The organism is Pseudomonas sp. LAP_36 (assembly GCF_019456785.1).
GTDB classification, from domain to species: Bacteria; Pseudomonadota; Gammaproteobacteria; order Pseudomonadales; family Pseudomonadaceae; genus Aquipseudomonas; species Aquipseudomonas tritici.
This window is the reverse complement of the sequence record NZ_JAHZMS010000003.1, coordinates 114,653-172,323: the sequence shown is the minus strand read 5'-3', so window position 1 is coordinate 172,323 and position 57,671 is coordinate 114,653. Positions and strand designations below refer to the sequence as shown.

Genomic DNA, 57,671 nt, shown 5'->3' with positions numbered 1-57,671 from the left:
GATGTGATGATGCCCGGCATGGATGGCTTTGAAGTGGCCCGCCTGATGCGCGGCAGCCAACGTACGCGGATGACGCCGATCATCTTCCTCAGCGCCAACGTCCAGTCGCCTGCCGCCGTGCAGGAAGGCTACGCCATCGGCGCCATCGATTACCTGTTCAAACCCTTTGACCCGCACATCCTCAAGCCCAAGGTCCAGGCGTTACTGGAGCATCAGCGCAATCGCCGGGCCTTGCAGCGCCTGAGTCATGATTTGGAGTCCGCTCGCGCCTTTAATGCCTCGGTGTTGGACAACGCCGCCGAAGGCATCCTAGTGGTGAGTGAGGAGGGCGTGATCGAGTACGCCAACCCGGCGATATCACGTTTGCTCAATGCCACGATGGACGAACTGCAGGGCCAGGAATTCCTGGGGTTCCTGCAAAAGCCTCATGTTCAGACCTGGCCGGACTCGCTGATGTATGCCGCTTACTGCCAGAGTGACACCTGGCGCCTGCACGATGCGCTCCTGCGTACCAATCGTGGCCAGCAGGTGCCGGTGGCGTTGTCTTGCGCGCCGTTGCCCGCCGAGCAGAAGGCGATGGTAGTGACGGTGCTGGACATGTCCGAGGTGCGCCACCTGCATCAGCAACTGGAGTTCCAGGCAGTTACGGATCCGTTGACCGGGCTGCTGAACCGGCGCGGTTTCCACCAGGCAGTGGAGAACACCCTGCTGCGCAGCGAGCGAACTGACCAGGCCCTGGTGTTGCTGTACCTGGACCTGGATGGCTTCAAACGCGTCAACGACTCCCTTGGGCATGACGCAGGCGACCGGGTACTGCGTTGGGTGTCGGAGCAATTGCAAGGTTGCCTGCGCTCCTACGACATTCTCGGGCGCATGGGCGGCGATGAATTTACCGCGCTGCTGGAGCTGGAATTCCCAGAACAGGCGGCGAAGATTGCGGAAAAACTGATCGAGCGTGTGTCGATCTGCCATCAGGTGGACGGCCTGGAAGTGATGCTCGGCGTCAGTATTGGTATCGCCACTTTTCCGGATTGCGGCTCGGACTTGAATGGCCTGCTGCGCGCCGCCGACATCGCCATGTACGAGGCCAAGCGTGCGGGCCGTCAGCAATATCGCTATTACGACCAGGAAATGAATGGCCGCGCCCGTTCGCGCCTGATGCTGGAAGACAGCGTGCGCACGGCGATACACAACAAGGATTTCATCTTGGTGTATCAGCCTCAGGTGTCCCTGGATGACGGGCGTTTGCGCGGTGTCGAAGCACTGTTGCGCTGGCAGCATCCGAGTGTTGGCGATGTGCCGCCTGGGTTGTTCTTGCCATTGCTGGAAGAAGCGCGGTTGATCAGCCAACTGAGCGCCTGGATTTACCAGCAGGTCGCCGCCCAGCTTCAGGCATGGCAGGCCAGCTTTGATAATGAGCTGGTGCTGAGCGTGAGCCTGAGCAGTAACCAGTTCAATATGCCCAACCTGGCGACCCAACTGCAGCAGGTACTCGAACGACATGGGTTGCAGGGGCGCCAGCTGGAGGTGGAAATCAGTGAAGACAGCCTGATGAGTAACCTGGAAGAGTCGACCAAGCAACTGAAGTTGCTGCGCCAGCTCGGTGTGCGCACTGCGCTGGACGATTTTGGTTTAGGCAACTGTTCCCTGGCGCATCTTCGCGATTTAGCGTTCGACACCCTCAAGCTCGACCCGCAATTGGTCGCGCGCCTGCCGGGCTCCGCACGGGACGCGGTGATGGCCCGTAGCATTATCGAGCTATGCGGGCATTTCGATGTACTGGTGATCGCCGAAGGCGTAGAAACCCAAGAACAAGCTCAATGGCTCAAGGCCAATGGGTGCACGTTTATCCAGGGCCCATTGGCGGCGCAGCCATTGATGGCCGAGGAAGTCGCCAACTGGTCGCGCGCTCGCGTGCGCTGAATTCGCTACACTGGCGCCCATCCGAACCCTGTTGCAGACCCCATGACCGCGCTGAAGTACCTCCAGGCTTATCCCACAGCTCTCCAAGAGCAAGTGCGCCAGCTGATCGCCAAGGACCAGTTGGGTGCTTACTTGGAGCAACGTTACCCTGAACGCCACGCCGTGCAGAGCGACAAGGCCCTGTACGCGTACGCGTTGGCCTTGAAGCAGGAACACCTGCGTAATGCGCCGGCCATCGACAAAGTGTTGTTCGATAACCGCCTGGACCTGACCCACCGCGCCCTCGGCCTGCACACCACGATCTCGCGGGTACAGGGCGGCAATCTGAAATCCAAGAAAGAGATCCGCATTGCCGCGCTGTTCAAGGAGGCCGCGCCAGAGTTCCTGCGCATGATCGTGGTGCACGAACTGGCCCACTTCAAGGAATCGGACCACAACAAGGCGTTCTACAAACTCTGTGAGTACATGATGCCGGGCTACCATCAGGTGGAATTCGACCTGCGGGTCTACCTCACGTACCGCGACCTGCAGGGCAAACCCTGACCGCACAAGGTGACCGACCATGGATGTGAGCAAGACCAAGAGCAGCTTTTACCGCCGCCTGTATGTGGCCTACTTGATCGACAGTGGGCAGGCGAGCAACGTCCCGGCGCTGACCGACGCCACCGGCATGCCCCGGCGCACGGCGCAGGATACGATTGCGGCGTTGGCCGATCTGGATATCGTGTGTGAGTTCGAGCAGGAAGACGGTGCGCGCAATCATGCGGGGCACTATCGGATTCGCAACTGGGGGGCGATTGATCGGGTTTGGATCGAGAAGAATCTGGCGGTGATCAAGCAGGTGTTGGGTTATCCCTGAAGGTCGGCGGCGACTGGGCTGACGCTATCGCGGGCAAGCCCGCTCCCACATTTTTGACGTGTGAGTACAGTCAAGTGTGGGAGCTGGCTTGCCTGCGATGAGGCCCTCAAGCGCGCCGCATACCAATGTGTGGAATATCATCCTCAAGGTATTCGTCACCCGCCACCACGAACCCATACCGCCCGTAGTACCCCTGCAAATGCGCCTGGGCTGACAGAAATATCGGCGTCTGCGGCCATATATCGGCAATCCGCTCCAGCGTCTCTTCCATCATCCGATGCCCCAGCCCGGTGCCGCGCGCCACGGGCGCCACAATCACTCGGCCGATCACCACATCGCCGCCCTGGGACTCCGGGTCCAGCAGGCGCAGGTACGCCACGAGTTGATCATCCTGCCAGGCCATCAGGTGGTGGGTGTCGCCCGACAAGTCCTGCCCGTCAAGATCCTGGTAAAGGCATTTTTGCTCCACGACAAAGACCTCGTTGCGCAAGCGCAAGATGGCGTAAAGCTGCTCCTTGCCCAAGTCGTCGTGATGTTTGCAGACCCATTCAACTGTCATGACGTGTTCTCTTATAAATGTCTGTTCCGGATAGTAAGCGCGACCGCCGTGTGTGTCTAAATCCGTTATTTTTGTGAGTGAAATCAAATTGCCATCATTGAGTGCGCTCGGCACCGGTTTCTTTGTGTAATCTGAGCTACTGTTAGAACCTCAGGCGCTGCCTGAGCTAAGGCCACCGCCTGCCTGCCTAGGACTTGAGCATGCCGCGATTCTCTCGTGCCGTTGCTTTGATTGGAGTGTTGTTGCTGGCCCAGCCTGCATTTGCACAGCGTTTGCGCCTGGTAGCGGATGCATGGCCACCTTTTACTGACGCCACATTGATCAACGGCGGGCTTGCCACCGATATCGTCAGCACCGCGTTGGCCCGTGCGGGTTATGCCAGTGATTTTGAACAGGTGCCCTGGGCCCGTGCGTTGATGGGCGTGGGCGATGGGCGCTACGACGTGCTGGTCAACGCCTGGTACGACGATGCTCGCACTCAACTGGGGCAGTTCTCCGGCGAGTACCTGCTCAACCGCGTGCGTTTCATCAAGCGCCGGGACGACCCCATCGATTTCCAGAACCTAGAGCAGCTGCACGACTATCCCATCGCTGTGGTGCGCGGGTATGCCTATTCGGCGGCGTTCGATGGGGATGCGCAGTTGCAGAAAGTCCCAGTGCATAACTTCGCCATGGCCGTGCGTATGCTCGCGGCGCAGCGGGTTCGGATGACGGTGGAGGATGAATATGTGGCGCGTTTTTTCCTTTCCCGGGAGTCGGCACGGGTGCGCGATGCGGTGGAGTTTTTACCCAAGCCGCTAAGTGAAAACAGCCTGCATATTCTGGTCAGCCTGAAAAACCCTGAGCATGCGCAGATTGTCGCCAGCTTTGATCGGGAAATTGCCAGGATGAAGGCGGATGGGAGTTATGCGCGGTTGATGAAGCAGCATGGGATGTAGGGCTCCCGCGGGCCTCTTCGCGAGCAAGCGGTTTAGACCGCGCTGGTATCTTTGATCAGATGCGCCGCCAACGTGCGCAGCGGCCCCAACTGCCGACAAATCAACGCCAACTGCGTCTGCACCAACCGCTGCCCTTCATCAATCTCATCCGGCATCTGCTCCAGATCGGCCGCCAACGCTTCCTCGGCATCGCTTTGAATCGCAATCGGCTGTTTGTTCGCCAGCCCTGTAGCGATTTCATCGATGCTCGCCGCCAAGGTATTGCCGGCGCCGTCGATCAGATGCTCGCGCACCTCGGCCGGCAACTGTGTTTCGCGATGCGCACCCAGCCCTGACAAGTAACTGAGCAAGGTGTGCGACAGCACCAGGAAGCGGAATCCTACGTCCGCCTCCTTCCGGAAGTGCCCAGGCTCCATCAGCATGTTCGCCAAGGTGGTGGACAGCGCCGCATCGGCGTTGTGCGCATTGCGACGGGCCAGGCGGTAGGCCAGGTCGTCGCTCTTGCCGGCGGCGTATTGCTGCATGATCTGACGCAGGTAGATGCTGTTGCAGGTCAGGGTGTTGGCCAGCACCTTGTTCAGGCGTCGGCCCTGCCAGTCCGGCAGGAACAGGAATACCGCCAGGCCCGCAATCAAGCTGCCGAGCAAGGTATCGAACAGGCGTGGCAGGAATAGCCCGTAACCATCACCCACCTGGTTGAAGCAGAACAGCACCATCAGGGTGATGGCGGCCGTGGCCAGCGTGTAGCGGGTCGTACGGTTGATAAAGAACACCAGGCCGGCGGCGATGGCGAACATCGACTGCACCAGGGGGCTCGGGAACAGGTCGAACAGTGCCCAGGCCACAGTGAGGCCGATGGCGGTGCCGATGATCCGTTGGCCGAGCTTGCGCCGTGTCGCGCCGTAGTTGGGCTGGCACACGAACAGCGTGGTGAGGATGATCCAGTAGCCCTGGGAAGCGTGGATGGCATGCAGGGTGCCGTAGCCAATGGTCAACGCCAGGGACAGGCGCAAGGCATGGCGGAACAGCAGTGATGTTGGCGTGAGTTGGGTGCGCAACCGCGTCCACATTTCCTTGAGGTTGCGCGGCGCACGGTCCAGCAGGTTGCTGTCGGTGGCATCAGCCAGCCTGTCGGGGTTACTGGCGTCGCCCAGCAGGCGGTCGAGTGTGGACAGGTTGGCCGCGAGGGCGCGCAACGACCGCAGCAGGCCGCGCCAGGCGGGGTTGCTCTGGATGCGCAGGTGTTCCAGGGACGCATTCAAGTCGCCCAGCGCTTCGGCGAAGCTGTCGTCATAGATGAACGGCTGGCGCAGTTGGATCGACTCGGCGAGGGCCTGGCAGGCCTTGCCCTGTTGACGCAGCAGGCGCTGGCAACGGAACAGCACGTCACTGTGGAAGAAGGCTTCGGCCAGCGCGTTGTAAGGGTAGTGGGATGAGCTGGCGCGTTCGTGGATGTCCTGGGCGAGGAAGTACAGCTTCAGGTAACGGCTGACTTTCGAGCCTGGGCGGCCATTGCCCACGCGGTGCAGGATGATTTCCTTCGCCGCATTGAGCGCCGCCACCACCCGGCCGTTTTGCTGGGCCAGTTCCAGGCGTCGCGCCTCTACATCCAACTGGCGAATCGGTTCAAACAGTGACGACTTGAGCTTGAGGTAACGCCCCAGTTCGCGAAACAACCGCGCCAGGCTCTGCTGCACCGGCTGGTTGGAAAACAGCGCCTGCCACAGGACTGACAGCACGCCGTACCAGGCGGCGCCGGCCACCAACAGCAGCGGCTCATGCCAAAAGTCCGAGACGGCGCCACCGCGCTGGTCCACACCGATCATGGTGTACACCGACAGAATCAATGTCGCCGAGGCAATCGCGCCATAACGTTCGCCCAAGGCGCCGAGCATGGTCAGGCAGAAGGTGGCCAGTGCCAGGGAGATCGCGAAGATCCAGGGATAAGGGAACAGCAGCTCCACCGACAGTGCGGCGATGCTGAAACACACCAGCGTGACTGCCAGGGCGTTGAGGCGGCCCTGCCAACTGTCATCGGTCTCGGCCAGTGCACTGGCGATAATCCCCAGGAACAGCGGGATCAGCAGCGTCATTTCATCTTGGTACCAGCACAACGCCATGCTGCCGGTGAGGGCGATGAACACCCGAATGCTGTAGCTGAATTTATCCAGCGCCCACAGGCGCCGCATGGACTGCTTGAACGAGGTCGATGACATGAAGTCTGGAGTCTTCCGGGACGATGCCGTTAAATTGAGCTATCAAGGACGCCACGGCAAGCGTAGCGATCACATCTAACAGCAAAATTTATTCCAGCCACACCCCATTTTGACCGAGTACATCCTTTCGTCAGGCGTACTGTGCGGCCGCGTAACCTGAGGCCCACGCCCATTGGAAGTTAAAGCCACCCAGGTGACCGGTTACATCCAACACTTCACCAATAAAGTACAAACCAGGGCTTTTCAGCGACTCCATGGTCTTGGAAGACACTTCCCGCGTATCCACCCCACCCAGCGTCACCTCGGCGGTGCGATAGCCCTCGGTGCCCGCCGGCACCAGTTGCCAACTGCCAAGCTTTTGCGCGATATCGGCAATCTCGGCATGGGTGTACTGCTTCATCGGCTTGGACACAAACCAGGTTTCCGCCAGCAGGTTGGCCATCTTCTTGGTGAAGATCTCACCCAGCAGGGTTTTCAGCTCGCTGTTAGGGCGCTCGGTCTGTTGCTGTTGCAGCCAGCTGTGGGCGTCGTGGTCGGGCAGCAGGTTGATCTCCACCGTGTCGCCGGACTCCCAGTACGAGGAAATTTGCAAAATCGCCGGCCCGCTCAGGCCGCGGTGGGTAAACAGGATGTTCTCGCGAAAGCTCTGGTCGTTGCAGCTGACCAGGCAATCCACCGAGGTGCCAGACAGCTCTGCACACAAGTCCTTGAGCTGGTCGGTGATGGTGAACGGCACCAGCCCGGCGCGGGTTGGTAGCAGCTCATGACCGAATTGTTTGGCGACTTGATAGCCGAAGCCGGTCGCGCCGAGGGTTGGAATCGACAAGCCGCCCGTGGCAATCACCAACGACTCGCAGCGCAGCTCACCCAGCGTGGTCTGCAACTGGTAACCACTGTCGACTTTGGCGATCTCCTGGATCGAGGTGTCCAGGTGCATCTCCACGCCCGTCTGGATGCACTCGTCGAGCAGCATGCCGAGGATGTCGCTGGATTTGTTATCGCAGAACAGCTGGCCGAGCTTTTTCTCGTGGTACGGCACGCCGTGCTTGGCCACCAGGCCGATAAAATCCCACTGGGTATAGCGCGCCAGGGCGGACTTGCAGAAGTGCGCGTTGTGCGAAAGGAAATTGGCCGGCTCGGTGTACATATTGGTGAAATTGCAGCGGCCACCGCCGGACATCAGGATCTTCTTGCCGGCCTTGTTTGCATGGTCGATCAGCATCACCTTGCGCCCACGCCCGGCGGCGGTCAGTGCGCACATCAAGCCTGCGGCGCCGGCGCCAATGATCACAACTTCGGTCGAGCGCACAGCAATGTCCTCACAAAATATCGATCTGAAATGCAATCAAATGTGGGAGCTGGCTTGCCTGAGATGAGGGCGGCCCATTCAACCTATTCAGTGAATGTGCCACCGCTATCGCAGGCAAGCCAGCTCCCACATTTTGATCTCTATATAGCTTGAGAGCTTTACAGGATCCGCACGCGCAACGAACGGCCTTTGATCTTGCCGTCATTCAAACGCTGCAATGCCTGCTTGGCGATCCCGCGCTCCACGGCCACGAATGCCTGGAAATCAAAGATCGCGATCTTGCCAACCTGGGCCCCCGGAATGCCAGCATCACCGGTCAGCGCGCCGAGGATGTCGCCTGGGCGAACCTTGTCTTTGCGCCCGGCAGCAATGCACAGGGTGCTCATCACCGGCAGCAACGGACCACCGCTTTGCGGCTTGAGGTTGTCCAGTTGGTCCCAGTTCAACGGCGACTTCTGCAACTGCTCGATCGCTTGGGCGCGGTGCGCTTCGGACGGTGCCACCAGGCTGATCGCGATGCCGGTCTCACCGGCGCGCCCGGTACGGCCGACGCGGTGGATGTGGATTTCCGAGTCGCGGGCCAGTTCGACGTTGATCACCATGTCCAGCGAGTCAATGTCCAGGCCACGGGCGGCCACGTCGGTGGCAACGAGCACCGAGGTACTGCGGTTGGCGAACATCGCCAGCACCTGGTCACGGTCGCGCTGTTCCAGGTCGCCATGCAGGCCAACGGCGGAAATGCCCTTGGACGTCAGGTGATCCACGGTTTCCTGCACTTGCTGCTTGGTAAAGCAGAACGCCACGCACGATGCCGGGCGGAAGTGCGCCAGTACCTTGGTCACGGCGTCCATGCGCTCTTCCGGCGAGATCTCGTAGAAACGCTGCTCGATCTGGTCGTCGGAGTGGAAGGCTTCGGCCTTCACTTGCTGCGGCGCGCGCATGAATTTCGAGGCCAACTGCTTGATGCTCACGGGATAGGTGGCCGAGAACAGCAGGGTCTGGCGGCGCGGCGGGGTCTTGCTGATGATGTCTTCGATGGCGTCGTAGAAGCCCATGTCGAGCATGCGGTCGGCTTCGTCGAGGATCAGCGTGTTCAGGCCGTCGAGTACCAGCGAACCCTTGCGCAGGTGCTGCTGGATACGGCCCGGGGTGCCGACGATGACGTGGGCGCCGTGTTCCAGGGAAGCGATCTGTGGGCCGAGGGACACGCCGCCGCACAGGGTCAGCACCTTGATGTTGTCTTCGGCACGGGCCAGGCGACGGATTTCCTTGGCGACCTGGTCGGCCAGCTCACGGGTCGGGCACATCACCAGCGCCTGGCAGCCGAAGTAGCGCGGGTTGATCGGGTTCAACAGGCCGATGCCGAACGCGGCGGTCTTGCCGCTGCCGGTCTTGGCCTGGGCAATCAGGTCCAGCCCTTTGAGGATCACCGGCAAGCTTTGCGCCTGGATCTGCGTCATCTCGACATAACCCAGCGAGTCGAGGTTAGCCAGCATGGCGGCGGACAGGGGCAAAGTATTAAAAGCGGTGGCGATGGTAGTCACGGGACTGGCTCTGCAAAACAAAATGTCGCGCAGTGTACCAGCCTCGTGGGAATTTCCCTGCAAGTTCTAGACGAGAAGCCTGTTAATGCTCGATGTGCTGCTCCGGGCTGGCCACACGTTTGCCGTCTTTTGGCGACAATTGCAGGAAGATCGCCGCCGCCAGCATCGCCATGATGCCCACGGTGAGGAAGGTCAGCTGGAAGGCGCCGAGTACGCTTTCCACACCATCGTTGCCGGTTTCGGCCGTAAACCCACCCAGCAATGCACCGGCGCACGCCACCCCGAGGCTGAGCGACAGTTGCGCCACCACCGACAGCAAACTGTTGCCGCTGCTGGCCTGGGCGTCATCAAGGTCGATCAACGTGACGGTGTTCATTGCGGTGAATTGCAGGGAGTTGATCGCCCCCAGTACCGCCAGCATCCCCAGCAGCAGCGGGTACGGCGTGTTTTCAGTGACCAGCCCCATGCTCGCCAGCATGATGCCTAGCGCCAGGGTGTTGCCGGTCAGCACGATGCGGTAGCCCAGGCGTTCGATCAGCGGCCTTGCGACGGACTTGGCAAACATCGCCGCCGCCGCCAGGGGCAGCATGCTCATCCCGGCTTCCGACGGTGAATAACCCAGCGCCACCTGCAACAACAGCGGCACCAGGAACGGCAGGGCGCCGCTGCCCAGGCGCGCAAACAGGTTACCGAGAATGCCCACGGCAAAGGTACGGGTCTTGAACAGCACCGGCGAAAACAACGGGTTATCGATATGCCCGGCGCGTAGCCAATACGCCGCGAGGCAGGCAAACCCGCCGAACAGCAGCAACATCACGCGCAGGTGCGGCAGGTGCAATTCGCCCAGGCCTTCCATGGCGATGGTGATCAGCACCATCGCGGCGCCAAACAACAGGAAGCCGATCCCATCGAATCGCGTGCGCTCACTGCCGCGCAGGTCGGGGATAAATTTCCACACGGCGTAGCAGCCGATCATGCCCACCGGCAAGTTGATCAAGAAGATCCAGTGCCAGGTCAGGTATTGCACCATCCAGCCGCCCATGGTCGGCCCGAGCAACGGGCCGAGCAGCCCGGGGATGGTAATGAAGCCCATAATACGTACCAGTTCGGAGCGGGGGTACGCGCGTAACACCACCAACCGTCCCACCGGCAGCATCAGCGCACCGCCCAACCCCTGGATCACCCGTGCGCCCACCAGCATGCTCAAGCTGCTGGACAAGGCGCACAGCAGCGAGCCAATGCTGAACAGCATGATTGCGCCGAAGAAGATTTTCTTGGTGCCGAAGCGGTCGGCGATCCAGCCCGAGGCCGGGATCAGCAAGGCGACGGTGAGCATGTAGGCGATCACCACCCCTTGCATGCGCAGCGGGTTTTCCGCGAGGTCCCGGGCCATGGCCGGCAGTGCGGTGTTCAGGATCGTCCCGTCCAGCGACTGCATGAAGAAGGCAATCGCTACTACCCACGGCAGCCAGCGGGCGGTCTTGGCATCAAGCGGAACGCGGTTGGGCATGGAAAACCTTTTGTTAGCAGGCTATGTGTTGGCGATTATGCGCCATCCGTCGCTCCTTTTCCCACCAGGAAATCCAGCAGTTCGCGGTGCACCGCCACGGCGGCTTCGCTGGACTCGAGGTCGAGCAAATGCCCAGTATGTTCGGCCACAGCAAAGCTGCTGCGCCCCACGTAGTGCTTGAATAGCTGCGCCTCGGCGGCGGGGGTGTATTCGTCCAGCGCGCCGTTGAGGAAGTGCACCGGTGTTTCAATCTGCTTGAGTGCCGGCAGGTAGTTGCCATCACCCAAAGCCAGTACCTGGTGGATATGAAAACGCGCCTGGCGATATTCGGTGGTCGCCATGCTCGACAGGTGCCGATGGTTGTTGCGCTTGAGCCGAGGTGACAGGTATTTGCCCACGGTTTCATTGAGCAAGTGGCCGACGGCAGACTTGTCGTCGGCCTCGATCAGTACGCGTACACGCTCCACATAGTCGAGCATGGCTTGGTTGAGGTTGGGCGCCAGGGCCATCACTACCGAGCTTTCGATGGAGGGTGGGTTGTGCGCCAGGGTCAGCAGCGTGGAGATACCGCCCCACGAGGCCGACACCAGATGGTTGACCTGGAAGCGCTCGACCAGGGCGCGCAGGATTTGCACCTCGTCGTCCTTGGTCACCAGGTCGAGGTCAGTGTTGTGCTCGCGTGAGTAGCCGGAGAATGGCAAGTCGAACAGCAACACATTGAAGTGTTCCGCCAGGCATTTGCTGGTGCGCGCAAATGAGCGCGTGGTGGACAGCGCACCGTTTACCATCAGTACGGTCTTCTTTTCCGAATCGTTTCCTAGCTGCTCAACATGAACGTTGTAGTGCTTGAACAGCTTTTCAATGACAAAACTTCCATGGTTCATGTCAACGCTCCAGCTTGCCGTTTACCAGGCAAGGTCATGCATCACGTGCGGGCACGTGGGGTGGTTGGCGGGATGCCACCAACCGTTATAACGGGGAATCTGGAGGCGAACAACCGGGCAAGCGGCCAATTTTCGGAGGATGAGACGGTTCTTCCAGGCGCAAGGAAATTACCTGTCGGACACAACGCCCCAGCAGGCAAGCGGGGATATTCAAACCAGGATCAATGCAACCGGGGCGCTTTCCCAATCCGAGTTGGCAAGTCGTCTCCTAATGCCCCACAGATCCATATGACCATCAACGACGGCAACCGAATGCCTGGCGTCGGCGAGCGTGCCGATTGCACCGTTTTTCAATGCCTCCACCGTGCCCCGGCGAAAGTGCTGCTTGAGCCCCAGGCGCGTTAACGCTTCGCCAGGGTGTTCACCGTCGTTGAGTGTCTGCATCGCGGCGTCAAAACTGCGCACGGCCCGGCCGTCATTATTTTCGAGCTGGGCGCGCTTTGCGCTGGCGGCATACAAAAAAATCGCATGCTGCAAGACCGTGCCCCTGCCGAGGAATCCTGCTTTGTCTCCTGCCTGCCTAAGCTCTTCATGGGTGAGGGAGACACTGACGTTGTCTTTCATCAAGATCTCGTAGCCTGCAGGGGTCTTTGTCACCTGGTTGAAAATCCCCCTCGGGTGACTGCCGAACTTGACCATTGCCGCTTTGATAGCAGAGACGGTGACACAATTTCCCTCGGCGACTTGAAAGAAGTCGCCCCATATATTTTTGGGTCGAATACCCGAATCGGTCACGGAGCGGGGTGGGATGGCTGGGTTTTCATCTCCTTGAGTGTAATAAGCCTCGTACTGACCGTTGTTCATGTGGCGGTTATTGACGCGACTATTGTCGTAGGGGATGGCGAAGTTTGAGTTAACAGGCGAAGCGATGTTGAGCTGCATAAGTGAGTGGCCCATGAATGATGTTGGATTGAGAGACCTTGGCATAACCGTTGATTACACGAGTTGGTACCCATGTGTTTGGGTTGCACCTTGCTCGGGCAGTATTTTCCCTTCTTTGGCCAATAGGCCGTCCTGGAATAACCCGCCGGCGTTGCTTCCAATCATCAACACCAGGCCCTCTGCATCACCCGCCCGCTCTACGTATTTAATGGAGCGAGTGACGCCCATGCCTTCCAGAATGTTTTTGACGGTACGACCGTGAAGGTTGCCCTCCAGTGCTGCCTCGAAACTGAGCCCGAAGGAAGGGCGGGGCGGTTGAAGTTGTTGGCGCTTGATATACGCAGCGAAGATGAAATGTGCATCCTTGAGCAGCCCTTCGTCCTTACCCAGGAATAACGACTGCTCACTGGCAAGTTCCAGTTCCGCGCGGGAGAGCTGCAGTTCAAATCCATCCCTGAAAGTGACCTGGTAACTATTGTCTGTGAACGTCACGCGTGAAAAGACATCGGTCGGGCTTTGCCCGAATCGGGACATCAGTAGCTTGATGACATCGGCATGAGTGGCTGTCTCGCCTTGGAAGCCATAAGGCCTTTGTGTGTGGAACCCCAGCAAGGGGTCATCGGGTTTCTGTCCGTTCCTTTTTGAAGACAGGTCAGGAAGCGCCTTGGCGGTCTCAACCTCGGCATCGGGCTCAGGATCCAGCTCGAAGGTGAACGGTTTAACGGCGGCAGTGGGAGCCAGGGGCGGCGGTGAGCGGGGCGGCTCCTTGAGTACTATGAAACTCTCTATCCATTTGGGCACCGGCTGCTTATGCCCGTACGATTCCATGGCGCCGTCCTTTATCATGCCGCGCTTATGCCCGAACACTTTCATGGCCGGCACGGCGACCTGGTTTCCAGCGGTCTGAGACCACACGTGTTGCAGCTGGTAGCCGAGTCCCAACAGTGTCAGGGCCGCATGCCCGCCGATGCCGTCGTCGGCTGCTTGCAGCGTCGCCCCGAAACTCTTTTTATGCAGGTCGATGCGATAGCCAATTTTTTCCTGATCGAGTTCGGCTTCGACGTGTTTGCGCTTAATCATGACTGCAAACATAAAGCGTGCGTCTTTTACCATCCCCGCGTCATTGCCTGAGAACTTCGCATAGTCTCCTGCCTGCGTTAACTCTTTGTGGGAGATATGCAGTTTGAAGCCATCCTTCATGGTGATGTTGTAACCCTGTCCGGTGGCGGCTACTTCATCGAAGACACTCAACGGGCTTTGGCCGAGTCCCGACATGGCGGCTTTGATTCCCGCCACCCAATCATCGTGGTCGTCAGCGCCCATAAAGGGATAATGCTCATACGTTGCATACAACCCTGACCAGAGGTCATCGGGTGGCTGATGTTTGCCTTTATCAGAAAAGAATGTTTTTTCCGCTGGCGGAAACCGTGACGTGTCTGAAGTTGACGCGTAACGCTGATAAGTCATGGGAGCGTGCTGAAAGCGACTGGGTTGTGACGAGTAGCCGCTGAAGAGCGGTGATATTCCTAAGTGCATGGGCGTTCTCTGACCGATGGAGTGACGCTCAGTCAGTGGCCAGTGGCAGTGATGCGTTCCGGTTGCCTGTGAGGTGATGCGTTACCGGAGGTGAATGATCGGATATTTTGAAATAAGACTGTTCCGAGATGCAGGGGTGTTTGCCTATATCTCGATGCAGGAGAAATCCCTTGCAGGAGCCGGGATGCCGGTTCCTGCAAGGGATGGGTCTAGAGGGTCAGGGTCAAGCGTTTGATCAGGGCGCCCGGCAGCAGATTGGAAGCGGTGTTGCGCTGGCCATAGGTGCTGGCCGACAACAGCAGTTCCCGATCGGCGGTCAGGGCTTCCAACTGCGAGCCGAGCAGGTTGTAGACGCTGTCATCAAAGCGCATGGTGCTGACCGGCGCCTTGATCTCGCCGTCTTCCACCCAGAAGGTGGCGAAGCGCGTCATGCCGGTCAGGCGTGCCGCCGGCAGGTCCGAGTAGTTCAGGTACCACAGGTTGCTGATGTACAGCCCGGTGCCCAACTGCTTGAGAATATCGGCCTGGGCCAGGCTACCGGCAGCCATCTGCAAGGCGCTGGGCGATTCATCACTGCTCGCGCCATTGGTGCTCAAGCCGTATTCGGCAGCGCTGCGTGAGTTGACCAGTTGGCCATCGGCTTTCCCCGCCTTGATCAGCGTGACATCGCCGCGTGGGTAACCTTCGGTGGAAAACGCCTGGCTCAGGGAACCGCTGATCTGTTCAGCCACCGTCACCAGCGGGCTCAGGGACTGTTCGCCGGCATACAGCTTTTGCAGCGAGCTGCCCTTGCTGGCGATGGCCTGGGCGGAAAACCCGCCCCAGGTGATGAGGCTGATGATTTCTTCAATCGCCGCCGGGGCGAGGTAAGCGCGGTATTGTCCAGGTGCCAGCTTGTGCAGTGGGCGGCCGAGGAACTCAAGCTGTTCGCGGGCCTGCTGGAAGCGCGCGGCAAACTCGGCGCTGTCCCAGGTGTGTCCGGCGTAGCTGGCTTTCACCGCTTCGCCATTGGCGTGGAACAGGCTGAAATCGAAGTTGAAACTATTGGCCTGGTGCCAGCCGAAGGCGCCCGACGAACTGGCGAAGCCTCGGCTGATGGGGCCCGCCGCATAGAAACCGACCAGGTCGACGCCTTGCGCGGCCTGGCTGATCTCTTCCAGTACCTGAGCCAGTGCCGGCAGCGGTCGGGGGTGTGCGTTGTTGCTTTGCCAGGCGTTGTGGTTCAGCAACAGGTACGGATCCTGGGGCAGCAACGGCAGGGTTTCACGCAGCTGTTTCAGGCCAGCGGCCAAGCGTTGGCGGTCCAACTCCGGCTCGCCGGCGAGGGTGATGCCCAGGTCGGCGTGGCGGCCGTCGTTGATCAGTTTCAGGTTGACGCTGGCCTGTTGCACCTGGCCGGCCTGGCGCACCTTGGCGTGGTTGAAGCGTACGAACTCGGACGCTTCATCCGCATAGCCCAGGTGGAATTGTTCGCGATCGGTGATGGCGTGCTTGAGCCACTCCACCAATGCCTTGAAGTTGTTCATCAGGCGTCTCCCCCAAATACGTCGACATCACTGAATACGCAGGCGGGCGACGCATGGCCGACGCGGATCACCTGGTTAGGTTCGCCTTTGCCGCAGTTCGGTGTGCCCAGGACCTTGAAGGTGCTGGCATCGCCAACCGCACTGAGATTGCGCCAGAAGTGTGCGGAAATAGCCCGGTAGTTGGGGTTCTTCACCACACCTTTCAGCTCACCGTTTTCGATCAACTGGCCCCATTCACAGCCGAACTGGAATTTATTGCGCGCATCGTCGATGGACCATGAACGGTTGGTCGACATCAGGATGCCGTTTTCTATGCCGCCGATTAGTTGTGCAAGGCTCTTGTCGCCAGCTTCGATGTTGAGGTTGGCCATGCGGTCGATGGGTGCACGGTTCCAACTGCTGGCCCGGCTGTTGGCCACGCCTGGCATGCCGGAGCGGTATTGCGACAGCGCCCCGCCCAGCGGTTTGAGCAACCGCCCTTCGCGGATCAGGAACTGCTTGCTGGCGCGGGTGCCGTCGTCGTCATGGCGGTAGCTGGCGAGTTGCTCGGGGATGTCTGGGTCGAACGTTACATTGAGCAATTTGGAGCCGTATTGCAGATGGCCGAAGTCGCTGGCCTTCACAAAACTGGTGCCGGCGTAATTGCGCTCGTCCCCCAGAATGCGGTCCAGCTCCAGCGGGTGGCCGATGGATTCGTGGATCTGCAGGATCATCTGATCGGGCATCAGCAGCAGGTCGCGCGGGCCGTTGGGGGTGTTCGGTGCGAGCAGCAGTTGCAGGGCTTCGTCGGCGATGCGTGGCGCGGCACCGATCAGGCCGAAGCGGCTGATCACCTCAAAGCCGCCTTGTTGGCCGAAGTTGCTGCCGCCCAGGGTGCGGCTCTGGCTGTCATTGCCGTCATAGGCCGTGACGTTGACGCCGGGGAACACGAAGCGCTGGGCCTGACGCAGTTCGGCGCCCGCGTTGTTGAGGTAGATCTGCTCGACGTGGGTCAGGCCGAGGCTGACTTCCCAGTTCACCAGGCGCTCGTCCTTGGGCACGGCGGCGGATTCGTCACCCAGCAGTTGGTAACAGTCGCTCAAGGACGGGAAGGGTTGGTCAAGGTCGGGGGACAGGTAGTCCGCCACATCGCTGGAGACGTGCTGGTCGCGCAGGTCGAGCAGCGCGTGGGGCTTGATCAACCGGGCTTGCTGTTCGGCACGCGCAAGGGCGGCTTGCAGGCCAGGCAGGGAAATGTCGTGGGTCGCGGCGTAGGCTTCCACGCCATTGAGACGCACGGTGAGCATGGCGCCTTCGTCGTGGTTCAGGTGGGGTGGTTCGGCGACGTTCTTGCGTACGGCCAGGTAGTGGCCGGACTCGCGCACGTAACGCAGGGAGAAAAATTCGGCGGTGGTGCGCAGGGCACTGAAATGCTGTTTGAGTGTGGCGTGGTGGTCGAACATGGGGCCTTCCTTGTGGGCGGCTCGTCGCGGGCAGGCAGACAGAGTAGCTGATCAAGGAGAGGTTTTGCAGTGAATGGTCGGGCCCCTTCGCGAGCAAGCCCGCTCCCACATTTTGACCGTGTGAACCCGATCAAATGTGGGCGCGGGCTTGCTCGCGAAGGGAGCACCGCGGTGTATCAGTTACTGCGCAGTCGGGCCCACTTCACGCATCGGCTTGCCACGCACCGGCGCATCGCCTGCCACGTAGTAGTCGGCGGTGCTGCGCGGCAGCGGCTGGCGGCCACGGATCTTGTCGGCGATTTTCTCGGCGATCATGATCGTCGGCGCGTTCAGGTTGCCGGTGGTGATGATCGGCATGATCGACGCATCGACCACACGCAGACCCTGCATGCCATGCACGCGGCCTTCGCCATCCACTACAGCCATCTCGTCGGTGCCCATCTTGCACGAGCAGGACGGGTGGAACGCGGTTTCGGCGTGCTCGCGGATGAACTTGTCCAGTTGCTCATCGGTTTGCACGTCGATGCCCGGGCTGATTTCGCGGCCACGGTACGGGTCCAGCGCCGGCTGTTGCATGATTTCACGGGTCAGGCGGATGCCGTCGCGGAATTCCTGCCAGTCCTGCTCGGTAGCCATGTAGTTGAAGAGGATGCTCGGGTAGTCCCGTGGGTTCTTCGACTTCAACTGGATGCGGCCGCGGCTTGGCGAACGCATGGAACCCATGTGCGCTTGGAAACCGTGTTCTTTTACGCCGTTGCTGCCGTTGTAGTTAATCGCGACCGGCAGGAAGTGGTACTGGATGTTCGGCCATTCGAATTCCGGGCGTGAACGGATGAATCCGCCTGCTTCGAACTGGTTGCTGGCGCCGATGCCGGTACCGTTGAACAGCCATTCGGCACCGATCGCCGGCTGGTTGTACCAGAGCAGCGACGGGTACAGCGACACCGGTTGGGTGCACGCATATTGCAGGTACAGCTCAAGGTGGTCCTGCAGGTTTTCGCCGACGCCCGGCAGGTCGTGTACCACCGGGATGTCGAGGCTTTCCAGCAGTTTGGCCGGGCCAACGCCGGAGCGTTGCAGCAGTTGCGGCGAAGCGATTGCGCCGCTGCACACCAGCACTTCCTTGCGAGCGCGGGCTTCAACGCGCTCTTCGGCTGCGCCGATCAGGTAACGCACGCCAACCGCACGCTTGCCTTCAAACAACACTTTGTCGGTGAGGGCGTGGGTGACGATGGTCAGGGTCGAACGCTTTTTAGCCGTGTCCAGGTAACCGCGCGCGGTGCTGGCGCGACGACCGTTAGGCGTCACGGTACGGTCCATCGGACCAAAGCCTTCTTGCTGGTAGCCGTTCAAGTCTTCGGTACGCGGGTAACCGGCTTGTACGCCAGCCTCAACCATCGCGTGGAACAGCGGGTTGTTGCCGGCTTTAGGGGTGGTCACGCTGACCGGGCCATCGCCGCCGTGCCAGTCGTTCGGGCCGATGTCACGGGTTTCGGCTTTGCGGAAATACGGCAGGCAGTCCAGGTACGTCCAGTCTTCCAGACCTGGCAGTTTCGACCAGTTGTCGTAGTCCATGGCGTTACCACGGATGTAGCACATGCCGTTGATCAGCGAAGAACCACCCAGTCCCTTACCGCGACCGCATTCCATGCGACGGCCGTCCATGTGTGGCTCTGGATCGGTCTCGTAGGCCCAGTTGTAGCGGCGGCCTTGCAGCGGGAAGGCCAGGGCGGCTGGCATCTGGGTACGGAAGTCAAGACGGTAGTCGGGGCCGCCGGCTTCCAGCAGCAGAACGGTGACGCCTTCGTCTTCGGTCAGACGGGTCGCCAGGGTGTTACCGGCGGAACCGGCACCTACAATGATGTAATCGTATTCTTGGGACATAAATGCACCCTCTATTGAGATGGTCAGGAGAGGCGAGGGCTTCGCACTCATCGCGGGCAAGCCCGCTCCCACAGGGGAACGCATTCCAAATGTGGGAGCTGGCTTGCCTGCGATGGCGGCCTCGCAGGCAACACCAGGCTCGGGTTTAGAACACCGAGGCGTAATCGCCCAGCTCAACCTGTACCGATTTGATGCGGGTGAAGTTGTTCAGCGAGCTGATCCCGTTCTCACGGCCCACACCGGATTGCTTGTAGCCACCCACTGGCATCTTGGCGTCGGACTCGCCCCAGGCGTTGATCCAGCAGATACCCGCTTCCAGTTGATGAATCACGCGGTGGGCGCGGTTCAGGTCCTTGGTAACCAGGCCGGCAGCCAAGCCGAAGTCGGTATCGTTGGCGCGGCGGATCACTTCTTCTTCGGTCTCGTAGGTGAGGATGCTCATCACCGGGCCGAAGATTTCTTCACGCACGATGACCATGTCGTCGGTGCAGTCGGTGAACACCGTTGGGGCCACGAAGGCGCCTTTGGCGAAGTCGCCGTCGGTCAGGCGGTCGCCGCCGCACAGCAGGCGGGCGCCTTGCTCTTTGCCCTTGGCGATGTAGCCCAGCACGCTTTCCATGTGGGCAAAGCTGACCAGCGGGCCGAAGTTGGTGTTGTCGTCTTCCGGGTTGCCAACGCGGATACGTGCAACACGTTCAACGATCTTGGCTTCGAACGCCGCCTGCAGGTGTTTGGGTACAAACACGCGAGTGCCGTTGGTGCAGACCTGACCGGAGCTGTAGAAGTTGGCCATCATCGCGATGTCAGCCGCGCGATCCAGGTCGGCGTCTTCGAACACGATCAATGGCGACTTGCCGCCCAGTTCCATGGTCACTTCTTTCAGCGAGGAGCTGGAAGCGCTGGCCATGACTTTCTTGCCGGTGTCGGTGCCGCCGGTGAACGAGACTTTCTCGATGCGCGGGTGCTCGGTCAGCCAGGTGCCGACTTCACGGCCGCTGCCGGTCAGTACGTTGAACACGCCAGCCGGAACGCCGGCTTCGGTGTAGATCTCGGCCAGTTTCAGGGTGGTCAGCGAGGTGACTTCGCTGGGCTTGAAGATCATCGCGTTACCGGCGGCCAGGGCCGGTGCGGATTTCCACAGGGCGATCTGGATCGGGTAGTTCCACGCGCCGATACCCGCGACCACGCCCAACGGCTCGCGGCGGGTGTAGACGAACGACGTGTCGCGCAGTGGGATCTGCTCGCCTTCGATGGCCGGCACCAGGCCTGCGTAGTATTCCAGTACGTCAGCGCCAGTGACGATGTCGACGTACTTGGTTTCGGAGAAGGATTTGCCGGTGTCCAGGGTTTCCAGGGCGGCCAGTTCATCGTTGCGCTCGCGCAGGATGTCGACGGCACGGCGCAGGATGCGCGAACGCTCCATGGCGGTCATCGCCGCCCAGATTTTCTGGCCTTTTTCGGCGCTGACCACGGCACGTTCAACGTCTTCTTTGGTTGCGCGTTGCACTTGGGCGAGAACTTCACCGTTAGCCGGGTTGATGGCTTCGAAGGTGGCATCGCTGCCAGCGTCGCTGTAGCCGCCGTCAATGTAGAGTTTTTGCAGTTCGAAACGGGCCATAAAGTCCTCGCAAGTGCATAAGTGGTTGGCGTTAACCGCCGAAAAGTGAGCCATAAGGGTGTGGCAACACTGAGCGGCAGCAGTTCAGGGGTTGAGCGGTTATGTGTGCTCTAACTCACCTGCTTGGCCAATTGGAAATCCATGTATTCGTAAGCGATCCGTTGCGCCTGTTCCGTGTCGAAAGCGTCTCCCGACAGGGCGCCGCGCAACCATAAACCGTCGATCAGGGCTGCCAGGCCTCTGGCTGCTTTGCGTGCGTGCGGCAGTGGCAGCACTCGGCGGAACTGGCAGCACAGGTTGGAATACAGACGTTGATCGTTGATCCGCTGCAACCTGTGCAATGACGGGTGATGCATGCTGGTGGCCCAGAAGGCCAGCCAGGTTTTCATTGCCGGTCCGTTGACCTGGCTGGCGTCGAAGTTGCCCTCGATGATCACCCGAAGGTGCGCCCGTGGGCTGTCGTCCTTCAGCGCAAGCCTGCGTTCGTGGACGTTCTCGATCAGCGCGTTCATCAAATAGCGCATCGTCGCTGCAATAAGGCCGTTCTTGTCCTTGAAGTAGTGACTGATGATGCCGTTCGAGACGCCGGCCAAACGGGCGATCAGCGCAATGCTGGCATCTCCCATCCCGACCTGATCGATCGCCGTCAGCGTGGCTTCGATCAACTGCTGGCGGCGTATGGGTTGCATACCGACCTTGGGCATGTAGCACCTCTCCTTAGGCCTGCCGACGAGCGATGAACGTTCGTCGACTTGAAGGCCAGTCTATTTTGTTTTGATTGAACGTTCAATCAACAAAGAATAAGCTCTGCGACAAATGGTCGCTGCCTACAGGTATTTCCTACAAATGGGCGGCGACATCTGACACCTGCGAAAACCCCTGAAACGGGCCATATATGGGCCTGGCACCGCCTCGGCGGGGCACAAGGATTTTCGGGGTGTCTTTATAACACCCGTCCGTCGACTGCCGAAAAATCGATGTTCCGGGATAACCGTTGCCTTGTGTTTCTCTCTCGCACTGCCCGGAGCATCTGCGCCATGAGTTCTGCCTCTCTTATAAAGACCCCGCCGGAAAAGGTCAGGGTCAACGGTTGGGTGTTCTACACCTCCACCGCGCTGATTCTGCTGTTGACTGCCATCCTGATCATCGCCCCGCAGGAGGCCGGGCGCATGCTCGGCATCGCCCAGGCCTGGCTGTCGAAAAGCTTCGGCTGGTATTACATGGTGGTCATCGCCGCCTACCTGGTGTTTGTGGTCGGCCTGGCGTTTTCGTCCTATGGCAAGTTGAAACTGGGCAGCAAGGACGACACCCCGGACTTCAGCTACGGCGCCTGGGCCGGCATGTTGTTCTCGTCGGGTATCGGCATCTCGCTCCTGTATTTCGGCGCTTCGGAGCCGCTCGACCACTACTTCAACCCGCCTGAAGGCGCAGCGGCCAGCAATGGCGCCGCTCGCCAGGCGTTGCAATTGACTTTCTTGCATTGGGGCCTGCATGGCTGGGCGATCTATGCCCTGGTCGGCCTGGCCGTGGCGTACTTTGCCTACCGTCACAACCAGCCGCTGGCCTTGCGCTCGGCGCTGTACCCGCTGGTGGGCGAGCGTTGGGTGAAAGGCGCGGCTGGCCACGCGGTGGACGGTTTCGGTATGTTCGTGACCCTGCTCGGCCTGGTGACCAACCTGGGGATCGGCGCGATGCAAGTGTCGTCCGGGTTGGAAAACCTGTTCGGCATGCAGCACAGCAACACCAACCTGTTGATCGTGATCATCGTGATGAGCACGGTGGCGACCATCGCTGCTGTGTCGGGCGTGGAGAACGGCATTCGCCGCCTGTCCAACCTCAACATCGTGCTGTTCAGCGGGTTGCTGATTTTCGTGCTGTTGTTCGGCCCGACCCTGCACTTGCTCAACGGCCTGGTGCAGAACACCGGTGACTACCTCAACGGCATCATCCTGAAAACCTTCGACCTCTACGTGTACGAAGGCGACGCCGACAAGACCGAACGCTGGATGGGCCTGTGGACGCTGTTCTATTGGGCCTGGTGGATTTCCTGGGCGCCATTCGTGGGCATGTTCATCGCGCGTATTTCCCGTGGTCGCACGGTGCGTGAACTGGTCGCCGGCGTGTTGCTGATCCCGCTGGGCTTTACCCTGGCGTGGCTGTCGATCTTCGGCAACTCGGCGTTGGACCTGGTGCTGAATCACGGTGCGGTGGAACTGGGCAAGACGGCGTTGGAGCAGCCGTCGATGGCTATCTACCAACTGCTTGAGCATTACCCTGCGTCGAAAATCGTCATCGGGGTGTCGATCTTTGTGGGCTTTGTGCTGTTCCTGACCCCGGCGGATTCTGGCGCGGTGATGATGGCCAACCTTTCCTGCAAAGGCGGCAATGTGGACGAAGACGCGCCGCATTGGTTGCGGATCTTCTGGTCGGCGGTGATCACCCTGGTGACTATCGGCCTGCTGTTTGCCGGCAACTTCGAAGCCATGCAGACCATGGTGGTGCTGGCGGGGCTGCCGTTCTCGGTGGTGCTGATCCTGTTTATGTTCGGCTTGCACAAAGCCATGCGCCAGGACGTGGCGATGGAACAGGAGCAGGCGCAATTGGCCGAGCGTGGCCGCCGTGGTTTCAGCGAGCGTTTGACCGCGCTGGACCTGCAACCGAGCCAGGGGACCGTGCAACGCTTTATGGACAAGCACGTCACGCCGGCGCTGGACGAAGCGGCGATTGCGTTGCGTGATCAGGGGCTGGAAGTGCAGACGTTGCTGGGTAAATCCAAGCGCTGCATTGGGGTGCGGATCGAGATGGAGGAGGGCAACCCGTTTGTTTACGAAGTGAGCCTTGATGCTTATTCGTCGGCGCCCAACGATGTGCCTGAGGAGGAGCGTACGCGTTACTACCGCGCCGAGGTTTACCTGCACAACGGGCCTCAGGAATACGACCTGATGGGCTTCACCCAGGAACAGATCACCCGGGATGTGCTCGATCAGTTTGAAAGCCATCGGCAACTCCTTGGCCGGGTCTATAGCTGATAGTTGAAACGAGCGGCGCCCTCACTGGCACCGCTTTCTTATGTCGTACATAGATCAAAATGTGGGAGCGGGCTTGCTCGCGAATGCGGTGTATCAGTGGCAGATGTGCTGACTGACACACCGCATTCGCGAGCAAGCCCGCTCCCACATTTGCTTTGCGGTGTGGCTTAACCCAGGTTTTTGCCTAAGAGCGCGTGATACAACTCACTGTCCCCCAGAATCCCCACCACCTTGTCATTGTCCCGCAACACCAACTTATTCCCCGTGTGATAGCGAATCTGCAGTGCATCACGCATGCCGATGTTCGAGTCCACCAGCGTCGGCACTCGACCCAAACCTTCCACCGGTTGCCCCGGCGCCCAGTTCTGCAGGTTCAACGGCGTGCCATTCTGGCGTGCGCCCTTGATGACGTTGCCTTCAGTCAGGTCCAGCCACGAGTCACCGCCCGGGTCCAGGCTGATCGAGCCGTTGACGTGGGTGCAGTTATCCACCGTGCGCATCAGGCTGCGACCGCACAACACATTCAGCGGGTTGGTATGCGCGACAAACGTGCGCACATAGTCGTCCGCCGGGTTCAGCACGATCTCTTCCGGCACGCTGTACTGGATGATCTTGCCATCCTTCATGATCGCGATTCGGCTGCCCAGTTTGAGCGCCTCATCAAGGTCGTGACTCACAAACACGATGGTCTTGCTCAGCTTGCGCTGCAGCTCCAGCAATTCATCCTGCAAGCCTTGGCGGATCAGCGGGTCGAGGGCAGAGAAGGGTTCGTCCATCAGCAGGATATCGGCGTCCATTGCCAATGCGCGGGCCAGGCCAACGCGTTGCTGCATGCCGCCGGAGAGTTCGTCCGGCTTCTTGTTGCGCCACTGGGTCAGGCCCACCAGCTCGAGTTTTTCATCCACCAGCTTGCGCCGGTCTTTCTCCGGACGACCCTGCATTTCCAGGCCGAAGCTGATGTTCTCGCGCACGGTCAGCCAAGGCATCAGGGCGAACTTCTGGAACACCATGGCGATGCGTTTGGTGCGCATCATTTTCAGCTCGGCGGGCGTGCAGGACGCGATGTCGATCTGGCGCCCTTCATGCTCCACGAACAATTGGCCACGGCTCACGGTGTTGAGGCCGTTGATGCAGCGCAGCAAACTGGATTTGCCGGAGCCGGAGAGACCCATCAGCACGCAGATCTCGCCTTTCTCGACATCCAGGCTGGCTTTTTCAACGCCGACAATCTGCCCGGTCTTTTTCAGGATCTCGTTACGGCTCATGCCCTGGTCCAGCAGCTTGAGCGCTTCGCGTGGGTCTTTGGAGAAGATTACGTCGACATTGTCGAATCGGATAATGCTCATGCATCACCCCCTACTTTAGCGTCGGGTTGTTTGCAGATGCGGTCGAGCATGATCGCCAGCAATACGATTGCCAGGCCGGCTTCAAAGCCCAGGGCAATGTCCGCTGTGTTGAGTGCGTTGACCACCGGTTTGCCGAGGCCGTCGGCGCCGACCAGGGCCGCGATTACCACCATCGACAACGACAGCATGATGCATTGGGTAATGCCGGCGGCAATGCTCGGCATGGCGTGGGGCAGTTCAATGCGCGAGAGCAACTGACGGCGCGAGCAGCCAAAGGCCTTGCCGGCGTCCATCAACTCTTGCGGTACGTCTCGGATACCCAGGTAGGTCAGGCGGATCGGTGCGGCAATCGCGAATACCACCGTGGAAATCAGCCCAGGCACCACACCCAGCCCGAAGAGGGTCAGGGTAGGGATGAGGTAGACGAAGGTCGGTACGGTCTGCATCAGATCGAGCACCGGCCGCATCATGGTGTAGAACATCGGTTTGTGCGCGGCAACAATGCCCAGCGGCACGCCGATGACCACGCAGACCAGGGTGGCGAACAGCACTTGCGCCAGGGTCTCCATGGTTTCCTGCCAATACCCCAGGTTGAGGATCAGCAGGAACGAGGCGATGACAAAAACAGTCAGTCCCCATTTACGTTGAATAAAGTGAGCCAACAGCGCAATCAGACCGATCAATGCCAGCGGATTGAACCAGGTCAGCGCGAACGTCACGCCGTGGATCATCGTTTCCAGTGTCGATGCGATCGCGTCGAAGTAGTTGGCACCGTGTTGGGTCAACCATTCAACGAAGGCAGCGATGTACTGGCCTAGTGGGATTTTCTGTTCAGTCAGCATGGTAGTGAATGTCCACATGCGAAGAGGGAAAACATCCCGGGGCAGCGCACCGCCCCGGGGTCAGCGGTTGCTATTTGGCGAGGTAAGCTTTCACGGCGTCGAGCCCAGGTTTGCCGTCAACGGTGGTGACACCGGCGAGCCAGGTGTCGAGTACTTGAGGGTTTTTCTTCAGCCAGGCTTTCGCGGCGGCGTCGGGTTTCATCTTGTCGTCCAGGACATTACCCATCAGGGTGCTTTCCATGTTCAGGGTGAACGACAGGTTTTTCAGCAACTGGCCAACGTTGCTGCATTCCTGCGTGTAGCCCTTACGAACGTTGGTGTAGATGGTGGCCTGGCCGTAGTTGGGGCCGAACGAATCGTCACCCCCGGTCAGGTACTTCATCTTGAAACGGGTGTTCATCGGGTGCGGCTCCCAGCCGAGGAACACGATGGCCTGGTCGCGCTTGGTCGCGCGTTCAACCTGGGAGAGCATGCCGGCTTCGCTGGACTCGACGACTTTGAAGCCGGCGGTTTTCAGGCCGAAGGCGTCTTTGTCGATCAGCGTCTGGATGGTGCGGTTACCGTCGTTGCCCGGCTCGATACCGTAGATCTTGCCGCCCAGCTCATCCTTGAATTTGGCGATATCGGCGAAGTCCTTCAGGCCTTTGTTGTACAGCGCTTCCGGGACCGCGAGGGTGTATTTGGCGTTCTCCAGGTTGGCGCGTACGGTTTCCACGGTGCCGGCATCACGGTACTGCTTGATGTCGTTTTCCATGGTCGGCATCCAGTTGCCGAGGAAAACGTCCATGTTCTTGCCGTCGGCCAGTGACTTGTAGGTCACCGGTACCGAAATCATCGTGGTGCGTGGCTTGTAGCCCAGGCCCTTGAGAATTTCGCTGGTAGTCGCGGTAGTGACGGTGATGTCGGTCCAGCCGACATCGGAGAAGTTGACGGTCTGACATTGTGCCGGTTCTGCAGCATGCGCCACGACTGGCAAACTCAGCATGGCGGCCAACAACAACTGGGGTGAACCTTTCATCTGGGTAGACTCCTGTGTTTTTTCTGGCGGCATCTGCCGCGCTTTATAAGTGTTGCGGTTGGTGCGTGCGACAACAGCTCTGGCACGGTGCCTTGCAAACGAGTCGAGACTGATCATGTACCAGTGAAAATCTGACGCCTACAGGGGGCGTCGTATCCAGTACAGGGATGGTCGTATCCAGTGTCGGTGACGTCGCTTACAGATTTTTCCCGAGGCAAAACTGCAGTTTTTGCCCATCTGCACCGTTAAAAACGGCCAAAACCAGTGATCGTACGCAAGCGACGCTCGTGAGCATGAGTGCGTCGGTGTGAGACGCCGTGACGGCCAGTAAAAGCTTGATGATGCCGCCATCTGGGCGATCTGAGCGTAGCAGCTCCTTGGTGTCCGGCCTGCTCACCTGCGGAGTTCCACGTTAATGGCTATCAGCGTTTTCGACCTGTTCAAGATCGGCATCGGGCCTTCGAGTTCTCACACCGTCGGCCCCATGCGCGCCGCGGCGTTGTTCGTCCAGGCATTACGTGGACGTGAACTGTTGGAACAGGTTCGCCGCGTCGAAGTTCAGCTGTACGGATCCTTGTCGGCCACCGGCATCGGTCACGGCAGCGATACTGCGACCATCATGGGCCTGATGGGCGAATGGCCGGACGCAATTGATCCGTCGCAAATCGGCGGCCGTATCCACACCCTGCGCGAGACCGACACCCTGTTGCTGGACGGGCGTTTGCCGGTGCCGTTTGTGTGGGCGCGGGACATGCGCCTGCTCGACGAAAACCTGCCGTTCCATCCCAACGCCATGACCCTGGTGGTGCACGGCGATAACGGCGAACTGCACCGCGATACCTACTATTCAGTAGGTGGCGGTTTTGTGGTGGATGAAGCCCAGGCGCAAAGCGGCGTGGCCGATATGGACCGTACCGAGTTGCCTTACGACTTTTCCAGCGCGGTGGAGCTGCTGCAGTTGTGCAAGACCCACAACCTGCGCGTCGCCGAGTTGATGCTGGCTAACGAAAAAGTTTGGCGCTCTGAAGAAGAAATCCGCAGCGGCCTGATGAAACTCTGGCGCGCCATGCAGGATTGCGTGGAGCAGGGCCTCAAGCACGAAGGCATCCTGCCTGGCGGCCTGAACGTGCGGCGACGCGCCGCCAAGTTGCATCGCAGCCTGCAAGAGTTGGGTAAGCCGAACGTGATCGGCTCGACCTTGAGCGCCATGGAGTGGGTGAACCTGTTCGCCCTGGCGGTGAACGAGGAAAACGCCGCCGGTGGGCGCATGGTCACCGCCCCCACCAACGGCGCGGCGGGGATCATCCCGGCGGTGCTGCACTACTTTATGAAGTTCAGCGAGGAAGTCACCGAAGCCAACGTGGTCGACTACCTGCTCGGCGCGGCGGCGGTGGGGATCCTGTGCAAGAAGAACGCCTCGATCTCCGGTGCCGAAGTGGGCTGCCAGGGCGAAGTAGGCTCGGCCTGCGCGATGGCTGCCGCCGGGCTGGCGGAGATCCTCGGTGCCACGCCGGAGCAACTGTGCAACGCGGCCGAAATCGGCCTGGAACATAACCTCGGCCTCACCTGCGACCCAGTGGGCGGGCTGGTGCAAGTGCCGTGCATCGAGCGCAATGCGATTGCCGCGGTGAAGGCGATCAACGCCGCGCAGATGGCGCTGCGCGGTGATGGGCAGCACTTTATCTCGCTGGACCGGGTGATTCGCACGATGCGCGATACCGGGGCGGATATGCATGACAAGTACAAAGAGACGTCGCGGGGTGGGTTGGCGGTGAGTGCTGTGGAGTGTTGATGGTTTTGTAGTGAGCGGGCTTGTCGAATCGTCGCACCGCCCGCGCTGGGTGGCGAAGCCGCCCCAATAAAGGCACCACATAGTGTCAGTTAATACCGAGTCGCCTGATTTTAGGGCGGCTTCGCCACCCAGCGCGGGGCAAGCCCGCTCACTACAAGTGAACACCCGAACCAAAAACGCCACCTTTTAGCGCGTCGCAAACAGATAAGTAGCCTCCAAACGATTCCGCGCCTGACCACCTGTCACCCGTGCTTGTGGTGACAGACGTTTCCCACACCCGCAAAGCGCCTTCCCACAAGTGCTACCGAACTGCTCACAGCCCTTGAGCAGGTTCGCTCCTACGACTAATTCCGGCTATATCCGTACGTGCTGCGCGGGCTTATTTAGACGCGTCATGAGGTCGTTTTTAGGAGTTATTGGACGGCCATTCAATTTTAGGCATGGCATTTGCTCTATCCATTCAAAGCCTCTCGCTCCGTTTTTTACAGGCAGGGATGAAGAGCGCCATAACAAGAGCCTCGCCTGAGGCCATCACCCGCTTTGTGTGAGGAGATACCGCGATGACGTCGTTCAACTCAGGGGCCCAACCCCAGAACCGTGCGCCTCAATCCATCGGCTTTTTGCTGCTGGACAATTTCACGCTGATTTCCCTGGCGTCCGCAGTCGAACCCCTGCGCATGGCCAACCAGCTCTCCGGCCGCGAGCTGTATCGCTGGACGACCCTGAGTGTCGACGGAAACCAGGTGTGGGCCAGCGACGGTCTGCAAATCACGCCCGACGCCTCCATGCACAAAGCCCCGGCCCTGGACACGGTGATCGTCTGCGGCGGCGTGGGTATCCAGCGCACGGTTACCCGTGAGCATGTGTCGTGGCTGCAAAGCCAGGCGCGCCAGTCCCGGCGCCTGGGCGCGGTGTGCACTGGCAGTTGGGCCCTGGCCTGCGCCGGTCTGCTCGACGGCTTTGATTGCAGCGTGCACTGGGAATGCCTGGCCTCGATGCAGGAAGCCTTCCCCCGCGTGGCCATGAGCACACGCCTGTTCACCCTCGACCGCAACCGTTTCACCAGCTCCGGCGGCACCGCGCCGCTGGACATGATGCTGCACCTGATCAGCCGCGACCACGGCCGTGAACTGTCGGCCGCGATCTCGGAAATGTTTGTCTACGAACGCATTCGCAACGAACAGGATCACCAGCGTGTGCCACTCAAGCACATGCTGGGCACCAACCAGCCGAAGCTGCAGGAAATTGTCGCGCTGATGGAAGCCAACCTGGAAGAACCGATCGACCTGGACGAACTGGCGGTATACGTCGCCGTGTCCCGTCGCCAGTTGGAGCGGTTGTTCCAGAAGTACCTGCACTGCTCTCCGTCGCGCTACTACCTCAAGCTGCGCCTGATTCGCGCACGGCAGTTGCTCAAGCAAACGCCGATGTCGATCATCGAAGTGGCGTCGGTGTGCGGGTTTGTATCCACGCCGCACTTCTCCAAGTGCTACCGCGAATACTTCGGCATTCCGCCACGGGATGAGCGCGTTGGCTCCAACACCACCCAACAGGTGGCGATGATGCCGATTCCGCAGGCATTGGTGTTGTCACCGTTGTCGGGGCCGATGTCGGCGTTGAGCCAGGCCAGGAACGAGTCGACTTTCGCCAGCGTAAGGCTCTAGACCGAGTCGCCTGCATTCGCGAGCAAGCCCGCTCCCACATTTTGATTTGTGAACACAGTCAAATGTGGGAGCTGGCTTGCCTGCGATAGCGAACTATCAGGTGCCCGAGTTCTGCTTGAACTGCACCAAAGCCGGCAACAACTGCTTGTCGATCGCCTGCCGCACCGCCGGCAAGATCGTCGCGCTGCCGGTGTACATCTGCTCAACCATGCCCTTGAGTGCCTTGGCCCGCGCCGGGCTCAAGCCGCGCACCGCGCACTCGCAGGCCTGCTCGGCGGTGGCACCACTGGACACTTCGAAACCCAGCGAGCGCAGTTGGCCCAGCAGGTCATCCTGGTCAATCAAATCCGCGTGCATCATGACGTTTAATCCTGGTGAGTGAAGCGGGGTTCGACCTTGATTCTGGTAGTCGCTCAAACAGTCGGCAAGGGCAGAATGCGCGAATGCCTCGTATGGCTATGAATGTGTCGTTTTCGGGTCATGCAGCGAAGGCACTTACCGGCACACTGAACCCAGGCACACAGCTTGACGGTTTGGTCACCCTCGAGATGTACCGCTCACACAAGGCACTTGCGCCCCGATCCAGTCACGGCTGGTCGGGGCTTTTTTATCGGCCCGGCAAACCGATGACGCGGCCGAGCAGGGCAGGCCTGGGCAGCTCGCCCTGTGCCGCGATGAGGGATGAGAGCCGCGCCAGCGTGGCCTCGGTGAACGGCGTCGAGCGCGGACCGGCGAGGTCGACATGCAGCAACATCTGTTCGTTGCCGGCCAGCTCTTTCTCATCCCCGGCTGAATGCAGGCTGTGATAGAGGTGCAGGCGCTTGGCGTCGTGGGCGATCAGTTGCGTGCGTACCTCGACGTCGGCGCCGAGCTTCACTTCGTGCAGGTAGTTCAGGTGCAACTCCAGGGTGAACAGTGAGTGACCGCTGGCTTCGCGGTTTTCACTGGTAAGCCCCAGGGTGTCCATCAGCGCGTCGGTGGCGTAGCTGAAGATCAGCAAGTAGAACGCATCGCGCAGGTGGCCGTTGTAATCCACCCAGTCAGGCTGGATTTTGGTCGTGTAGGTCATCAGAGCAGGCATCACATAAATTCCGAAGATGTACGCGGTCAAAAATGTGGGAGCTGGCTTGCCTGCGATAGCGGTGGTGAGGCTTACATCGCTATCGCAGGCAAGCCAGCTCCCACATTGGTTATTCGGCGAAGCTCATGCCGTGCTTGGCCTTAGTGGTTTTCACCGCGTCCAGCACCGCCAGCAGGCAATCATCACGATAGCGCTCCAGCGCAGAAATGCTGTGTTTACCCAGCTGATCGCTGGTGCCATCGACCACATCGTCAATCAGCTTGTCGGTCAGTTCCGGCGCCGGTAGGTAAGTCCACGGCAGTTGCAGCGCCGGGCCGAACTGCGCCATGAAGTGCCGCATGCCGGCATCGCCACCCGCCAGGGTGTAGGTCAGGAAGGTGCCCATGAACGACCATCGTAGCCCCGCGCCAAAGCGGATGGCGTCATCGATTTCGCCCGTGGTGGCCACGCCGTCATTGACCAGGTGCAGCGCCTCACGCCACAGCGCTTCCAGCAGGCGGTCGGCGATAAATCCAGGCACTTCCTTGCGCACATGCAAGGGCCGCATGCCGAGGGATTCATACACCTTGATTGCCGCCTGAATGGCCTCAGGCGCAGTGTTCTTGCCGCCGACGACTTCCACCAGCGGCAACAGGTATACCGGGTTGAACGGGTGGCCGACCACGCAACGCTCAGGGTGAGTCGAGCTCTCGTAGAACTCGCTTGGCAACAGGCCGGAGGTACTCGAACCAATCAACGCATTCGGCTTGGCTGCCGCGCTGATCTTGCTGTGTAACGCCAGCTTCAGCTCCAGGCGTTCCGGGGCGCTTTCCTGGATGAAGTCGGCGTCTTTCACGCACGCTTCGATAGTGTCGACAAAGCGCAGGCGGTCCTGGGACGCGCCCGGTGCCAGGCCTTGTTTCTCAAGGGCGCCCCAGGCGTTGGCGACGCGCTTGCGCAGGGCGGCTTCGGCACCGGGCGCCGGGTCCCAGGCGATTACATCCAGGCCGTGGGCCAGGGCGCGGGACACCCAGCCGCTGCCGATAACGCCGCTGCCGAGGGCGGCGAAGGTTTTGATGTCAGTGATAAAACGCATGGGAAATTCCTAAAGAGTTCGGTGATCACCTGTGGGAGCTGGCTTGCCTGCGATAGCGGTGTGTCAGTTGATGTATTTGACGGCTGACGTACCGCAATCGCGGGCAAGCCCGGCTCCCACAGGGTTTTGTGGTGTTTGGGAGTCAGCCGCGTTTGGTCAGGCCCATCTTGATTCGGCCCTCCGCCGGGGTCATGACCCGAGCACCCAACCGGCTGAGGATTTCACTCGCGCGCTCCACCAGTTGCCCGTTGGTGGCGAGCACGCCTTTGTCCAGCCACAGGTTGTCTTCCAGGCCTACCCTCACGTTGCCGCCCAGCAGCACCGCTTGCGCGGCCATTGGCATTTGCATGCGACCGATGCCGAAACCGGCCCACACCGCGTCGGCGGGCAGGTTGTCGACCATGGCTTTCATGGTGGTGGTGTCGGCCGGCGCGCCCCAGGGAATGCCCAGGCACAGCTGGAACAGGGGGTTGTCGAGCAGGCCTTCCTTGATCATCTGTTTGGCAAACCACAGGTGACCGGTGTCGAAAATTTCCAGTTCGGGCTTAACGCCCAGCTCTTGGATGCGCTTGGCGCCAGCCCTTAGTTGCGCCGGGGTGGACACGTAAATGGTGTCGCCATCGCCGAAGTTCAGGGTGCCGCAGTCCAGGGTGCAGATTTCCGGCAGCAGCTCTTCCACATGGGCCAGGCGGGTCAACGGGCCGACCAGGTCGGTGTTGGGGCCGAACTCCATCGGGTGCTCGCCGCCGCCGATCTCCAGGTCGCCGCCCATGCCGGCGGTGAGGTTGACGATGATGTCGATGTCGGCCTCACGGATGCGTTCCATCACTTCGCGGTACAGGGCCACGTCACGGCTGAACTTGCCGGTCTCGGGGTCGCGCACGTGGCAGTGGACCACGGTGGCGCCGGCCTTGGCGGCTTCCACCGCAGCGGCGGCGATTTGTTTAGGGGTGACCGGCACGTGCGGGCTTCTGCTGGTCGTGTCGCCAGCACCGGTGAGTGCGCAGGTGATGATGACGTCATGGTTCATGGGGCGGTTCCTTACAGGCGTAGTGGTGCCGTTCGCAGCCGCTTGTGGCTGCGAAACGGTGATTGAATAGGGGTTACTTGCTGGTCAATTGCAGGTTGGCCGCAGCCGGTTTGCCATCGAAGGTGGTCACACCTTCCAGCCAACGAGCCTGGTCTTGCGGGTGATCCTTGAGCCACTGTTTGGCGGATTCGAGGGCGTCCTTGTGATCCAGCAACGGCTGCATCATCCGGCTCTCGTCGGCGGCGGTGAAGGTGAGGTTGGTCAGCAGTTTGTGCACGTTGGGGCACTGCTCGGCGTAGGTGGGTGCGGTCACGGTCCACACGGTCGCCATGCCTTCGTTCGGCCCCAGGGCGTCGTCGCTGCCGGTGAGGTAAGTCATGGCGACGTTGACGTTCATCGGGTGCGGCGCCCAGCCAAAGAACACTACGGCCTCCTTGCGGCGTACCGCCCGGTCGACGGCGGCGAGCATGCCGGCTTCACTGGATTCCACCAGTTGGAACTTGCCCAGGCCGAACTGGTTCTTGGCGATCATCGCCTTGATCTGCGTGTTGGCGCCTGAGCCGGGCTCGATGCCGTAGATCTTGCCGCCCAGCTCTTTTTCGAATTTGGCGATGTCGGCGAAGGTTTTCAGGCCCTTGTCCGCCAGGTAGGTCGGCACGGCGAGGGTGGCGCGCGCGTCTTCCAGGCTCGGTTTGTCGAGGACCTTGACTTGCTTGGCGTCGACGAATGGGGTGATGGTCTGGGTCATCAGCGGGTTCCAGTAGCCCAGGAACATATCCAGGCGCTGGTCGCGGATGCCGGCAAAGATGATTTGCTGAGAGGCGCTGGTCTGTTTGGTCTTGTAGCCGAGGCCGTCGAGCAAGACTTGGGTCATGGCGCTGGTGGCGATTACGTCGGTCCAGTTCACCACACCCATGCGCACGTTCTGGCAGGACGCCGCATCGGCGGCCATTACGTGGGTGCTCAAGATGGCGCTGGCGCTGAGTGCGAGCACGCAGCGGCGGATCAGTCGGTTCATGGTGGATCCCTCGGCAGGTCGTTATTGTGGGGGCCGGCGTCTTTGTGCGCCGTGGGATCACGTTACGTAGCTTTGGGGGCGACAAAACGCACGGCGGCGACCCGCTCTTGCACTGCAGCGACCTGTGCTCTTGAATGGCCCGTTGAACTGGCGTATCACAGTGAGCACGCTGCCCGTACTACGAGAGCGCCACCATGTCCCAGGATTTCTACTTTCTGCTGATGCCGGGTTTTTCGGCCATCGGGTTTATCTCCGCCCTGGAGCCGCTGCGAGTGGCCAACCGCTTTCGCGGCGAGTTGTACCGCTGGCACATATTGAGCGCGGACGGCGGCGCGGTGCTGGCGAGCAATGGCATGTCGGTCAACGCCGACGCCGCGTTGGAACCGCTGAAAAAAGGCGCGACGTTGTTGGTGGTGGCGGGCTTTGAACCCTTGCAGTTCGCCACGCCCGCGCTGGAACACTGGCTGCGCCGCCTCGACCATGACGGCGTGACCCTCGGCGCCATCGACACCGGCGCCTGCGTGCTCGCCGAAGCAGGTTTGCTCGACGGTCACCGCCTGACGCTGCACTGGGAAGCCATCGACGCGTTCAAGGAATCCTACCCGCAGCTCACAGTGACCCAGGAACTCTTCGAAATCGACCGTCGCCGTATCACCTGCGCCGGCGGCACCGCGTCCATCGACCTGATGCTCGACCTGATCGCCCAGGCTCATGGCTCGGAGCTGGCGATCCAGGTTTCCGAACAATTCGTGCTCGGCCGTATCCGCCCACGCAAAGACCACCAGCGCATGCAGATCGCCACGCGCTACGGCATCAACAACAAAAAACTGGTGCAAGTGATCGGCGAGATGGAGCAACACACCGAGCCGCCCCTGAGCACATTGGCGCTGGCCGACGCGATCAACGTAACGCGGCGTCAGCTGGAGCGCCTGTTTCGCCTGCATTTGAACGACACCCCGAGCAACTTCTACCTCGGCCTGCGCCTGGAAAAAGCCCGGCAGTTGCTGCGCCAGAGCGATCTGAGTGTGCTGGAAGTGAGTATTGCCTGCGGGTTTGAGTCACCGTCGTATTTCACGCGGAGTTATCGGGCACGGTTTGCGAAATGCCCAAGGGAGGATCGGCGACGGGAGGTGGTTTGACGGCTGATTATAGTCAATTATACTCGTGACTATAATTTATAGCCCTTTCCATAATTGAGTATAAAAGCATGTCCAAGAACAGCGGCTTTGTGTTCCGCCGCCCCGACCTGGCAAGCAGCATTGCCGATGGCCTGGTGGGGGCCGGTATTCAGGATTTCACCTCTGGCCTGTTTCTCGCGGCGCCGCGTCGCACGGGCAAAAGTACTTTTTTGCGTGAGGACCTTGTACCTGAATGCCAGGCGCGTGGTTGGCTGGCGGTGTATGTCGACCTGTGGGCCGACAAGGAAAAAGACCCCGCCGACCTGATCTCCAGCGCCATTGCCGGTGCCCTGGTGCCCTTTGAAAAGGGCATCCGCAAACTGGCCAAGAATATCGGCATTGAAAAGCTCAGCTTCCTACGCACCTTGTCCTGGGATTTCACCAAGCCGCAATTGCCTGCAGGCGCGACACTGACGCAAGCGCTGGAGCTGCTTCACAGCGCTGCCGAGAAAACCGTCGTGCTGGTGATCGACGAAGCCCAGCACGCGCTCACCACCGAAGCGGGTGTTAACGCGATGTTTGCCCTCAAGGCCGCCCGAGACCAGCTCAACCAAGGTCGTGAAGGCGAGGGCAGCGGGTTGCGCCTGGTGTTCACGGGGTCAAATCGCGACAAGCTTGCCCATCTGGTATTAGGTAAAAGCCAGCCGTTCTTCGGGTCCAGCATCACGCCATTTCCACTGCTGGGCAAAGCATTCACACAGGCCTACACCGTGTACCTCAACGGCCTTCTGGCCAAGACCAACCAGTTCAATGCGGCCGACATCGATGAAGCGTTCGAGCTGGTGGGCCGTCGTCCGGAAATGTTGCGCACCATTATTGGTGAGGTGGCATTGGAACTGGGGGAGGCGAGCAATCTCGGCCAACTGCTGCACAGTCGCGCCGAACTGCTGCGCGCCGGCGTTTGGACCGAATTCGAAAGTGCCTGGAACGCCCTCACCATTCCCCAGCGTGCGGTGCTGGAAGTGATGGTGGAGCGCTCCCAGAACAACGAACCGTTCGCGCCGTTTACCGACAGCACCATCACGGCCGTCAGCAAGGCGTTGGAAGACATGGGCAGCGACGTAGTGCCGGGCACCCAGACCATTCAGGCCTGTATCGAGGCCTTGCGCGATAAAGAGCTGGTATGGAAGTCGAGCCGGGGGGGCTATGCGCTGGAAGACAAATCCTTCGGGGATTGGCTGCAGCACCGGCGCCGTACAGCTGCCTGAAGAACACAGAGATCAAATGTGGATTTTTAGTGTGGCTTACTTCTTGACCAGTGCCGAACACGCCGCCTTGTACGCCTCATGCTGATATTTGTTCAGCGTCACCGGCAAGTCAAAGGTGTGCTTCTTGTTCTGTGCATTGATGGTCTGCGGCGACAACAGCGTCACCTCAACACCGTCCAGCAACTGAAATACCCCTTCAATCTTGAACGTGGTCGGGCCACCGGCGAATTCGCCTTTCTTGCTGCGTTTCTTGATCGCGATACGTTCGATAGCATTTGACTGCACAAACGCCTTCACCTGAGCGGCGAAGGCTTTGACGTTGGCCGCTTCATCGTCGTCTTCAAGGGCGATTTTTTTCGTGGCCAGAGCGATGTGGGTCAACACCTGGTTGTCCAGGGAGGCGACGGCGATGATGGCTTCGCTGCCTTTGATTTCGATGCCGCAGATAGTCATGTTCAAGCCTATGGGGATGAGAGGGTGTCAGTAATGCCGATCTTCTTCTTTGTGCTGGTAGATCCGGTGCACCGTCCAGAACATCAGCATCAAGCATAAAATCATCAGGCCAGCACTTGCGCTCATGATGTAGAAATTGGGCGAGCTCGATTTGAGGTTTGCCTTGATGTTATGCACTGTCGGAAACCACTTCGAATACACCACTGGCACCGGGCCGCCCACTACGTAGCCTGGGTCGTCAACGTAGCTGCTGTTGCTCACCATGCCTTCTTCGCGTTGGCCGTCATGGGTGAACGTGTAATAAACGTTGGTGCTAGAGGCTCGGAGGCCAACACTTTCAAGCTGGGTGATCTGCCCCATTGTTTCTACGGGCGCCGCTTTGATCAAGGCGTAGGGTGCGCCCCGGTCCTTGGACAGAAATAGCATCAGGCAGAGTACGAGCATGAAGAAAAACAGCAGCGTGGCGCGCGTGAACAGGAAGTCCCGTTGCGCTTCGCGTGGGTAGTACATGTGAAGTCCTTTTCAAGGGTGTTAAACGATAAAGCCTGCTTATTCCTGCCCAATCGACTCCAAAAACTCCGACCGCTCATCACTCATCCGCGCCAGGCAGTCATTCTGCGCAATCGCGTACGCCTTGGTGCCGTTCACCGCCGGGAAGGTGTCCACGGCGCAATCGGCGTCGCGTAACTTTTCCCACTTCTGTTGGGCATCCTTCAGACGAGCGGTAATGTCCGCCAGCTTGGTCTTGTCGCTGCCGTAGGTCGAAGCCATGCGTTCCAACAGGCCCTGATAGTTATCCTTGAGCAACTGATCGGCGGTGGTTTTATTGTAAGTGGCGCATTCCAGGGTTTGCTTGTCGTTTTCGATGCCGTCGCACGGCGTGCTGTCGGTGTCTTCGGCGGCGTGGACGCCGGTTGCGATGAGTGCCAAAGCCAGGAAAATCGATTTCATTGCGCCGTCTCATATCAGGTAATGGCTGAATTCTGGCCCAAGCGTAAGACAAATAACAGCCGCCAGTCAGACACCTCTTAACAGCCTTTGTCGTGGATTGACGCTTTCGGCAATTCCCCTGTCGTTTTTGCACCCGGCTCTGTCGGCCCCTGGGCATATGCTGGCCCCAAAGCGCCGGCAGACGATTCGGCGCATGAATCGCCAATAAGGGGACGCCTGATGAGCCCAGCCGAATTGCACGCCGACAGCATCGTTATCGACGGGTTGATTATTGCCAAGTGGAACCGCGACCTGTTCGAGGACATGCGCAAAGGTGGCCTCACCGCTGCCAACTGCACGGTGTCGGTGTGGGAAGGCTTCCAGGCCACCATTAACAACATCGTGGCCAGCCAGACCCTGATCCGTGAGAACAGCGACCTGGTGATACCGGTGAAAACCACCGCCGATATCCGCAAAGCCAAGGAGCAGGGCAAGACCGGCATCATCTTCGGCTTCCAGAACGCCCATGCCTTTGAAGACCAGCTTGGCTATGTGGAAATCTTCAAGCAGCTCGGCGTCGGCGTAGTGCAGATGTGCTACAACACCCAGAACCTGGTGGGCACCGGTTGCTACGAGCGCGATGGCGGCCTGTCGGGCTTTGGTCGCGAAATCGTGGCCGAGATGAACCGCGTCGGGATCATGTGCGACCTGTCCCACGTGGGCTCCAAGACCAGCGAAGAAGTCATCCTCGAATCGAAAAAGCCGGTGTGCTACTCCCACTGCCTGCCGTCGGGCCTTAAAGAGCACCCGCGCAACAAGTCCGATGAAGAACTCAAGTTCATTGCCGACCACGGTGGTTTTGTCGGCGTGACCATGTTCGCGCCATTCCTGGCCAAGGGCATCGATTCGACCATCGACGATTACGCCGAAGCCATCGAATACACCATGAACATCGTCGGCGAAGACGCCATCGGCATCGGCACCGACTTCACCCAGGGCCATGGCCAGGATTTCTTCGAAATGCTGACCCATGACAAGGGTTACGCCCGCCGCCTGACCAGCTTCGGCAAGATCATCAACCCGCTGGGCATCCGCACCGTGGGCGAGTTCCCCAACCTCACCGAGACCCTGCTCAAGCGCGGTCACCCTGAGCATGTGGTGCGCAAGATCATGGGTGAGAACTGGGTCAACGTCCTCAAGGACGTCTGGGGCGAATAAGCCACCGCACTGTCGCGGAACATCAACACAACGAATTTTCTGGAGTTAAGTTTCCATGGCCAAGATCGCCCCGCAATTGCCTATCGAAGTCGACAGCGAAACCGGTGTCTGGACCTCCGACGCCCTGCCGATGCTGTACGTGCCACGCCATTTCTTCGTCAACAACCACATGGGTATCGAAGAAGTCCTCGGCGCTGACGCCTACGCCGACATCCTTTACAAAGCCGGCTACAAGTCCGCCTGGCACTGGTGTGAAAAAGAAGCCGAATGCCACGGCCTGGAAGGCGTCGCAGTGTTCGAACACTACATGAAGCGCCTGTCGCAGCGTGGCTGGGGCCTGTTCAAGATCCAGGACATCGACCTCGACAAAGGCACTGCCAGCGTCACGCTTGAACACTCGGCGTTTGTCTACGTGTACGGCAAGGTCGGGCGCAAGGTCGACTACATGTTCACCGGCTGGTTTGCCGGTGCCATGGACCAGATTCTGCAGGCGCGTGGCAGCCAAATCCGTACCGTCGCCGAACAAGTCTACGGAGGCTCCGAAGAGGGCCACGATGACGGCCTGTTCACCGTCAAGCCGTTGTAAGCCGAGGACCGTGCCATGGCTTTCGAAGCAATGTTTGCGCCGATTCAAATCGGCAAACTGACCATCCGCAACCGCGTGCTCAGTACCGCCCACGCCGAGGTGTATGCCACCGACGGCGGGATGACGACTGACCGCTATGTGAAATATTACGAAGAGAAAGCCAAGGGCGGCATCGGCCTGGCGATCTGCGGTGGCTCCTCAGTGGTGGCCATCGACAGCCCGCAGGAGTGGTGGAGCTCGGTCAACCTGTCCACCGACCGCATCATCCCGCACTTCCAGAACCTGGCTGACGCCATGCACAAGCATGGCGCCAAGATCATGATCCAGATTACCCACATGGGCCGTCGCTCGCGTTGGGACGGTTTTAACTGGCCGACCCTGATGTCGCCGTCCGGCGTGCGTGAGCCGGTGCACCGCGCTACCTGCAAGACCATCGAACCGGAAGAAATCTGGCGCGTGATCGGCAACTACGCCCAGGCCGCGCGTCGTGCCAAGGCCGGTGGCCTCGACGGCGTGGAACTGTCCGCCGTGCACCAGCACATGATCGACCAGTTCTGGAGCCCACGGGTCAACAAGCGTACCGACGAATGGGGTGGCACCTTTGAAGGGCGCATGAAGTTCGGCCTGGAAGTATTGAAAGCCGTGCGTGCCGAGGTCGGTGACGACTTCTGCGTGGGCATGCGCCTGTGCGGTGACGAGTTCCACCCGGACGGCTTGTCCCATGAGGACATGAAGCAGATCGCCAAGTATTACGACGACACCGGCATGCTCGATTTTATCGGCGTAGTGGGTTCGGGGTGCGACACCCACAACACCCTGGCCAACGTTATCCCCAACATGAGTTATCCACCGGAGCCGTTCCTGCACTTGGCCGCCGGGATCAAGGAAGTGGTCAAGGTCCCGGTGCTGCACGCGCAGAACATCAAGGACCCGAACCAGGCCACGCGCATCCTCGAAGGCGGTTATGTGGACATGGTCGGCATGACCCGTGCGCACATCGCCGACCCGCACCTGATCGCCAAGATCAAGATGGGCCAGATCGATCAGATCAAGCAGTGCGTCGGCGCCAACTACTGCATCGACCGCCAGTACCAGGGCCTGGATGTGCTGTGCATCCAGAACGCCGCGACCTCCCGTGAATACATGGGCGTGCCGCACATCATCGAGAAGTCCACCGGGCCCAAGCGCAAAGTCGTGGTCGTGGGTGCCGGCCCGGCAGGGATGGAAGCCGCGCGCGTCGCCGCTGAACGTGGCCACGATGTGACCCTGTTGGAAAAGAAAGAATTTATCGGCGGGCAGATCACTACCGCCTCGAAAGCGCCGCAACGTGACCAGATCGCCGGTATCACCCGCTGGTTCCAGCTGGAGTTGGCACGCTTGAAAGTCGACTTGCGCCTGGGCGTGGCCGCTGATGCCGAGACCATCCTCGACCTGCGCCCGGACGTGGTGGTGCTGGCGGTGGGCGGGCATCCGTTTATCGAACAGAACGAACACTGGGGCGCCGCCGAAGGCTTGGTAGTGAGTAGCTGGGACGTGCTCGACGGCAAGGTTGCGCCGGGCAAGAACGTGCTGGTGTACGACACCATTTGCGAATTCACCGGCATGTCGGTGGCGGATTTCCTGGCGGACAAAGGCTGCCAGGTCGAGATCGTCACTGACGATATCAAGCCCGGTGTGGCCATCGGCGGTACGTCATTCCCGACCTACTACCGCAGCATGTACCCCAAGGAAGTGATCATGACCGGCGACATGATGCTGGAAAAGGTCTACCGCGAAGGCGACAAGCTGGTGGCGGTGCTGGAGAACGAATACACCGGTGCCAAAGAGGAGCGGGTGGTGGACCAGGTGGTGGTGGAAAACGGCGTGCGTCCGGATGAAGCCCTTTACTACGGGCTCAAAGACGGATCGCGCAACAAGGGCCAGATCGACGTTGAAGCCTTGTTCGCGATCCAGCCGCAGCCGTGCCTGAGCGAGGCGGGCGAGGGCTACTTGCTGTTCCGCATTGGTGATTGTGTGGCGCAGCGAAATACCCACGCTGCGATCTACGACGCCCTGCGCCTGTGCAAGGATTTCTGACGAGGTGAACTCGGCCCAATGTGGGAGCGGGCTTGCTCGCGAAGGCGGTGTGTCAGTCGATACATCCGGTGGCTGACCCACCGCTTTCGCGAGCAAGCCCGCTCCCACATTGGGGGCCAGTTTCACAGTAGACCTGTATGGTCTTTGGGAGCTTCACCATGTTAAACACCTTGCTTCCCATTTTATTATTCGCAGCCCTGGGCCTTGCCGTCCTCGGCGCCCTGCGCCGGGTGAACATGTGGCGCCGTGGCCGCGCCTCCAAAGTCGACCTGCTCGGTGGCCTGCTGGCCATGCCCAAGCGCTACATGGTCGACTTGCACCACGTGGTTGCCCGCGACAAATACATCGCCAATACCCACGTCGCCACGGCGTTGGGCTTTGTGCTGTCAGCGCTGCTGGCGATTCTGGTGCACGGTTTTGGCCTGCATAACCGCATCCTCGGCTATGCCCTGCTGTTGGCCTCGGTGCTGATGTTTGTCGGCGCCACGTTTGTCTATCTGCGCCGCCGTAACCCGCCATCACGCCTGTCGAAAGGCCCTTGGATGCGCCTGCCGAAAAGCCTGATGGCGTTTTCGGTGAGCTTTTTCCTGGTGACGCTGCCGGTGGCCGGGATCCTGCCGGCCGACTTCGGCGGCTGGCTGTTGGCTGCGCTGCTCAGTGTGGGCGTGCTGTGGGGCGTGTCGGAAATGTTTTTCGGCATGACATGGGGCGGCCCGATGAAGCACGCCTTCGCCGGTGCCCTGCACCTGGCCTGGCACCGCCGCGCCGAGCGCTTTGGCGGTGGCCGTTCCACCGGTTTGAAGCCGCTGGACCTCGGCGATAAAACCGCGCCGCTGGGCGTGGAAAAACCAAAGGATTTCACCTGGAACCAACTGCTCGGATTTGACGCCTGCGTGCAGTGCGGCAAGTGCGAAGCCGCGTGCCCGGCCTTCGCCGCCGGCCAGCCGCTGAACCCTAAAAAGCTGATCCAGGATATGGTGGTCGGCCTGGCTGGCGGCACTGATGCCAAGTTCGCCGGCAGCCCCTATCCAGGCAAACCGGTAGGCGAGCACAGCGGCAACCCGCACCAGCCCATCGTCAACGGCCTGGTGGACGCCGAAACCCTGTGGTCCTGCACCACCTGCCGCGCCTGCGTGGAGGAGTGCCCGATGATGATCGAGCACGTGGACGCCATCGTCGACATGCGCCGCTACCTCACCCTGGAAAAAGGCGCGACTCCGAACAAGGGCGCCGAAGTCCTCGAGAACCTGATCGCCACCGATAACCCGGGCGGCTTTGCACCGGGCGGTCGCCTGAACTGGGCGGCGGATCTGAACCTGCCGCTGCTCAGCGAAAAGGGCAGCGCCGAGGTACTGTTCTGGGTTGGCGACGGTGCCTTCGACATGCGCAACCAACGTACCCTGCGAGCGTTCGTCAAAGTACTCAAAGCGGCCAACGTCGACTTTGCCGTGCTTGGCCTGGAAGAACGCGACAGCGGCGACGTGGCGCGGCGCCTGGGTGATGAAGCGACCTTCCAGTTGCTGGCCACGCGCAATATCCAGACCCTGGCCAAGTACAGCTTCAAGCGCATCGTTACCTGCGACCCGCACAGTTTCCATGTGCTGAAAAACGAGTACGGCGCCTTTAACGGCAACTACCTCGTGCAACACCACAGTACGTTCATGGCCGAGTTGATCGGCGAGGGCGCGTTGAACCTGGGCCAACACAAAGGCAACAGCGTGACCTACCACGACCCATGCTACCTGGGCCGCTACAACGGCGAGTACGAGGCGCCGCGCCAAGTGCTGCGGGCGTTGGGCATTGAGGTCAAAGAGATGCAACGTTCGGGCTTCCGTTCACGCTGCTGCGGTGGCGGCGGCGGTGCGCCGATCACCGACATTCCCGGCAAGCAACGGATTCCGGACATGCGCATGGAAGACATCCGCGAAACCGGCGCCGAGCTGGTGGCTGTGGGCTGCCCGCAGTGCACGGCAATGCTCGAAGGTGTAGTCGAGCCGCGCCCATTGATCAAGGACATCGCCGAATTGGTGGCCGACGCTTTATTGGAAGACGCCGCGCCTGCCACTTCGCCGACTAAACGCCCTGTCCAACAAAAGTCTGCGGAGGTGCATTGATGAGCGACATTATCCGCCGCGACCCACGGGCCGAATGGATCGCCCGCAACCGTCTGCACCCGCTGCACGCGGCGATGCAGCCGGTGCAACACAGTTGGATGGGGCCTAACGGCGTCATCCGCAAGAACGTCCACGGTGTTGGTTTTATCGGTCCCAACGGCATCAAGCGTATCGACCGCAGCGGCGCCCAGCAGGGCGGTGCGGCCAAGCGTACGGCAGCGGTGGAAGTGCAGTTGCCACTGCATCAGGTGCCGGCGCCGGCGTTCTACATCAACGTGGTGCCGGACATGGTCGGCGGTCGCCTGAGCAGCCACGACCGCGACCTGCTGGGCCTGGCGCGGCAACTCGCTGGCAGCGATGGCGCGGTGTTGGCGGTGGTGTTTGGCGAGCACAAGGAAAATGCGTTTGCCACGGCGGGCGTCGACCGCCTGCTGGTGCTGGAAGGTCACGAATTCGACGGTTATTCACCGGAGCAACGGGTGCAAGGTTTGCGCGCTGTGGATAACCAGTTCAACCCGCGCCACTGGTTGCTGCCGGACAGCCGCAGCGGTGGTGGCGAACTGGGCCGACGCTTTGCCGCCAGCCTCAAGGAACGCCCGGCCACGCGGGTCTGGCAGATCAAGGGCGACGAGTGCATCGGCCGCGCCGGGGCTGGCCAGGAAGACTTGGCCCGGCCGTTGGCGCGCCTGATCCTGGCGGCCGTGGAGTGCGCTGAACCGGTCAGCGAAACCCGGCATGAAGTGTTGCCCGTGGAGTTATCCACAGCCCTGGCGCGCAGCTTGCCGCGCATTGAAGATCTTGGCGCGGTGGCGGTTGACCCGGCGGCGATTCCCATGGCCGAGGCGGAATTCATTTTCTCCGGCGGCAATGGCGTGAAGGACTGGACGCTTTTCCACCAGACCGCCGCCGCATTGGGTGCCACCGAGGGCGCCTCGCGGGTGGCCGTGGACGACGGCTTTATGGCGCGTGATCGCCAGGTCGGCGCCAGCGGCACCTGGGTCACCGCGCGGGTGTATGTGGCCGTGGGTATTTCCGGGGCCATCCAGCACCTGCAAGGCATCGGTGCCTGCGACAAGGTGGTGGCGATCAACCTAGACCCCGGCTGCGACATGATCAAGCGGGCCGACCTCTCGGTCATTGGCGAAAGTAACGCGATACTGCAAGCCTTGATCGATGCGGTCGAGGCCTACCGCAACGGCGCCAAGCGCGATGCGGCTTAAGGATATGGCCATGACCACGAATGTAATCAGTTTGGTTTCCATTGGCGCCCACCCTACCTCCGGGCGCCCGCGCCGTGCGGAGCAGGACGCCCGCGCTGTCGAACTGGGTTTGCAGATGGCTGGGGATAAGTTGCAGGTGCTGCATGCCGGCAACATCGCCGAACCGACCCTGCGTAGTTACCTGGGCATGGGCTTGCCAGAGTTACATGTACTGGAGCAACCGGCTGGCAGCGATGCGTTGCCGGTACTCAGTGAATACTTGCGCGATGCCGGTGCCCAGGTGGTGCTCACCGGCAGCCAGGCCGAAACCGGTGAAGGCTCGGGCATGTTGCCGTTCTTGCTGGCCGAGCAGTTGGGCTGGCCGCTGATAGTCGGGCTGGCGCAGGTTGAATCGATCGAAGCGGGCGTGGCCCATGTGCTGCAAGCCCTGCCACGCGGCCAGCGGCGCCGGTTGAAGGTGCGTTTGCCATTTCTGGCGACCGTGGATAACGCCGCGCCCAAGCCTCGGCAAAGTGCGTATGGCCCGGCGCAGCGCGGTGAACTGGCGGCTCACGAAGTTGAAGTCGAGCAGGACGCGTTATACACAGGGGCCGTGCTGCAACCGGCCAAGCCTCGCCCCAAGCGGCTCAAGGTGATCAAGGCCAAGAGCGGCGCCGATCGTATGAAAGCCGCCACGGCCAAGGCCAGCGGCGGCGGTGGGCAAGTGCTCAAGGGCCTTAGCCCGGAAGCGGGTGCCGAGGCCATTCTCAAGTTGTTGGTTGAGGAAGGCGTCGTACGCTGATCCCCTGTGGGCGCTGGCGTATCTGTACCTGTAGTGAGCGGGCTTGCCCGCGCTGGGTGGCGAAGCCGCCCCAATAAATACGCCGCTGAGTTTCAGATAAAACCAAGTCGCCTAGTTTGGGGCGGCTTCGCCCCCCAGCGCGGGGCAAGCCCGCTCACCACAAGGATGTGTAGATTCCAAGGGCTATAGCAGGGAAGCCAGCGCCCACTTCTTAACGTCCCTTGGGCTTACCCACAATCCCTGTTGACCCGTCTGTGGATAACCTGTTCGCGGTTGTCCACAGCCCCTGTCAATCAAGCCCTCCAGCCCTCTGTACGAAAAACAACCAAGCTAACTGGCCGTTTTTGCTTGGGTTTTTCCCTGCACTCCGCCATTTAACACATCAGACTTGCCCCCATACTCTGTTGGCGCTTCTGTGGATAAGGTGTTCGCTATCGGCCACAGCCCTTATGATTAAAGGCGTTCATGAGATTGATCAAAGTCTGATCGATTTAAGCTTTTACGCAAATAAAATCCCTGCATACCGCGATTTATGAAGGTTTGAGGTGGTTTTCCACAGCGCTGTCAAAGTTGCCCCCAAAGTCTGTTGGTGCTTCTGTGGATAAGGTGTTCGCCTACCGCTACAGGGCACGTGATTCGTGGCTTTCAGTGAGTTGATCAATAAGTGATCAGGAGCGGGTGAAAACCGCTGGCTTGAATAAGTCACGGATTTTCTTCATTTAATTTTAGGCGGGAGACGTACTTGCCCACAATTGCTGTGGGTGGCTCTGTGGATAAGTTGTTGGGTAAAGGCTGGAGGGCGGGTATCTACAGGCGCTAGCGAGGCTTGCTCAAATTTTGAACAGTTAAGACATTCAACGGTGGGAACGAGCAAGCCCGCTCCCACCGTTTGATCTGTGGGTGTCAATTACTCGTGGGCGGCAACGCCTTTGAGGTAAGGCGCCGGCGCCGCGCCCAGGTTGCTCAACATGCGCTCGCTGTACCAGTCAACGAAGTTCACCACACCGAACTCGTAGGTTTTGGAGTACGGGCCGGGCTGGTAGGCGGTGGAGTTGATCCCGCGCTGGTTCTCTTCGGCCAGGCGACGGTCCTGGTCGTTGGTGGCGTCCCACACCTGGCGCATGCGGTCCACGTCGTAGTCCACACCTTCCACGGCGTCCTTGTGCACGATCCACTTGGTGGTGACCATGGTTTCCTGGGCGCTGATCGGCCACACGGTGAACACGATGATGTGGTCGCCCATGCAGTGGTTCCACGAATGCGGCAGGTGCAGGATGCGCATCGAGCCCAGGTCCGGGTTCTTGATGCGGCCCATGAGTTTGGCGCAGCCCTGTTTGCCATCCAGGGTCATCGACACGGTGCCCTTGAGCAGCGGCATGCGCACGATGCGGTTGCGCAGGCCAAAGCTGGCGTGTGCGTAAGGGATTTTCTCGGCATCCCAGGCGGCAGCGGAGGCGGCCACGTGGTCCTTGAAGGCCTGGTCGGCGCGCGGGTCGGTGACGTCGTCCCATTCCAGCAGGGTTTTCAGCAGTTCCGGGTGCGACGCGTTGCAGTGGTAGCACTCGCGGTTGTTTTCCAGTACCAGTTTCCAGTTGGCTTTTTCGAACAAGGTGGTCTGAATGGCCACCTTGGTGTTTTCCATGTCGTAGGGTTCCATGTAATGGCTCAGCGTCGACAGGAAGTCATCGATGGCCGGCGGGTTCTCGGCCAGGCTGATGAAGATGTAGCCGCCGGCGGTCTTTACGTTCACCGGCTTGAGGCCGTATTGCTTCATGTCGAAGTCGGCGCCCATCTCGGTGCCGGCGAACAGCAGGCGGCCGTCCAGTTCGTAGGTCCACTGGTGGTAATGGCAGACCAGTTTGGCAACCTTGCCCTTGTCGCTGGTGCACAAACGTGAACCACGGTGGCGGCACACGTTGTGGAACGCATGCACCACGCCGTCGGCGCCACGGATCACGATGATCGGGTTCTTGCCCACTTGCAGGGTCAGGTAGTTGCCCTTGGTGGGGATCTCGCAGGTCATGCCGGCAATCAACCACTCTTTCTGGAAGATCTCCTGCATGTCGATATCAAACAGCCGTTCATCAGAGTAGAACGGCTGTGGCAGTGAAAAGGTGCGCTCGCGCTCTTGCAGCATCTGCGCGGTGGCCTTGCGTGCGGGTTCCAGCGGATCGCCCAAGCTTAAGGTTGCGGTGACGTCCATCGTGTGGGTCCTCATGGCCATTCTGTGTGGCCGAGATAAGTGGCTAATCAGGTTTGCAGCAAGGCGTAAAGAAAGCGTCTGTGTTGGGAGCGAGTGTGGGGCCGCCGATGCGCCGAACCTTATCCATGGGCGACATGGCCCAACCTGATCCCGACGCGCAAGCCTAGGTCGCTGGGGGCTGGTCGCGATAAGTATGTGAATGTCGCAGATAGGTAAATGGGTGGTTCTCGCGTTACGCAGAATCGCCACCATAAGGCCGACGTCGGCGGTGGAGAACAACATGTCCAGTAATTTCCTGAATCCGGTAACCACCCAGACCTGGGCCAATGGTCGGCACATTGTCCGTTGCGTCAAAGTCATCCAGGAAACCTGGGACGTGCGCACCTTCTGTTTCATGGCCGACCAGCCGATCCTGTTCTTTTTCAAGCCAGGGCAGTTCGTCACCCTGGAGCTGGAAATCGAAGGCCAGCCGATCATGCGCTCCTATACTATTTCCAGTTCACCGTCGGTGCCTTACAGCTTTTCGGTGACCATCAAGCGTGTGCCGGGCGGCAAGGTTTCCAACTGGCTGCACGATACCCTTCATGAAGGGCAAGAGTTGGCGGTGCACGGGCCGGTCGGTTTGTTCAACGCCATCGACTTCCCGAGCCCGAAAGTGTTGTACCTCAGCGGCGGCGTCGGCATCACGCCGGTGATGTCCATGGCGCGCTGGTTCTATGACACCAACGCCAACGTCGACATGACGTTTATCCACAGCGCCCGTTCGCCCAAAGACATCATCTACCACCGCGAGCTGGAGCACATGGCATCGCGGATCGACAACTTCAGCCTGCACCTGATCTGCGAGAAACATGGGTTGGGTGAGCCGTGGGCGGGGTATCGCGGTTACCTGAACCACAAGATGCTCGAACTGATGGTGCCGGACTTCCTGGAGCGCGAAGTGTTCTGCTGCGGCCCTACGCCGTACATGAACGCGGTGAAACGCTTGCTGGAAGCTGCGGGTTTCGACATGGCGCGTTACCACGAAGAATCCTTTGGCGCGACGCCAGCGGAAGCTCGTGCGGATGCGGTGGAACAAGCCGAACAAGCCGCCGACGCGCCGGAAATCGATCTGGCGGATCTGCACCAAGTGGAGTTCATCGCGTCGGGCAAGAGCATTCGCGTGGCACCGGGCGAAACCGTGCACGCGGCGGCGGCCAAGCTTGGGCTGTTGATCCCGAAAGCCTGCGGCATGGGCATCTGCGGAACGTGCAAGGTGATGAAGCTGGGTGGCGAGGTCGAGATGGACCACAACGGCGGGATCACCGAAGAAGACGAAGCCGAAGGCTACATCCTGTCGTGCTGCAGTGTGCCGAAGGGGGATGTGCGCATTGAGTTCTGATGCTCAATACAGCCCAGGCCGACGGTCCTGATGAACGTGATTGTGGCCGCTGATTGACTTGTCCCGGGCCTGCGCCAGTGGCAAGTCAGCCACTAGCTGGTGTTCCTCCGGATGGGAGGTCGCGCCGGCCAATGGGTAGCCGTCAGCGTCGACGATGACCGAGCCGCCCACCCAGTTGACGCCGCGTTCCTCGCCATAGCGGTCGCACGCGGCGATGAACATGCGGTTGACTGCCGCGTTGGCCTGGACCCGCACGATCTCTGCCGGCCTTTCACCTGCAGGCCGCGCGCCTTCTGGCCAGTTCACCGGCGCGCAAAGCAGGTCCGCGCCGGCCAGCGCTGGCAGACGTACCCACTCGGGCAGTTCCAGGTCGTAGCAGATCATCACGCCGATCCGTCCGACGGCGGTGTCGACCACTGGCGGCGGCGAGTCGCCGGGGGTGAATATCAGCTTCTCGCGGTCCCACAAATGCGCCTTGCGGTATACCGTCAGCCGCCCGGTGGGTTCGACCAGTGCGGCACTGTTGGCAACGCGTCCCGCGCTCAGGCGCTCGCAGAACCCTGCGACGATGATGATTCCCAGCTCAAGCGCCAGGCTTTTCCACAGGCTAAGGGTCGGGCCGTCAAGTGTCTCGGAGACCGTGTGAGCTTCGTCCTGGTCGGTGAATACGTAACCGCTTTGGATCAGCTCTGGTAGGACAACTACGTGGGCGTTGAGGTTGGCGGCCGCGCGGATCGAGCGTTCGGTCAGCGCGCGGTTGTAGTCGGTCTCGCCGATACGCGGCGCCAGTTGATGGCAAACGACGCGTAGCGTCTCCATGACTAGTCTCCTTCTAATTGATGTTCGCTGGCCTGCATGGCCAGCGACTCGGCAGCGTGGTCGAGGTGGCGAGTCATCACGCAGTAAACCAGCGCCGAGACTGCCAGGCCTATCACGAACGCAATATCGGCGCCGCCCAACATCGTGCTGATGGGGCCTTGGTAAAAATCCAGAGCCATAAAAGGAATCATAGCGGCTAAACCGAGGAAGTACGCGGTGAGCCCGGCACCCGACCAACGCCCATAGATGCCGGCCGGGTTGAATATGTCGCTGATTGCGTAGTGCCCTTTTCGTACGACGTAGAAGTCTGCGAGGTTGACGGCCGTCCAGGGCACCAGGAAATACAGCATCAAGAGCACGAAGGTGTTGAAGCTGCTCAGGTAGCTCTCAGGGATGCTCAAGGCAATCACGAAAATGATTGCGGCCACCAGGCTGATCCCGACGATGCGGCTCTTGATCCTGGGTTTGATCGGGACAAAACCGTCAATGGCGCTGATCCCGGTGAGCATCGCGCCATAACAGTTGACGGCCATGATGCCGACCAGCGCCGGCACGGCAATCAGCACGGTAAAGGTGCCAAACCCAGGCAACAGTTGGTTGCCCACGGCCTGGACACTGCCAATGGCGTCGGGTGAGGGCAGCGCCGAGGCCAGGAATGCGCCCAACGACATCAACCACAGCGCCGAGCCCGCAGCCCCCAGGTAGGTCCAGAGGATGACACTGCGCGACGGCGTGCTGTGGGGCAGGTAGCGCGAGTAATCCGAGACATACACGGCGTAGCTGATCTGATAGCCCGCAGCGGCTGACAATTGGATCAGGAAGGCCGACCAGGAAAAATGTGCGTCGGCCACGGCTGAATCGGCCTGCAGGTGCAGCAAGGCCGCGACGGTCAGGACCGCGAAGACACTGATCATCACGTAGGTCAGCCAGCGTTGCACGGTGTGCAGGAGGTCGTGGCCGATGACGGCGATCACCACCGCAAGGATGATCATCAATGCATACCAGGGCGCGCGGTGGCCGGGCAGCACAGTATTGATGGCGTCGGTGGCCAGGATGACGTTGAACACGTTGAAACCGATGTACACGAAGACCACTGCGACAAACGGCACGATGGCGCCACGCAGGCCGAACTGGGCGCGCGACTGGATCATCTGCGGCAAGCCCATGCGCGGTCCCTGGTTGGCGTGGAACGCCATGGCGAACGTGCCCAGGCACACGCCGATTACGATCGCCAGGATCGCGTACATCAGGCTCAGCCCCAAGGCTGCGCCGGTAAACCCGGTGACCATGGTGGTGAGCACGAAGTTGCCGGTGAACCAGAACGGCGCCTGATGCCACACCTTGCCGTGGCGTTCATTGCGCGGCACGTAGTCGATGGAGCGGGTTTCGATTTTCAGCGTGCTGGAGGCGGGAGCAGCCGATCGGTCGGAGGGCATGTTCATAGGTATCACGGTCTGTTTTTATTGAGTGAGTTGCGCAGAGTCTTGTAAGCAAAAAAACAATTGAATCGGCATTTTCAAATAATCACTTTATGAATCTCTGAACTGAGTGCGCAAAACCCTCTGGAATAAGGTTTGCCTTACTGATTCACTTTTTTATTTCCAACGGATATAGAGACATTTCCTACGAGTCACTACGCTGAAGAACACATTCGTCGTAGTCACCTTTCGCAGTGAAGCAGTAGGTGGACGTCCTGTTTGCACACCAAGGATGATTGCCATGTCTGCTATTCCCTCCCGAAGTAAAGGCGCTGCGCGCTTGCTTGCCAACGATGTCAGTGCACTGGTTCCTGACTTTCCTTTTCATTACCGTCGGTTCCTTGATACCGCCGTGAGTAACGGCACTCCGTTGGCGCAGGTTTCCAGCCTGGCGTATGGCAGCAAGGTGTTGATCGTCGGCGCAGGCGTTGCGGGAATGGTGGCGGCCTATGAAGCCATGCGCATGGGTTTACACCCTGTGGTGGTAGAGGCCAGTGATCGTATTGGTGGGCGGCTGTATTCCTACGTGGCGGGTGATCCGCAAGATCCGGCGAACAGTGTGATCTGTGAAATGGGGGCGATGCGCTTTCCTGTGTCAGGCAAGGCGTTGATGCACTATTTCGAGAAGGTCGGCATGACGGCCAACTCGGCGGATTTTCCCAACCCTGGTTCGGCGGCAACCTCCAGTACGGTAGTCGACTACCAGCAAAAACAGACCTATTACGAAGGCAATAACCTGCCGCCGGAATACGCCGAGATTGAGCGGTTGTTGTTCGAGGTGTTCCTTGAGCAGGACCCGATCAAGTTCACCGAGATGGAAGCGGCAATGTCCGAGGGCAGCATTGATCAGGCCAAGATCAAGACCTTGTGGAACGCAATCCTGGATGCGGGTTGGGACAACCTCAGTTTTTTTGCCGCGATGGTCGAGCAGGCGGGGTGGAGTCGCGAAGACATTGATCTGTTCGGCCAGATCGGCTTCGGCACCGGCGGTTGGAACACCGACTATCCCAATTGTTTCCTGGAGGTGCTGCGGGTGCTGTATACCGGGCTGGATACCAACCATAAGTTGATGTTCGACGGTTCTAGCGAGCTGCCAACACGGTTATGGAGTCGCGCCCCGGATACCTTTGGTGACGCCATGGCGCATTGGCCTGCGGGCACCACTGTCCAAGGCCTGACGACCCAAGTCATTGCCCAGCCTTTAAAGCAGGAGGTGCGGCAGATTATACGTCGCCCGGATGGCGAGTTCGACGTATGGGTGTACGACCATAATCTGGGAGACGATCGTCAATACACTTTTCCTGCCGTGGTCTACACCCCTCACAAGCGGATCCTCGACAAATTCCGCTACATGGATGGGGCCGCCCGCTTCAATCAAATGAATGACCTGTTATCCCCAAAGGAATGGGAAGCGGTGATGTACACGCACTACATGCAATCCGCCAAAATCTTCGCGCAAACCCAGCGGCCCTTCTGGACTGATGTGGAAGCAGATTTTCAACACAAGATGAGCGTGACCCTGTCGGATCGCATCACCCGTGGCACCTACCTGCTGGACTACAGTCAAGGCCTCGGGCCTTACAGGGGGAGCGGTATGTTTTTGTCTTATACCTGGAATGACGACAGCCTCAAATTCCTGGGGGATCGCAGTGCGCCGCAGCCGTCCCACGTGCAGGTGTGCACAAGCTTGCTGGACAGCGTGTATGCCCCTCATCAGTTGAACCTGGCGGCTGAGTTCGGCATGACCAACCCCTTTGTCGAAATCAACTGGGAGGAGCAGCCGTTTTTCCTGTGCGCGTTCAAAATGAATCTGCCGGGCCAGTACGAGTACCAGCGCTTGCTGTTTTCTCAGTTTATGAACGGTGTGCAGGGTCCGAAACCCGATGGGTTCATTCTGGCGGGTGACGACGTTTCGTTCACGGGAGGCTGGGCAGAAGGAGCGGTGACGACGGCCTTGAATGCCGTCAATAAGCTGGCGTTGAAATTCAACGGTGGGACCTTTCTCACAAACCGCGGCCCCATTGATGATTGGCAAGCGCTTCAGCCGAAGGCCTTGTGAGCGAAATCACATCAGTCCCGCGTCGCAGGTCATGAGTCTGCGGCGCGGGCGTTAGTGGTTAGCGCACGAAAAGGTTGATGATGTATCCGCCGGATGCTGTCATTTCGAACTCTTTTCCAGTCACGGTAAAGGTTCTGGACGGCTCGATGATGGTGTCGCCGACGTTGGCCAGCTTCCTGAGGTCGTCCAGGCTGACGAATGTAGCATCGACGTCGGCACGCAGCTGAGAATCAGTGGTGTAGCATTGAATTTCCATGATGTTGCCCTCTATAGGATTTCCATTTCCAGCCGATTGTTCGGCAGGCAGTCAGCCCCGAAAAACGCGTCCGTCTGTTCGGGGTGACGAGATCCTACTCAAGGAAGGGGGTAGATAGATACTGTCAGAAATACGTACAAACAGTCTCTGAAACGCTGCTGAAAGCCCCGTGGTTTCAGGCCTCCATCACTTTCCGAATATCCGCCGCCAATTCTCTTACACGTTCTTCCTCGGTATCCCACGCACACATGAAGCGTGCGCCGCCTTTGCCGATAAAGGTGTAGAAGCGCCAGCCCTTGGCGGTCAACGCGGCAATCGCCGGTTCCGAGAGTTGCAGGAATACGCCATTGGCCTGCACAGGGAACATCAGCTCAACGCCAGGAATATCCGCCACCAGGCTGCTCAGCAGTTGTGCGCAGTGGTTGGCGTGACGGGCGTGTTTGAGCCAGGCGTCGTTTTCCAGCAGGCCTACCCAGGGGGCGGAGAGGAAGCGCATTTTCGAGGCCAGCTGGCCCGCTTGTTTGCAGCGATAGTCGAAGTCTTCCGCCAGTTTGTGGTTGAAGAACAGGATCGCTTCGCCCACCGCCATGCCGTTTTTGGTACCGCCAAAGCACAGCACATCTACGCCGGCCTTCCAGGTCAGGTCCGCTGGCGAGCAGCCGAGGAAGGCGCAGGCGTTGGAGAAACGCGCGCCGTCCATGTGCAGGTTCAGGCCCAGTTCCTTGCAGGTGGCGCTGATGGCGCGGATTTCTTCTGGGGTGTACACGCTGCCGACTTCAGTGGCCTGGGTAAGCGTGACCACGCGCGGCTTGGGGTAGTGGATGTCCTGGCGCTTGAGGGCGATCTCGCGGATCGACTCCGGGGTCAGTTTGCCGTTTTCGGTGCGTGCGGTGAGCAGCTTGGAGCCGTTGGAGAAAAACTCCGGCGCGCCGCATTCGTCGGTCTCGACGTGGGCGGTTTCCGAGCAAATCACGCTATGGTAGCTCTGGCACAAAGAGGACAGCGCCAGGGAGTTGGCCGCTGTACCGTTGAAGGCGAAGAACACTTCGCAGTCGGTTTCGAACAAGTTGCGGAAACCGTCGGCGGCGCGGTGGGTCCATTCATCATCGCCGTAGGCGCGCTGATGGCCTTGGTTGGCTTGTTCCATGGCGGCCCAGGCTTCCGGGCAGATGCCGGAATAGTTGTCACTGGCGAATTGTTGGCTCTTGTCGGTCATGGCCCATTCCTATGGTCGATGTTGGTGCGCACTGTAACCAAGATTGTCGCGGGTGCGCACGCACTGTAAATGCAAAGTCACTGGGGAATTATGCACGGTACTGAAACGATTCCTGTCGGACGCGTCCGTGATGGCGCCTTGGATTTGCTCAAGTGGCTGGCGCTGTTGAGCATGGTGCTGGACCACCTGCGTTATGTCGGTTTGAACCTGGATGGCTTGTATGTGCCGGGGCGCCTGGCGTTTCCGTGGTTTTGCCTGGCGATTGCGGCGAATTTGCATCGGACGAGAATCGCGCCTGTCACGGGCCAGTGGCGGTATCTGGGATGGTTGTTGCTGTTCAGCGTGATCAGCGAAGTGCCGTATCGGATGTTTATCGATGATGCCGATACGTTGAACGTGCTGCCAACCTTGGCGTTGGGGTTGCTGGTTGCGCGAGGATGGCAGCAGAAGGCGCTTTTTGATCGAGGATTGGCGTTGATTGCCGTCGTAATCGGCGCTGTATTTTCCACGCACCTGATGTTCGGTTTTTTTGGTGTGTTGCTGCCGCTGGCGATGCTGTTGGTGTTTCGCCGGCCCTGGTATTTAAGCGTGTTGCCGGGGTTGGTGTGTGTGGCCGCCAATCAATGGCAGGTATTGCTCAATAGCGGCACGCCTGTCGCGTTGATGGGGTTGGCCGCCTGCCTGATCGCGCCATTGGCGGGATTAGTCCTGTTGCGACATGCCAAAGATGTCGCGCCCCCGGCCATGCGCCGTTGGGCTTACGCCCTCTACCCCCTGCATTTCCTCCTGCTGCTGCTCGTTCGCAAGATCATCGCGTAACCCTTGTGGGAGCTGGCTTGTCGAATCGTCGAACCGCTGCGATGGCATTACGTCGGTTCTGCTTATAGACCGAGGTGTCTGCATCGCAGGCAAGCCAGCTCCCACACAAACCCATTCCCACATTTGTTTCGGTGTTGTTCACGCCATGTCGTAAACGCACCTTTGCGTGGCGTCCGTAGGCATTTGACCTGCTGGCGTCAGCCCTACCATCGCATCAAAGGGCTCTGCACGGGCCTCAACAATACGAAAGGCTGGGAGAGACGCGATGTTCAGCAAACAAGACCAGATCCAGGGATATGACGACGCACTGCTGGCGGCCATGAATGCCGAGGAGCAGCGTCAGGAAGATCATATCGAGCTGATCGCGTCGGAGAACTACACCAGCAAGCGCGTGATGGAAGCCCAGGGCAGCGGCCTCACCAACAAATACGCCGAAGGCTACCCGGGCAAGCGCTACTACGGTGGCTGCGAGCACGTGGACAAGGTCGAAACCCTGGCCATCGAGCGCGCCAAGCAGCTGTTCGGTGCCGATTACGCCAACGTGCAGCCGCACTCCGGCTCGTCCGCCAACAGCGCGGTGTACCTGGCCCTGCTGAACGCCGGTGACACCATCCTCGGCATGAGCCTGGCCCATGGCGGCCACCTGACCCACGGCGCCAAAGTGTCGTCCTCAGGCAAGCTGTACAACGCGGTGCAATACGGCATCAACACCGACACCGGCCTGATCGACTACGACGAAGTCGAACGCCTGGCCGTGGAACACCAGCCGAAGATGGTGGTGGCCGGTTTTTCCGCCTACTCCAAGACCCTGGATTTCCCACGCTTTCGCGCGATTGCCGACAAAGTCGGCGCGCTGTTGTTTGTCGACATGGCCCACGTCGCCGGCCTGGTTGCCGCCGGCCTGTACCCGAACCCGCTGCCGTACGCCGATGTGGTCACCACCACTACCCACAAGACCCTGCGCGGTCCGCGTGGCGGCCTGATCCTGGCCAAGGCCAACGAAGCCATTGAAAAGAAACTCAACGCCGCTGTATTCCCCGGCGCCCAGGGCGGCCCGCTGATGCACGTCATCGCCGGCAAGGCCGTGTGCT

The 57,671-nt window shown here is 60.2% G+C and carries 48 protein-coding genes (2 of these 48 running past the window's edge); 19 read left to right on the top strand and 29 right to left on the bottom strand.

Annotation, left to right across the window (positions count from 1 at the left end; all coding sequences use genetic code 11):
• The 3 genes in view from JBO08_RS11825 to JBO08_RS11815 are tightly spaced (at most 42 nt apart) and all read left to right on the top strand, a layout consistent with a single transcriptional unit that may run on beyond the window.
• A protein-coding gene (locus JBO08_RS11825; protein WP_065880168.1) for a bifunctional diguanylate cyclase/phosphodiesterase crosses the window boundary here: on the top strand, positions 1 to 1,923 show its 3' portion. The gene continues 183 nt to the left of window position 1, outside the view; only the last 1,923 of its 2,106 coding nucleotides appear in the window; its start codon lies beyond the left edge, outside the window; the stop codon is at positions 1,921 to 1,923.
• A 42-nt stretch (positions 1,924 to 1,965) separates the two neighbouring features.
• The gene (locus JBO08_RS11820; RefSeq protein ID WP_065871892.1) at positions 1,966 to 2,466 is read left to right on the top strand and encodes a M48 family metallopeptidase; all 501 of its coding nucleotides are present in this window, start codon (positions 1,966 to 1,968) and stop codon (positions 2,464 to 2,466) included.
• A gap of 19 nt (positions 2,467 to 2,485) precedes the next feature.
• The gene (locus JBO08_RS11815; RefSeq protein ID WP_065909968.1) at positions 2,486 to 2,782 is read left to right on the top strand and encodes a helix-turn-helix domain-containing protein; all 297 of its coding nucleotides are present in this window, start codon (positions 2,486 to 2,488) and stop codon (positions 2,780 to 2,782) included.
• Between the two features lie 106 nt (positions 2,783 to 2,888).
• On the opposite strand, the gene JBO08_RS11810 is transcribed toward JBO08_RS11815, so the two are convergent.
• Positions 2,889 to 3,341: a GNAT family N-acetyltransferase gene (locus tag JBO08_RS11810; protein ID WP_065871890.1), complete on the bottom strand. Its 453-nt coding sequence runs from the start codon at positions 3,339 to 3,341 to the stop codon at positions 2,889 to 2,891.
• Between the two features lie 200 nt (positions 3,342 to 3,541).
• Here JBO08_RS11810 and JBO08_RS11805 point away from each other — a divergent pair, with 200 nt between their 5' ends.
• Entirely contained in the window at positions 3,542 to 4,279 is a 738-nt protein-coding gene (locus tag JBO08_RS11805) for an ABC transporter substrate-binding protein (protein ID WP_065871889.1), read from the top strand.
• 32 nt (positions 4,280 to 4,311) lie between these two features.
• On the opposite strand, the gene yccS is transcribed toward JBO08_RS11805, so the two are convergent.
• The 12 genes from yccS to betI all read right to left on the bottom strand — a co-directional run bounded on the left by yccS (position 4,312) and on the right by betI (position 21,394).
• Positions 4,312 to 6,495: a YccS family putative transporter gene (gene yccS / locus JBO08_RS11800; protein ID WP_065871888.1), complete on the bottom strand. Its 2,184-nt coding sequence runs from the start codon at positions 6,493 to 6,495 to the stop codon at positions 4,312 to 4,314.
• Positions 6,496 to 6,625: 130 nt separating this feature from the next.
• On the bottom strand, positions 6,626 to 7,804 hold the full coding sequence (locus JBO08_RS11795; protein ID WP_065871887.1) for an NAD(P)/FAD-dependent oxidoreductase: 1,179 nt from the start codon (positions 7,802 to 7,804) through the stop codon (positions 6,626 to 6,628).
• A gap of 158 nt (positions 7,805 to 7,962) precedes the next feature.
• On the bottom strand, positions 7,963 to 9,300 hold the full coding sequence (dbpA, locus tag JBO08_RS11790) for an ATP-dependent RNA helicase DbpA (protein ID WP_231982804.1): 1,338 nt from the start codon (positions 9,298 to 9,300) through the stop codon (positions 7,963 to 7,965).
• Positions 9,301 to 9,430: 130 nt separating this feature from the next.
• The gene (gene mdtD, locus JBO08_RS11785) at positions 9,431 to 10,858 is read right to left on the bottom strand and encodes a multidrug transporter subunit MdtD (RefSeq protein WP_065871886.1); all 1,428 of its coding nucleotides are present in this window, start codon (positions 10,856 to 10,858) and stop codon (positions 9,431 to 9,433) included.
• 35 nt (positions 10,859 to 10,893) lie between these two features.
• Positions 10,894 to 11,742 carry an alpha/beta fold hydrolase gene (locus tag JBO08_RS11780; protein WP_065871885.1) on the bottom strand — a complete coding sequence of 283 codons (849 nt, stop codon included), beginning with the start codon at positions 11,740 to 11,742 and terminating at the stop codon, positions 10,894 to 10,896.
• 210 nt (positions 11,743 to 11,952) lie between these two features.
• Positions 11,953 to 12,684 carry a hypothetical protein gene (locus tag JBO08_RS11775; protein WP_065871884.1) on the bottom strand — a complete coding sequence of 244 codons (732 nt, stop codon included), beginning with the start codon at positions 12,682 to 12,684 and terminating at the stop codon, positions 11,953 to 11,955.
• A gap of 54 nt (positions 12,685 to 12,738) precedes the next feature.
• On the bottom strand, positions 12,739 to 14,151 hold the full coding sequence (locus JBO08_RS11770) for a hypothetical protein (RefSeq protein WP_220074735.1): 1,413 nt from the start codon (positions 14,149 to 14,151) through the stop codon (positions 12,739 to 12,741).
• 278 nt (positions 14,152 to 14,429) lie between these two features.
• The gene (locus JBO08_RS11765; protein WP_065871882.1) at positions 14,430 to 15,746 is read right to left on the bottom strand and encodes a TldD/PmbA family protein; all 1,317 of its coding nucleotides are present in this window, start codon (positions 15,744 to 15,746) and stop codon (positions 14,430 to 14,432) included.
• A complete protein-coding gene (locus JBO08_RS11760; RefSeq protein ID WP_065871881.1) occupies positions 15,746 to 17,188 on the bottom strand; it encodes a TldD/PmbA family protein in 1,443 nt (480 codons plus the stop codon). Before JBO08_RS11760 ends, JBO08_RS11765 begins: the two co-directional genes overlap by 1 nt.
• Before the next feature lie 180 nt (positions 17,189 to 17,368).
• Positions 17,369 to 19,072, bottom strand: a complete 1,704-nt coding sequence (gene betA, locus JBO08_RS11755; RefSeq protein ID WP_065871880.1) for a choline dehydrogenase — start codon at positions 19,070 to 19,072, stop codon at positions 17,369 to 17,371.
• 145 nt (positions 19,073 to 19,217) lie between these two features.
• Positions 19,218 to 20,690, bottom strand: a complete 1,473-nt coding sequence (gene betB, locus JBO08_RS11750; RefSeq protein WP_065871879.1) for a betaine-aldehyde dehydrogenase — start codon at positions 20,688 to 20,690, stop codon at positions 19,218 to 19,220.
• 110 nt (positions 20,691 to 20,800) lie between these two features.
• Positions 20,801 to 21,394 carry a transcriptional regulator BetI gene (betI, locus tag JBO08_RS11745; RefSeq protein ID WP_065871878.1) on the bottom strand — a complete coding sequence of 198 codons (594 nt, stop codon included), beginning with the start codon at positions 21,392 to 21,394 and terminating at the stop codon, positions 20,801 to 20,803.
• 390 nt (positions 21,395 to 21,784) lie between these two features.
• Here betI and JBO08_RS11740 point away from each other — a divergent pair, with 390 nt between their 5' ends.
• Entirely contained in the window at positions 21,785 to 23,719 is a 1,935-nt protein-coding gene (locus JBO08_RS11740) for a BCCT family transporter (protein ID WP_225930712.1), read from the top strand.
• A gap of 167 nt (positions 23,720 to 23,886) precedes the next feature.
• Here the strand turns inward: JBO08_RS11740 and choV are convergent, their stop codons facing one another.
• The 3 genes from choV to JBO08_RS11725 form a co-directional block, all read right to left on the bottom strand.
• Complete coding sequence (gene choV / locus JBO08_RS11735; RefSeq protein WP_065871876.1) at positions 23,887 to 25,065, bottom strand: choline ABC transporter ATP-binding protein; 1,179 nt, start codon at positions 25,063 to 25,065, stop codon at positions 23,887 to 23,889.
• A complete protein-coding gene (gene choW / locus JBO08_RS11730) occupies positions 25,062 to 25,907 on the bottom strand; it encodes a choline ABC transporter permease subunit (RefSeq protein WP_010207125.1) in 846 nt (281 codons plus the stop codon). Before choW ends, choV begins: the two co-directional genes overlap by 4 nt.
• A 70-nt stretch (positions 25,908 to 25,977) precedes the next feature.
• Entirely contained in the window at positions 25,978 to 26,925 is a 948-nt protein-coding gene (locus JBO08_RS11725) for a choline ABC transporter substrate-binding protein (protein WP_220074736.1), read from the bottom strand.
• Between the two features lie 415 nt (positions 26,926 to 27,340).
• Here JBO08_RS11725 and JBO08_RS11720 point away from each other — a divergent pair, with 415 nt between their 5' ends.
• Positions 27,341 to 28,717, top strand: a complete 1,377-nt coding sequence (locus tag JBO08_RS11720; protein WP_065871873.1) for an L-serine ammonia-lyase — start codon at positions 27,341 to 27,343, stop codon at positions 28,715 to 28,717.
• Positions 28,718 to 29,277: 560 nt separating this feature from the next.
• A complete protein-coding gene (locus JBO08_RS11715; RefSeq protein ID WP_005792167.1) occupies positions 29,278 to 30,381 on the top strand; it encodes a GlxA family transcriptional regulator in 1,104 nt (367 codons plus the stop codon).
• Between the two features lie 96 nt (positions 30,382 to 30,477).
• Here the strand turns inward: JBO08_RS11715 and JBO08_RS11710 are convergent, their stop codons facing one another.
• The 5 genes from JBO08_RS11710 to JBO08_RS11690 form a co-directional block, all read right to left on the bottom strand.
• Entirely contained in the window at positions 30,478 to 30,741 is a 264-nt protein-coding gene (locus JBO08_RS11710; RefSeq protein ID WP_065871872.1) for a hypothetical protein, read from the bottom strand.
• 247 nt (positions 30,742 to 30,988) lie between these two features.
• The gene (locus tag JBO08_RS11705; protein WP_065871871.1) at positions 30,989 to 31,462 is read right to left on the bottom strand and encodes a thioesterase family protein; all 474 of its coding nucleotides are present in this window, start codon (positions 31,460 to 31,462) and stop codon (positions 30,989 to 30,991) included.
• A gap of 109 nt (positions 31,463 to 31,571) precedes the next feature.
• Complete coding sequence (locus tag JBO08_RS11700) at positions 31,572 to 32,537, bottom strand: L-carnitine dehydrogenase (protein WP_065909960.1); 966 nt, start codon at positions 32,535 to 32,537, stop codon at positions 31,572 to 31,574.
• 142 nt (positions 32,538 to 32,679) lie between these two features.
• Complete coding sequence (locus tag JBO08_RS11695) at positions 32,680 to 33,567, bottom strand: 3-keto-5-aminohexanoate cleavage protein (RefSeq protein ID WP_065871869.1); 888 nt, start codon at positions 33,565 to 33,567, stop codon at positions 32,680 to 32,682.
• A 73-nt stretch (positions 33,568 to 33,640) separates the two neighbouring features.
• Positions 33,641 to 34,585, bottom strand: coding sequence for a choline ABC transporter substrate-binding protein (locus JBO08_RS11690; RefSeq protein ID WP_065871868.1), 945 nt, complete (start codon positions 34,583 to 34,585; stop codon positions 33,641 to 33,643).
• A gap of 194 nt (positions 34,586 to 34,779) precedes the next feature.
• Here JBO08_RS11690 and JBO08_RS11685 point away from each other — a divergent pair, with 194 nt between their 5' ends.
• Both JBO08_RS11685 and JBO08_RS11680 read left to right on the top strand, forming a co-directional pair.
• The gene (locus JBO08_RS11685; RefSeq protein ID WP_065871867.1) at positions 34,780 to 35,724 is read left to right on the top strand and encodes a GlxA family transcriptional regulator; all 945 of its coding nucleotides are present in this window, start codon (positions 34,780 to 34,782) and stop codon (positions 35,722 to 35,724) included.
• Between the two features lie 68 nt (positions 35,725 to 35,792).
• Positions 35,793 to 36,971, top strand: coding sequence for a hypothetical protein (locus JBO08_RS11680; RefSeq protein WP_065871866.1), 1,179 nt, complete (start codon positions 35,793 to 35,795; stop codon positions 36,969 to 36,971).
• Positions 36,972 to 37,007: 36 nt separating this feature from the next.
• Here the strand turns inward: JBO08_RS11680 and JBO08_RS11675 are convergent, their stop codons facing one another.
• Genes JBO08_RS11675 through JBO08_RS11665 form a run of 3 tightly spaced genes read right to left on the bottom strand, consistent with a single transcriptional unit; the run spans position 37,008 to position 38,375 of the window.
• Positions 37,008 to 37,424 carry a DUF3010 family protein gene (locus JBO08_RS11675; RefSeq protein WP_065945507.1) on the bottom strand — a complete coding sequence of 139 codons (417 nt, stop codon included), beginning with the start codon at positions 37,422 to 37,424 and terminating at the stop codon, positions 37,008 to 37,010.
• Positions 37,425 to 37,451: 27 nt separating this feature from the next.
• Positions 37,452 to 37,934 carry a hypothetical protein gene (locus tag JBO08_RS11670; protein ID WP_220074737.1) on the bottom strand — a complete coding sequence of 161 codons (483 nt, stop codon included), beginning with the start codon at positions 37,932 to 37,934 and terminating at the stop codon, positions 37,452 to 37,454.
• 39 nt (positions 37,935 to 37,973) lie between these two features.
• On the bottom strand, positions 37,974 to 38,375 hold the full coding sequence (locus tag JBO08_RS11665) for a lysozyme inhibitor LprI family protein (RefSeq protein ID WP_065871863.1): 402 nt from the start codon (positions 38,373 to 38,375) through the stop codon (positions 37,974 to 37,976).
• 219 nt (positions 38,376 to 38,594) lie between these two features.
• Here JBO08_RS11665 and JBO08_RS11660 point away from each other — a divergent pair, with 219 nt between their 5' ends.
• The 6 genes from JBO08_RS11660 to JBO08_RS11635 all read left to right on the top strand — a co-directional run bounded on the left by JBO08_RS11660 (position 38,595) and on the right by JBO08_RS11635 (position 46,349).
• On the top strand, positions 38,595 to 39,572 hold the full coding sequence (locus tag JBO08_RS11660) for a dipeptidase (protein WP_220074738.1): 978 nt from the start codon (positions 38,595 to 38,597) through the stop codon (positions 39,570 to 39,572).
• Between the two features lie 55 nt (positions 39,573 to 39,627).
• The gene (locus JBO08_RS11655) at positions 39,628 to 40,158 is read left to right on the top strand and encodes a DUF5943 domain-containing protein (protein ID WP_065871862.1); all 531 of its coding nucleotides are present in this window, start codon (positions 39,628 to 39,630) and stop codon (positions 40,156 to 40,158) included.
• Positions 40,159 to 40,173: 15 nt separating this feature from the next.
• Complete coding sequence (gene dgcA, locus JBO08_RS11650) at positions 40,174 to 42,234, top strand: dimethylglycine demethylation protein DgcA (RefSeq protein WP_065871861.1); 2,061 nt, start codon at positions 40,174 to 40,176, stop codon at positions 42,232 to 42,234.
• Positions 42,235 to 42,392: 158 nt separating this feature from the next.
• On the top strand, positions 42,393 to 44,348 hold the full coding sequence (gene dgcB, locus JBO08_RS11645) for a (Fe-S)-binding protein (protein ID WP_220074739.1): 1,956 nt from the start codon (positions 42,393 to 42,395) through the stop codon (positions 44,346 to 44,348).
• A complete protein-coding gene (locus JBO08_RS11640; protein WP_065871859.1) occupies positions 44,348 to 45,568 on the top strand; it encodes an electron transfer flavoprotein subunit alpha/FixB family protein in 1,221 nt (406 codons plus the stop codon). Before dgcB ends, JBO08_RS11640 begins: the two co-directional genes overlap by 1 nt.
• A gap of 10 nt (positions 45,569 to 45,578) precedes the next feature.
• A complete protein-coding gene (locus JBO08_RS11635) occupies positions 45,579 to 46,349 on the top strand; it encodes an electron transfer flavoprotein subunit beta (RefSeq protein ID WP_015886252.1) in 771 nt (256 codons plus the stop codon).
• Positions 46,350 to 47,256: 907 nt separating this feature from the next.
• Here JBO08_RS11635 and gbcA read toward each other — a convergent pair.
• The gene (gene gbcA, locus JBO08_RS11630) at positions 47,257 to 48,552 is read right to left on the bottom strand and encodes a glycine-betaine demethylase subunit GbcA (protein WP_065871858.1); all 1,296 of its coding nucleotides are present in this window, start codon (positions 48,550 to 48,552) and stop codon (positions 47,257 to 47,259) included.
• 280 nt (positions 48,553 to 48,832) lie between these two features.
• On the opposite strand from gbcA, the gene gbcB reads away from it, so the two are divergent.
• Complete coding sequence (gbcB, locus tag JBO08_RS11625; RefSeq protein WP_065871857.1) at positions 48,833 to 49,933, top strand: glycine-betaine demethylase subunit GbcB; 1,101 nt, start codon at positions 48,833 to 48,835, stop codon at positions 49,931 to 49,933.
• A 3-nt stretch (positions 49,934 to 49,936) separates the two neighbouring features.
• Here gbcB and JBO08_RS11620 read toward each other — a convergent pair whose 3' ends face one another.
• Both JBO08_RS11620 and JBO08_RS11615 read right to left on the bottom strand, forming a co-directional pair.
• Positions 49,937 to 50,752 carry a nitrilase family protein gene (locus JBO08_RS11620; protein ID WP_220074740.1) on the bottom strand — a complete coding sequence of 272 codons (816 nt, stop codon included), beginning with the start codon at positions 50,750 to 50,752 and terminating at the stop codon, positions 49,937 to 49,939.
• Between the two features lie 2 nt (positions 50,753 to 50,754).
• A complete protein-coding gene (locus JBO08_RS11615) occupies positions 50,755 to 52,188 on the bottom strand; it encodes a cytosine permease (RefSeq protein ID WP_175405802.1) in 1,434 nt (477 codons plus the stop codon).
• Positions 52,189 to 52,471: 283 nt separating this feature from the next.
• On the opposite strand from JBO08_RS11615, the gene JBO08_RS11610 reads away from it, so the two are divergent.
• Positions 52,472 to 54,289: an NAD(P)/FAD-dependent oxidoreductase gene (locus tag JBO08_RS11610; protein ID WP_065880155.1), complete on the top strand. Its 1,818-nt coding sequence runs from the start codon at positions 52,472 to 52,474 to the stop codon at positions 54,287 to 54,289.
• A gap of 58 nt (positions 54,290 to 54,347) precedes the next feature.
• Here the strand turns inward: JBO08_RS11610 and JBO08_RS11605 are convergent, their stop codons facing one another.
• Together JBO08_RS11605 and JBO08_RS11600 are read right to left on the bottom strand one after the other, a co-directional pair.
• Positions 54,348 to 54,545, bottom strand: coding sequence for a hypothetical protein (locus JBO08_RS11605; RefSeq protein WP_065871853.1), 198 nt, complete (start codon positions 54,543 to 54,545; stop codon positions 54,348 to 54,350).
• Positions 54,546 to 54,720: 175 nt separating this feature from the next.
• A complete protein-coding gene (locus tag JBO08_RS11600) occupies positions 54,721 to 55,761 on the bottom strand; it encodes a low specificity L-threonine aldolase (protein ID WP_058426659.1) in 1,041 nt (346 codons plus the stop codon).
• 90 nt (positions 55,762 to 55,851) lie between these two features.
• Between JBO08_RS11600 and JBO08_RS11595 the strand changes: the two genes are divergently transcribed.
• On the top strand, positions 55,852 to 56,580 hold the full coding sequence (locus JBO08_RS11595; RefSeq protein ID WP_065880154.1) for a TraX family protein: 729 nt from the start codon (positions 55,852 to 55,854) through the stop codon (positions 56,578 to 56,580).
• 265 nt (positions 56,581 to 56,845) lie between these two features.
• Positions 56,846 to 57,671, top strand: partial view of a serine hydroxymethyltransferase gene (gene glyA, locus JBO08_RS11590; protein WP_065871850.1) — the 5' portion only. The gene runs 428 nt beyond the window's last position; 826 of the gene's 1,254 nt are visible here — the first part of the coding sequence; its start codon is at positions 56,846 to 56,848; the stop codon falls past the right edge of the window.

Bases quoted from the DNA above. Each gene is read 5' to 3' on its own strand.
- JBO08_RS11820 (WP_065871892.1), top strand. From the start codon at position 1,966: ATGACCGCGCTGAAGTACCTCCAGGCTTATCCCACAGCTCTCCAAGAG.
- JBO08_RS11815 (WP_065909968.1), top strand. From the start codon at position 2,486: ATGGATGTGAGCAAGACCAAGAGCAGCTTTTACCGCCGCCTGTATGTG.
- JBO08_RS11810 (WP_065871890.1), bottom strand. From the start codon at position 3,341: ATGACAGTTGAATGGGTCTGCAAACATCACGACGACTTGGGCAAGGAG.
- JBO08_RS11805 (WP_065871889.1), top strand. From the start codon at position 3,542: ATGCCGCGATTCTCTCGTGCCGTTGCTTTGATTGGAGTGTTGTTGCTG.
- yccS (WP_065871888.1), bottom strand. From the start codon at position 6,495: ATGTCATCGACCTCGTTCAAGCAGTCCATGCGGCGCCTGTGGGCGCTG.
- dbpA (WP_231982804.1), bottom strand. From the start codon at position 9,300: ATGCTGGCTAACCTCGACTCGCTGGGTTATGTCGAGATGACGCAGATC.
- mdtD (WP_065871886.1), bottom strand. From the start codon at position 10,858: ATGCCCAACCGCGTTCCGCTTGATGCCAAGACCGCCCGCTGGCTGCCG.
- JBO08_RS11780 (WP_065871885.1), bottom strand. From the start codon at position 11,742: ATGAACCATGGAAGTTTTGTCATTGAAAAGCTGTTCAAGCACTACAAC.
- JBO08_RS11775 (WP_065871884.1), bottom strand. From the start codon at position 12,684: ATGCAGCTCAACATCGCTTCGCCTGTTAACTCAAACTTCGCCATCCCC.
- JBO08_RS11770 (WP_220074735.1), bottom strand. From the start codon at position 14,151: ATGACTTATCAGCGTTACGCGTCAACTTCAGACACGTCACGGTTTCCG.
- JBO08_RS11765 (WP_065871882.1), bottom strand. From the start codon at position 15,746: ATGAACAACTTCAAGGCATTGGTGGAGTGGCTCAAGCACGCCATCACC.
- JBO08_RS11760 (WP_065871881.1), bottom strand. From the start codon at position 17,188: ATGTTCGACCACCACGCCACACTCAAACAGCATTTCAGTGCCCTGCGC.
- betA (WP_065871880.1), bottom strand. From the start codon at position 19,072: ATGTCCCAAGAATACGATTACATCATTGTAGGTGCCGGTTCCGCCGGT.
- betB (WP_065871879.1), bottom strand. From the start codon at position 20,690: ATGGCCCGTTTCGAACTGCAAAAACTCTACATTGACGGCGGCTACAGC.
- betI (WP_065871878.1), bottom strand. From the start codon at position 21,394: ATGCCCAAGGTCGGTATGCAACCCATACGCCGCCAGCAGTTGATCGAA.
- choV (WP_065871876.1), bottom strand. From the start codon at position 25,065: ATGAGCATTATCCGATTCGACAATGTCGACGTAATCTTCTCCAAAGAC.
- choW (WP_010207125.1), bottom strand. From the start codon at position 25,907: ATGCTGACTGAACAGAAAATCCCACTAGGCCAGTACATCGCTGCCTTC.
- JBO08_RS11725 (WP_220074736.1), bottom strand. From the start codon at position 26,925: ATGAAAGGTTCACCCCAGTTGTTGTTGGCCGCCATGCTGAGTTTGCCA.
- JBO08_RS11720 (WP_065871873.1), top strand. From the start codon at position 27,341: ATGGCTATCAGCGTTTTCGACCTGTTCAAGATCGGCATCGGGCCTTCG.
- JBO08_RS11715 (WP_005792167.1), top strand. From the start codon at position 29,278: ATGACGTCGTTCAACTCAGGGGCCCAACCCCAGAACCGTGCGCCTCAA.
- JBO08_RS11710 (WP_065871872.1), bottom strand. From the start codon at position 30,741: ATGATGCACGCGGATTTGATTGACCAGGATGACCTGCTGGGCCAACTG.
- JBO08_RS11705 (WP_065871871.1), bottom strand. From the start codon at position 31,462: ATGCCTGCTCTGATGACCTACACGACCAAAATCCAGCCTGACTGGGTG.
- JBO08_RS11700 (WP_065909960.1), bottom strand. From the start codon at position 32,537: ATGCGTTTTATCACTGACATCAAAACCTTCGCCGCCCTCGGCAGCGGC.
- JBO08_RS11695 (WP_065871869.1), bottom strand. From the start codon at position 33,567: ATGAACCATGACGTCATCATCACCTGCGCACTCACCGGTGCTGGCGAC.
- JBO08_RS11690 (WP_065871868.1), bottom strand. From the start codon at position 34,585: ATGAACCGACTGATCCGCCGCTGCGTGCTCGCACTCAGCGCCAGCGCC.
- JBO08_RS11685 (WP_065871867.1), top strand. From the start codon at position 34,780: ATGTCCCAGGATTTCTACTTTCTGCTGATGCCGGGTTTTTCGGCCATC.
- JBO08_RS11680 (WP_065871866.1), top strand. From the start codon at position 35,793: ATGTCCAAGAACAGCGGCTTTGTGTTCCGCCGCCCCGACCTGGCAAGC.
- JBO08_RS11675 (WP_065945507.1), bottom strand. From the start codon at position 37,424: ATGACTATCTGCGGCATCGAAATCAAAGGCAGCGAAGCCATCATCGCC.
- JBO08_RS11670 (WP_220074737.1), bottom strand. From the start codon at position 37,934: ATGTACTACCCACGCGAAGCGCAACGGGACTTCCTGTTCACGCGCGCC.
- JBO08_RS11665 (WP_065871863.1), bottom strand. From the start codon at position 38,375: ATGAAATCGATTTTCCTGGCTTTGGCACTCATCGCAACCGGCGTCCAC.
- JBO08_RS11660 (WP_220074738.1), top strand. From the start codon at position 38,595: ATGAGCCCAGCCGAATTGCACGCCGACAGCATCGTTATCGACGGGTTG.
- JBO08_RS11655 (WP_065871862.1), top strand. From the start codon at position 39,628: ATGGCCAAGATCGCCCCGCAATTGCCTATCGAAGTCGACAGCGAAACC.
- dgcA (WP_065871861.1), top strand. From the start codon at position 40,174: ATGGCTTTCGAAGCAATGTTTGCGCCGATTCAAATCGGCAAACTGACC.
- dgcB (WP_220074739.1), top strand. From the start codon at position 42,393: ATGTTAAACACCTTGCTTCCCATTTTATTATTCGCAGCCCTGGGCCTT.
- JBO08_RS11640 (WP_065871859.1), top strand. From the start codon at position 44,348: ATGAGCGACATTATCCGCCGCGACCCACGGGCCGAATGGATCGCCCGC.
- JBO08_RS11635 (WP_015886252.1), top strand. From the start codon at position 45,579: ATGACCACGAATGTAATCAGTTTGGTTTCCATTGGCGCCCACCCTACC.
- gbcA (WP_065871858.1), bottom strand. From the start codon at position 48,552: ATGGACGTCACCGCAACCTTAAGCTTGGGCGATCCGCTGGAACCCGCA.
- gbcB (WP_065871857.1), top strand. From the start codon at position 48,833: ATGTCCAGTAATTTCCTGAATCCGGTAACCACCCAGACCTGGGCCAAT.
- JBO08_RS11620 (WP_220074740.1), bottom strand. From the start codon at position 50,752: ATGGAGACGCTACGCGTCGTTTGCCATCAACTGGCGCCGCGTATCGGC.
- JBO08_RS11615 (WP_175405802.1), bottom strand. From the start codon at position 52,188: ATGCCCTCCGACCGATCGGCTGCTCCCGCCTCCAGCACGCTGAAAATC.
- JBO08_RS11610 (WP_065880155.1), top strand. From the start codon at position 52,472: ATGTCTGCTATTCCCTCCCGAAGTAAAGGCGCTGCGCGCTTGCTTGCC.
- JBO08_RS11605 (WP_065871853.1), bottom strand. From the start codon at position 54,545: ATGGAAATTCAATGCTACACCACTGATTCTCAGCTGCGTGCCGACGTC.
- JBO08_RS11600 (WP_058426659.1), bottom strand. From the start codon at position 55,761: ATGACCGACAAGAGCCAACAATTCGCCAGTGACAACTATTCCGGCATC.
- JBO08_RS11595 (WP_065880154.1), top strand. From the start codon at position 55,852: ATGCACGGTACTGAAACGATTCCTGTCGGACGCGTCCGTGATGGCGCC.